This window comes from Thalassovita sp., assembly GCF_034670005.1.
Classification (GTDB): domain Bacteria; phylum Pseudomonadota; class Alphaproteobacteria; order Rhodobacterales; family Rhodobacteraceae; genus Thalassobius.
The window spans coordinates 115344-171058 of record NZ_JAXMOH010000003.1; the positions used below are offsets into that span (position 1 = coordinate 115344).

Annotated in this window: 58 protein-coding genes (2 of these 58 cut by a window edge); 29 read left to right on the top strand and 29 right to left on the bottom strand. The window is 59.3% G+C overall.

From position 1 onward, the window contains the following. Window positions 1-487: the 3' end of a DNA translocase FtsK 4TM domain-containing protein gene (locus tag VOI23_RS08035; RefSeq protein WP_323783929.1), read on the top strand. 2519 nt of this gene lie to the left of the window's left edge; 487 of the gene's 3006 nt are visible here — the last part of the coding sequence; its start codon lies off the left edge, out of view; the stop codon is at window positions 485-487. Between the two features lie 74 nt (window positions 488-561). After that, window positions 562-1170: an outer membrane lipoprotein carrier protein LolA gene (locus VOI23_RS08040; protein WP_323783930.1), complete on the top strand. Its 609-nt coding sequence runs from the start codon at window positions 562-564 to the stop codon at window positions 1168-1170. On the opposite strand, the gene VOI23_RS08045 is transcribed toward VOI23_RS08040, so the two are convergent. Beyond that, complete coding sequence (locus VOI23_RS08045; protein WP_323783932.1) at window positions 1171-1761, bottom strand: transglycosylase SLT domain-containing protein; 591 nt, start codon at window positions 1759-1761, stop codon at window positions 1171-1173. Window positions 1762-1895: 134 nt separating this feature from the next. Next, window positions 1896-2777, bottom strand: a complete 882-nt coding sequence (locus VOI23_RS08050; protein ID WP_323783934.1) for an AEC family transporter — start codon at window positions 2775-2777, stop codon at window positions 1896-1898. Between the two features lie 85 nt (window positions 2778-2862). On the opposite strand from VOI23_RS08050, the gene hspQ reads away from it, so the two are divergent. After that, the gene (gene hspQ / locus VOI23_RS08055; protein WP_058261538.1) at window positions 2863-3189 is read left to right on the top strand and encodes a heat shock protein HspQ; all 327 of its coding nucleotides are present in this window, start codon (window positions 2863-2865) and stop codon (window positions 3187-3189) included. A gap of 63 nt (window positions 3190-3252) precedes the next feature. Here the strand turns inward: hspQ and VOI23_RS08060 are convergent, their stop codons facing one another. From VOI23_RS08060 to VOI23_RS08070, 3 genes are all read right to left on the bottom strand, one after another. Next, window positions 3253-4830 carry a gamma-glutamyltransferase family protein gene (locus VOI23_RS08060; RefSeq protein WP_323783937.1) on the bottom strand — a complete coding sequence of 526 codons (1578 nt, stop codon included), beginning with the start codon at window positions 4828-4830 and terminating at the stop codon, window positions 3253-3255. Between the two features lie 210 nt (window positions 4831-5040). Then, window positions 5041-5502 carry an ATP-binding protein gene (locus tag VOI23_RS08065; RefSeq protein ID WP_323783939.1) on the bottom strand — a complete coding sequence of 154 codons (462 nt, stop codon included), beginning with the start codon at window positions 5500-5502 and terminating at the stop codon, window positions 5041-5043. Window positions 5503-5532: 30 nt separating this feature from the next. Continuing rightward, window positions 5533-5871: an STAS domain-containing protein gene (locus VOI23_RS08070; RefSeq protein ID WP_323783942.1), complete on the bottom strand. Its 339-nt coding sequence runs from the start codon at window positions 5869-5871 to the stop codon at window positions 5533-5535. A gap of 92 nt (window positions 5872-5963) precedes the next feature. Here VOI23_RS08070 and VOI23_RS08075 point away from each other — a divergent pair, with 92 nt between their 5' ends. Continuing rightward, window positions 5964-7136 carry an acetyl-CoA C-acyltransferase gene (locus VOI23_RS08075; protein ID WP_323783944.1) on the top strand — a complete coding sequence of 391 codons (1173 nt, stop codon included), beginning with the start codon at window positions 5964-5966 and terminating at the stop codon, window positions 7134-7136. Window positions 7137-7249: 113 nt separating this feature from the next. Next, the gene (locus tag VOI23_RS08080) at window positions 7250-8290 is read left to right on the top strand and encodes an alpha/beta hydrolase (RefSeq protein ID WP_323783946.1); all 1041 of its coding nucleotides are present in this window, start codon (window positions 7250-7252) and stop codon (window positions 8288-8290) included. Window positions 8291-8302: 12 nt separating this feature from the next. Here the strand turns inward: VOI23_RS08080 and VOI23_RS08085 are convergent, their stop codons facing one another. Beyond that, window positions 8303-8479 (bottom strand): hypothetical protein, encoded by a 177-nt coding sequence (locus tag VOI23_RS08085; protein WP_323783948.1) that lies wholly within the window; start codon window positions 8477-8479, stop codon window positions 8303-8305. A 419-nt stretch (window positions 8480-8898) separates the two neighbouring features. On the opposite strand from VOI23_RS08085, the gene rarD reads away from it, so the two are divergent. Next, entirely contained in the window at window positions 8899-9807 is a 909-nt protein-coding gene (rarD, locus tag VOI23_RS08090) for an EamA family transporter RarD (RefSeq protein ID WP_323783950.1), read from the top strand. On the opposite strand, the gene VOI23_RS08095 is transcribed toward rarD, so the two are convergent. After that, window positions 9808-10218 carry a nuclear transport factor 2 family protein gene (locus VOI23_RS08095; RefSeq protein ID WP_323783952.1) on the bottom strand — a complete coding sequence of 137 codons (411 nt, stop codon included), beginning with the start codon at window positions 10216-10218 and terminating at the stop codon, window positions 9808-9810. It lies immediately after the preceding gene. Between the two features lie 101 nt (window positions 10219-10319). Between VOI23_RS08095 and VOI23_RS08100 the strand changes: the two genes are divergently transcribed. After that, window positions 10320-10973, top strand: a complete 654-nt coding sequence (locus tag VOI23_RS08100) for an RluA family pseudouridine synthase (RefSeq protein ID WP_323783954.1) — start codon at window positions 10320-10322, stop codon at window positions 10971-10973. A 36-nt stretch (window positions 10974-11009) separates the two neighbouring features. Here VOI23_RS08100 and VOI23_RS08105 read toward each other — a convergent pair whose 3' ends face one another. Together VOI23_RS08105 and VOI23_RS08110 are read right to left on the bottom strand one after the other, a co-directional pair. Next, window positions 11010-12044, bottom strand: a complete 1035-nt coding sequence (locus VOI23_RS08105; protein WP_323783956.1) for a phosphotransferase — start codon at window positions 12042-12044, stop codon at window positions 11010-11012. Between the two features lie 72 nt (window positions 12045-12116). Further along, window positions 12117-13571 (bottom strand): aldehyde dehydrogenase family protein, encoded by a 1455-nt coding sequence (locus tag VOI23_RS08110; RefSeq protein WP_323783958.1) that lies wholly within the window; start codon window positions 13569-13571, stop codon window positions 12117-12119. A gap of 268 nt (window positions 13572-13839) precedes the next feature. Here VOI23_RS08110 and VOI23_RS08115 point away from each other — a divergent pair, with 268 nt between their 5' ends. Then, complete coding sequence (locus VOI23_RS08115; RefSeq protein ID WP_323783960.1) at window positions 13840-14493, top strand: peroxiredoxin; 654 nt, start codon at window positions 13840-13842, stop codon at window positions 14491-14493. Between the two features lie 115 nt (window positions 14494-14608). On the opposite strand, the gene VOI23_RS08120 is transcribed toward VOI23_RS08115, so the two are convergent. The 3 genes from VOI23_RS08120 to pnp form a co-directional block, all read right to left on the bottom strand. After that, window positions 14609-15340: an FkbM family methyltransferase gene (locus tag VOI23_RS08120; protein WP_323783962.1), complete on the bottom strand. Its 732-nt coding sequence runs from the start codon at window positions 15338-15340 to the stop codon at window positions 14609-14611. Beyond that, window positions 15337-16200, bottom strand: a complete 864-nt coding sequence (locus tag VOI23_RS08125) for a glycosyltransferase family 2 protein (protein ID WP_323783964.1) — start codon at window positions 16198-16200, stop codon at window positions 15337-15339. The genes VOI23_RS08120 and VOI23_RS08125 overlap by 4 nt, the downstream gene beginning before the upstream one ends. A 137-nt stretch (window positions 16201-16337) precedes the next feature. Continuing rightward, window positions 16338-18473 (bottom strand): polyribonucleotide nucleotidyltransferase, encoded by a 2136-nt coding sequence (gene pnp, locus VOI23_RS08130; protein WP_323783967.1) that lies wholly within the window; start codon window positions 18471-18473, stop codon window positions 16338-16340. A 288-nt stretch (window positions 18474-18761) separates the two neighbouring features. Here pnp and VOI23_RS08135 point away from each other — a divergent pair, with 288 nt between their 5' ends. Next, window positions 18762-19472, top strand: coding sequence for a hypothetical protein (locus VOI23_RS08135; RefSeq protein WP_323783969.1), 711 nt, complete (start codon window positions 18762-18764; stop codon window positions 19470-19472). Window positions 19473-19635: 163 nt separating this feature from the next. Here VOI23_RS08135 and VOI23_RS08140 read toward each other — a convergent pair whose 3' ends face one another. Next, complete coding sequence (locus VOI23_RS08140) at window positions 19636-20214, bottom strand: DUF2239 family protein (RefSeq protein WP_323783971.1); 579 nt, start codon at window positions 20212-20214, stop codon at window positions 19636-19638. Window positions 20215-20293: 79 nt separating this feature from the next. Between VOI23_RS08140 and VOI23_RS08145 the strand changes: the two genes are divergently transcribed. Continuing rightward, window positions 20294-20629 carry a GIY-YIG nuclease family protein gene (locus tag VOI23_RS08145; RefSeq protein WP_323783972.1) on the top strand — a complete coding sequence of 112 codons (336 nt, stop codon included), beginning with the start codon at window positions 20294-20296 and terminating at the stop codon, window positions 20627-20629. A 164-nt stretch (window positions 20630-20793) separates the two neighbouring features. Here VOI23_RS08145 and rpsO read toward each other — a convergent pair whose 3' ends face one another. The 4 genes from rpsO to VOI23_RS08165 form a co-directional block, all read right to left on the bottom strand. Beyond that, window positions 20794-21063: a 30S ribosomal protein S15 gene (gene rpsO, locus VOI23_RS08150; RefSeq protein ID WP_058261394.1), complete on the bottom strand. Its 270-nt coding sequence runs from the start codon at window positions 21061-21063 to the stop codon at window positions 20794-20796. Between the two features lie 141 nt (window positions 21064-21204). Beyond that, window positions 21205-22191: a calcium-binding protein gene (locus VOI23_RS08155; protein WP_323783974.1), complete on the bottom strand. Its 987-nt coding sequence runs from the start codon at window positions 22189-22191 to the stop codon at window positions 21205-21207. A 70-nt stretch (window positions 22192-22261) separates the two neighbouring features. After that, window positions 22262-22594, bottom strand: coding sequence for a DUF5665 domain-containing protein (locus tag VOI23_RS08160; protein ID WP_323783976.1), 333 nt, complete (start codon window positions 22592-22594; stop codon window positions 22262-22264). Then, window positions 22591-23106: a DUF1643 domain-containing protein gene (locus VOI23_RS08165; RefSeq protein ID WP_323783978.1), complete on the bottom strand. Its 516-nt coding sequence runs from the start codon at window positions 23104-23106 to the stop codon at window positions 22591-22593. Before VOI23_RS08165 ends, VOI23_RS08160 begins: the two co-directional genes overlap by 4 nt. Before the next feature lie 385 nt (window positions 23107-23491). Here VOI23_RS08165 and VOI23_RS08170 point away from each other — a divergent pair, with 385 nt between their 5' ends. Continuing rightward, on the top strand, window positions 23492-24418 hold the full coding sequence (locus tag VOI23_RS08170; protein WP_323783980.1) for a calcium-binding protein: 927 nt from the start codon (window positions 23492-23494) through the stop codon (window positions 24416-24418). Window positions 24419-24490: 72 nt separating this feature from the next. Here VOI23_RS08170 and VOI23_RS08175 read toward each other — a convergent pair whose 3' ends face one another. The 7 genes from VOI23_RS08175 to VOI23_RS08205 form a co-directional block, all read right to left on the bottom strand. Continuing rightward, complete coding sequence (locus VOI23_RS08175; protein ID WP_323783982.1) at window positions 24491-25804, bottom strand: pitrilysin family protein; 1314 nt, start codon at window positions 25802-25804, stop codon at window positions 24491-24493. Beyond that, entirely contained in the window at window positions 25801-27135 is a 1335-nt protein-coding gene (locus tag VOI23_RS08180) for a pitrilysin family protein (protein ID WP_323783984.1), read from the bottom strand. The genes VOI23_RS08175 and VOI23_RS08180 overlap by 4 nt, the downstream gene beginning before the upstream one ends. A 220-nt stretch (window positions 27136-27355) precedes the next feature. Beyond that, window positions 27356-27877 (bottom strand): DUF3035 domain-containing protein, encoded by a 522-nt coding sequence (locus VOI23_RS08185; protein WP_323783986.1) that lies wholly within the window; start codon window positions 27875-27877, stop codon window positions 27356-27358. A 52-nt stretch (window positions 27878-27929) separates the two neighbouring features. After that, window positions 27930-28400 (bottom strand): signal peptidase II, encoded by a 471-nt coding sequence (gene lspA, locus VOI23_RS08190; RefSeq protein WP_323783989.1) that lies wholly within the window; start codon window positions 28398-28400, stop codon window positions 27930-27932. A gap of 101 nt (window positions 28401-28501) precedes the next feature. Next, window positions 28502-30091: a bifunctional phosphoribosylaminoimidazolecarboxamide formyltransferase/IMP cyclohydrolase gene (gene purH / locus VOI23_RS08195; protein WP_323783990.1), complete on the bottom strand. Its 1590-nt coding sequence runs from the start codon at window positions 30089-30091 to the stop codon at window positions 28502-28504. Window positions 30092-30111: 20 nt separating this feature from the next. After that, window positions 30112-31845 (bottom strand): heparinase II/III family protein, encoded by a 1734-nt coding sequence (locus tag VOI23_RS08200; RefSeq protein ID WP_323783992.1) that lies wholly within the window; start codon window positions 31843-31845, stop codon window positions 30112-30114. 102 nt (window positions 31846-31947) lie between these two features. Beyond that, window positions 31948-33216, bottom strand: coding sequence for an RsmB/NOP family class I SAM-dependent RNA methyltransferase (locus tag VOI23_RS08205; protein WP_323783994.1), 1269 nt, complete (start codon window positions 33214-33216; stop codon window positions 31948-31950). Between the two features lie 65 nt (window positions 33217-33281). Between VOI23_RS08205 and VOI23_RS08210 the strand changes: the two genes are divergently transcribed. Next, on the top strand, window positions 33282-33464 hold the full coding sequence (locus tag VOI23_RS08210; RefSeq protein ID WP_323783996.1) for a DUF1674 domain-containing protein: 183 nt from the start codon (window positions 33282-33284) through the stop codon (window positions 33462-33464). 73 nt (window positions 33465-33537) lie between these two features. Here VOI23_RS08210 and VOI23_RS08215 read toward each other — a convergent pair whose 3' ends face one another. The 3 genes from VOI23_RS08215 to dapB form a co-directional block, all read right to left on the bottom strand. Next, entirely contained in the window at window positions 33538-34302 is a 765-nt protein-coding gene (locus VOI23_RS08215) for a hypothetical protein (protein ID WP_323783998.1), read from the bottom strand. A gap of 279 nt (window positions 34303-34581) precedes the next feature. After that, entirely contained in the window at window positions 34582-34935 is a 354-nt protein-coding gene (locus tag VOI23_RS08220) for a hypothetical protein (RefSeq protein WP_323784000.1), read from the bottom strand. Window positions 34936-35003: 68 nt separating this feature from the next. Next, entirely contained in the window at window positions 35004-35813 is an 810-nt protein-coding gene (dapB, locus tag VOI23_RS08225; RefSeq protein WP_323784002.1) for a 4-hydroxy-tetrahydrodipicolinate reductase, read from the bottom strand. Between the two features lie 86 nt (window positions 35814-35899). On the opposite strand from dapB, the gene rbfA reads away from it, so the two are divergent. The 9 genes from rbfA to VOI23_RS08270 all read left to right on the top strand — a co-directional run bounded on the left by rbfA (window position 35900) and on the right by VOI23_RS08270 (window position 45011). Further along, window positions 35900-36298: a 30S ribosome-binding factor RbfA gene (rbfA, locus tag VOI23_RS08230; protein ID WP_323784004.1), complete on the top strand. Its 399-nt coding sequence runs from the start codon at window positions 35900-35902 to the stop codon at window positions 36296-36298. Continuing rightward, a complete protein-coding gene (locus tag VOI23_RS08235; RefSeq protein WP_323784006.1) occupies window positions 36295-37050 on the top strand; it encodes a phosphodiester glycosidase family protein in 756 nt (251 codons plus the stop codon). Before rbfA ends, VOI23_RS08235 begins: the two co-directional genes overlap by 4 nt. Window positions 37051-37112: 62 nt before the next feature. Then, complete coding sequence (gene truB / locus VOI23_RS08240; RefSeq protein WP_323784008.1) at window positions 37113-38021, top strand: tRNA pseudouridine(55) synthase TruB; 909 nt, start codon at window positions 37113-37115, stop codon at window positions 38019-38021. A gap of 105 nt (window positions 38022-38126) precedes the next feature. Beyond that, window positions 38127-38603: an SsrA-binding protein SmpB gene (gene smpB / locus VOI23_RS08245; RefSeq protein ID WP_323784009.1), complete on the top strand. Its 477-nt coding sequence runs from the start codon at window positions 38127-38129 to the stop codon at window positions 38601-38603. Between the two features lie 159 nt (window positions 38604-38762). After that, the gene (gene sseA, locus VOI23_RS08250; RefSeq protein WP_323784011.1) at window positions 38763-39620 is read left to right on the top strand and encodes a 3-mercaptopyruvate sulfurtransferase; all 858 of its coding nucleotides are present in this window, start codon (window positions 38763-38765) and stop codon (window positions 39618-39620) included. A 3-nt stretch (window positions 39621-39623) separates the two neighbouring features. Further along, entirely contained in the window at window positions 39624-40808 is a 1185-nt protein-coding gene (locus tag VOI23_RS08255; protein WP_323784013.1) for an amino acid aminotransferase, read from the top strand. Window positions 40809-40956: 148 nt separating this feature from the next. After that, complete coding sequence (locus tag VOI23_RS08260; protein WP_323784015.1) at window positions 40957-41550, top strand: 2-dehydro-3-deoxygalactonokinase; 594 nt, start codon at window positions 40957-40959, stop codon at window positions 41548-41550. A gap of 61 nt (window positions 41551-41611) precedes the next feature. Continuing rightward, complete coding sequence (gene deoC, locus VOI23_RS08265) at window positions 41612-42631, top strand: deoxyribose-phosphate aldolase (RefSeq protein ID WP_323784017.1); 1020 nt, start codon at window positions 41612-41614, stop codon at window positions 42629-42631. Between the two features lie 37 nt (window positions 42632-42668). Further along, window positions 42669-45011 carry an aldehyde dehydrogenase family protein gene (locus VOI23_RS08270; protein ID WP_323784018.1) on the top strand — a complete coding sequence of 781 codons (2343 nt, stop codon included), beginning with the start codon at window positions 42669-42671 and terminating at the stop codon, window positions 45009-45011. A 56-nt stretch (window positions 45012-45067) separates the two neighbouring features. Here the strand turns inward: VOI23_RS08270 and uraH are convergent, their stop codons facing one another. Then, window positions 45068-45427, bottom strand: a complete 360-nt coding sequence (uraH, locus tag VOI23_RS08275; RefSeq protein WP_323784019.1) for a hydroxyisourate hydrolase — start codon at window positions 45425-45427, stop codon at window positions 45068-45070. 156 nt (window positions 45428-45583) lie between these two features. Here uraH and puuE point away from each other — a divergent pair, with 156 nt between their 5' ends. From puuE to VOI23_RS08310, 7 genes are all read left to right on the top strand, one after another. Further along, window positions 45584-46996 (top strand): allantoinase PuuE, encoded by a 1413-nt coding sequence (gene puuE / locus VOI23_RS08280; RefSeq protein WP_323784020.1) that lies wholly within the window; start codon window positions 45584-45586, stop codon window positions 46994-46996. Further along, window positions 46993-47805: a bifunctional allantoicase/(S)-ureidoglycine aminohydrolase gene (locus VOI23_RS08285; protein WP_323784021.1), complete on the top strand. Its 813-nt coding sequence runs from the start codon at window positions 46993-46995 to the stop codon at window positions 47803-47805. Before puuE ends, VOI23_RS08285 begins: the two co-directional genes overlap by 4 nt. A 72-nt stretch (window positions 47806-47877) precedes the next feature. Continuing rightward, the gene (locus tag VOI23_RS08290; RefSeq protein WP_323784023.1) at window positions 47878-48366 is read left to right on the top strand and encodes an ureidoglycolate lyase; all 489 of its coding nucleotides are present in this window, start codon (window positions 47878-47880) and stop codon (window positions 48364-48366) included. Between the two features lie 44 nt (window positions 48367-48410). Then, window positions 48411-49760 carry a nucleobase:cation symporter-2 family protein gene (locus tag VOI23_RS08295; protein ID WP_323784025.1) on the top strand — a complete coding sequence of 450 codons (1350 nt, stop codon included), beginning with the start codon at window positions 48411-48413 and terminating at the stop codon, window positions 49758-49760. Window positions 49761-50001: 241 nt separating this feature from the next. Next, a complete protein-coding gene (locus VOI23_RS08300; RefSeq protein ID WP_323784027.1) occupies window positions 50002-50214 on the top strand; it encodes a DUF2892 domain-containing protein in 213 nt (70 codons plus the stop codon). Between the two features lie 21 nt (window positions 50215-50235). Beyond that, window positions 50236-51909, top strand: coding sequence for a TIGR01244 family sulfur transferase (locus VOI23_RS08305; protein WP_323784029.1), 1674 nt, complete (start codon window positions 50236-50238; stop codon window positions 51907-51909). Window positions 51910-52130: 221 nt separating this feature from the next. Further along, entirely contained in the window at window positions 52131-53900 is a 1770-nt protein-coding gene (locus tag VOI23_RS08310) for a SulP family inorganic anion transporter (RefSeq protein ID WP_323784032.1), read from the top strand. Window positions 53901-53974: 74 nt separating this feature from the next. On the opposite strand, the gene dapA is transcribed toward VOI23_RS08310, so the two are convergent. Beyond that, window positions 53975-54847 carry a 4-hydroxy-tetrahydrodipicolinate synthase gene (gene dapA, locus VOI23_RS08315; protein WP_323784034.1) on the bottom strand — a complete coding sequence of 291 codons (873 nt, stop codon included), beginning with the start codon at window positions 54845-54847 and terminating at the stop codon, window positions 53975-53977. Between the two features lie 157 nt (window positions 54848-55004). On the opposite strand from dapA, the gene VOI23_RS08320 reads away from it, so the two are divergent. Next, a protein-coding gene (locus VOI23_RS08320) for a lytic transglycosylase domain-containing protein (RefSeq protein WP_323784036.1) crosses the window boundary here: on the top strand, window positions 55005-55715 show its 5' portion. Its footprint extends 1251 nt past the window's final position; 711 of the gene's 1962 nt are visible here — the first part of the coding sequence; the start codon lies at window positions 55005-55007; the stop codon falls past the right edge of the window.

Below are 55715 nucleotides of genomic sequence, written 5' to 3' on the forward strand. Positions count from 1 at the left end.
CCCGACCCGGATTTCGTTCCAGGTGACCTCGAAAATCGACAGCCGCACCATCCTCGGGGAAATGGGCGCCGAACAACTGCTGGGCATGGGCGACATGCTCTATATGGCTGGCGGGGCCAAGATCACCCGTTGCCACGGGCCCTTCGTGTCCGACGAAGAGGTCGAGGAAATCGTCAACCATCTCAAGGCCTACGGCCCCCCCGATTATATCGGCGGCGTGGTCGAAGGCCCGGACGAGGACAAGGAAAGCGATATCGACGCGGTGCTGGGCCTTGGCGGCAACACCACCGGCGAAGATGCGCTTTACGATCAGGCCGTGGCCATCGTGATCAAGGATCGCAAATGTTCGACCTCCTATATCCAGCGCAAACTGGCGATCGGCTATAACAAGGCCGCCCGATTGGTCGAACAGATGGAAGACGAACGCGTCGTCAGTGCCGCCAACCATGTCGGTAAACGCGAAATCCTTGTGCCCGAACAACAATAAACGGTCCGGCCCTCTCGCGGAAAAGTGAAACGGGGGCCGGCTGTAATCGGACGCGAAACCCCTAGATTGGTGACATGATCAAACCACGCAGCCTTTTCGCCCCCGCCGCCGCGATGCTGGCCCTGACCCTGCCGGTTTCGGCAGAACAAATTTCGCTGAACGATCTGTCCGCCTATCTGAACCGGATGAAAACCGCCAAGGCGAATTTCACCCAGATCAACGATGACGGCACGATTTCAACCGGCACGCTGATGCTGAAACGGCCCGGGCGGATGCGGTTCGAATATGCCAGCCCTGACAATACGCTGGTTCTGGCCAGTTCTGGCGCGGTGGCGATCTATGATCCGAAAACGCCGGATAACGGGCCGGAAACCTATCCGCTGAATCAGACGCCGCTGTCGATCATCCTCGACGAACGGGTGGATCTGGCGCGCGCTAATATGGTGGTGGGGCACGATTATGACGGCACCGCGACCACCATCACCGCGCAGGACCCCGATCACCCCGAATACGGCAATCTACAGCTGGTGTTCACCGACGATCCGGTGCAATTGCGGCAATGGGTGATCAATGACGATGCCGGCTCCAGCACCACCGTGGTGCTGGGTGCGATGGAAACCGGCGTTGCCTTGAACAACCGGTTGTTCACCATCACCCAGCCCGATCAGCGCGACAATCGCTGATCAGCGCAGCCTGCGTTTGCAGCTGTTCAGCTGGGCCTGATACATCCGCGATCTTTCGTCGACATTCCCGGCAATCCGCAGCAGCCAGCTTTTGCGCTTGTGGCTGCCGCGCGCATATCCGGCATGGCCCTCGTGATAGGCCAGATACTGATTGCGGGTATCGCTGAGAGACACGCCATTCTTTTCGCGTGTCTTGTTCATGTACCAGCCCATGAAATCGGTCGCGTCCCGGATATTGTCGCGTTTTGCGCGGAAAGATCGGGTTTCGCGGCGATATTCGTCCCATGTGGAATCGATCGCCTGGGCATAGCCATAGGCTGAACTTTGCCGCCCCATTGGGATCACGCCCAGCACGAACCGGTAGGGTGTGCGGGCATTGCCGATGAATTTGCTTTCCTGATGGATGGTCGCCATCTGCACATGCACCGGTACGCCCCAACGGCGTTCGGTTGCCTTGAAGGCGCGACCGTATTTCGGGCGCTGGCTGAGGATCGAACAGGCGTTATCCAGATTCCGCGGCGCGGTGAAATTTCCGCCGCCGCAGGATGCCAGCACCATCAACAGGACCAATGCGCGAAGAGTTCTGCTCATCTGCCTCTCGCTTTCTTTGTTTTTTGCTACACTCTAGCGGAAATCAAAGCGTCTGCAAATGGGGGATGCTGTCACATTCAGGTCAGTTCAGGGCCGCAAAGGCCGCTATATCCGGATCGCGGCCCCCGGCGCCGTTACAGCAGTACGCTCAGCATCAGCGGGATCGCGATCACCGACATCAGGGTTGAAACCACCACCAACCCGGCCACCGATTCCGCGTCGGCGCCGTATTTTTCCGCCAACAGGTAAGACGTCACCGCAACCGGCGTTGAAACCTGGATCACCAATACGGCAAAGGCGATATCATCAAGCTGGAACCACCGCCCCACGGCCCATGAAATCGCGAAACACATCGCTAGCTTGACCATCGAAATCCAGGTTGCCTGGCGGATATGGCCCGGATGCATCCGCGCCACCGCCACGCCCAGCGTGATCAGCATCATCGGGATCGCCATCTGTCCGACCAGATCCAGCGCGTTGGTCACAAAAACCGGCGTATGCCAGCCCTGCCACAGGAAAATCCCGCCCAAAATCGTGGCCCCGACCAGCGGTTCCTTGACCACCTTGATCAAAGACCCGCCCCCCGCGACCAACCAGACGCCAAAGGTAAACGACCAGATCGCCATGATGGCAAAGACGACAACGGCATATCCCAATCCGGCCTCGCCAAAGGCGAACAGCGCCAGCGGCAGACCGACATTTCCGGTATTGCTGAAAATGATCGGCGCCATATAGGTGCGCAGATCCAGCCGCCCGATCCGCACCAGCGCAAAAGCCGCAAGCGACACCACCGCATAGACCGCGACCGAGGCCAACGATAGCGTGGTTAACGCCTGCGGGTCGATTTCGGTCTTCATCAGCGCAGTAAAGATCAGGCAAGGCACCGAAAGCGTCATTGCCAACTGGGTGACGAATCGCACGGGGTAATCGAAGCCGGCTTTGACCCAGGCAAAACCGATGGCCGCCAGCATGAACACTGGCGCTGTGATTTCGATTACTGTAAAGGCAAGGTTCACAGACTGTTTCCCTTAAATTCCGGCTTCAAACATGGACATTTACCCTGAAAACCGTCTATCTCTGGGTCATGGGGGCTGCAAGACCATGTTAAGAACGCGTGCCAAATATCATCTGGGCCAGGTCGTCCGCCATAAGAAGCACCCGTTCCGCGGTGTGGTGTTCGATGTCGACCCGGAGTTCAGTAATACCGAAGAATGGTATCACTCGATTCCCGAGGAAAGTCGGCCGTCGAGAGAGCAGCCTTTTTACCATCTTTTGGCCGAAAACGATCAAAGCTACTACGTCGCTTACGTGTCGGAACAGAACCTTGTGGCGGATTATTCCGGCGAACCGGTGGATCATCCCGACATTCCCGACCTGTTTGGCCCGTTCGAAGACGGCCATTACCCGCTGCATTTCCAACTGAACTGATCGACCTGCCGTCGGCGTGCGAAGGGGCCTTTTCAGGCCCCTTGTTTGCTTGATCACCAAGGCTCAGTAACCCAGGGCACAGCCATCCTTGCGCGGGTCAGACCCGCCTTCCAGAACGCCATCGTCCCGGATCACGATAGCCTGGGCACCGCCGATCGGACCTTGGGGGATTTCCACCCGGTGCCCCAGATCGGCCAGTTCCTGCCGCACCTTGTCGGAATAGCCCCGTTCGACATTCATCACCCCGTCAAAGGTGAAACAGCGCGGCGCGTCGATACCGTCCTGTGGCGACATCCCGAAATCGCGGATATTCGACACCAGCCGGGCATGGCCGTTCGACTGGTATTGCCCACCCATCACGCCAAACGGCATCCGCACTTTGCCATTTTCGCGCAACATGCCGGGGATGATCGTGTGCATCGGCCTCTTGCCGCCCGCCATTTCGTTTGGATGGCCCTGTTCCAGCGTGAATCCCGCCCCGCGGTTTTGCAGCAGGATACCGTATTTTTCCGACGCGATACCCGACCCGAAGCCGTGGAAAATCGAATAGATCAGCGACACCGCCATGCGATCGCGATCGACCACGGTGATATAGATCGTGTCCTTGTGCACCGCCTCGGTCAGATGCGCGGCCGCCTGCATCGCCTTGCCGGGGTCGATCAGCGCCGCCAGCTTGGCCGCCGTTTCAGGCGCCAGCATGTAGTCCAGCTTCGCGCAGTTTTCCGGGTCGGTAATGAACCGGTTGCGCGCGTCATAGGCCAGCTTGGCCGCTTCCGCTTCGATATGGGCGCGCTGGCTGCCGAACGGTTCCATCGCGGCAATGTCGAAATGTTTCAGAATGTTAAGCAGCAGGATCGCGGTCGCGCCCTGACCGTTTGGCGGGTGCTCGACCAACTCGGCCCCGGCATAGGTGCCACTGACCGGCGTGGTGTAATCGCAGGCAGTGGCTGCAAAATCTTCCAGCGTGTGAACGCCGCCCGCCGCTTGCAGGGTCCGCACCATATCCTCGGCGATTTCACCTTCATAAAAGGCTTTGCGCCCGTCCTTGGCGATCCGGCGCAGCACTTCAGCCTGCATCGGGGACCGGAACAGGTCACCGGTTTTCGGGGTCGTGCCGCCGGGCATATAATGGGTCAGCCCGTGGCCTTGCAGCGCCTTGGCGCTTGTCGGCCAGTCAAAGGCGACGCGCGGCGCGACGGGCACCCCTTCCTCGGCGTAGCGGATCGTCGGGGCAAGGATTGCGTCCAGCCCGATCCGCCCGTGATCCTCGGATAACCGGCAAAACGCATCCACCGCACCGGGAATGGTCACCGCCTCGGGGCCCTGAACCGGCACCGCCGACAGGCCACGGTCGCGCAAATCTGCGGCATTCGCCGCCTTTGCCGACCGGCCCGATCCGTTCAGCGCCAGAATTTCGTCACTGCCCGCTGGGGACATCAGTACAAAACAATCGCCGCCGATCCCGGTCATCTGCGGTTCGCAAATGCCCAACAGAACCGCCCCGGCAATCGCCGCGTCCACCGCGTTGCCGCCGCGTTCCAGAATATCGATGGCAGCTTTTGCAGCCAACGGATGCGACGTAGCGCAAACGCCGTTGGCAGCGAATACCGGTGACCGCCCGGGCAGTTGAAAGTCTCTCATAAGGATCTCCGCAGGTTTTGCGGCAGATTAGAGCGCTTTTCAGGGATGGCAAGGGAAGGTTAGGCCTCGGCGCCATGCTCTGGGTGGGGGCTATATTCGCATGACGCCGAGGGAAGCTAAGAGCAGCTACACCCCTGTTATGCCCCGCCAATCGGGCGGCAATGAGTGGGCAATATGGCGAATCTTGGGCTTTTCCCCCGGCTTGCCGTCTCAGTCAGACCCGCTGCCGGGCCTGACGTCCACCGAAAACGGCAGATGCAGTTCCAGCCTGTTGCAGTCCCCTTCGCGGCTGTATTTCAGCTTGCCGGTCAACTTGTGGATCATCGACCAGCCCCAGCCGCCTTCGGGCAGGTCGTGCATCCGGGTCTGCGGATCGGGGGCGGCGCGCGGCAACAGCACCGCCTCCGGTACAGCGGCACCACAATCCATCACCACGATGTCGACACCCTCTGGCCGCAGGGTACAACACAGGTCGATCTTGCCATTCTTGCCACCGCGATAGCCATGTTCGACGATATTGTTCAGCGCCTCGGCCAGCACCAGTTCCACGTTGTCACGATCCACCTTGTTGAACGACCGCGCCTGCAGATCCCGCATCAGCCGGGTCAGGGCCTGCCTGACCCCGATGGCACTGCCGTCAAAGCTGAACGCGATCGTTTCATCCGGTGCCATCACAGCCTGCCTTTCAGGTCTTTGTCAGGGTCATGCGGTATTCGCGGCGAGCGCGGCATCGATCGATTCGTGGATTCGAAATACCGTATCCATGCGGGTCAGGCGGAACACCTTTTCCACGTTTGGCATCAACCCGGTCAGTTGCAGCGTCCGGTCCTGTCCCAGCTGTTTCATCGCTGCCACGATCGCGCCCAGACCGCTGGAATCGATGAATTCGACCCTACCAAGGTCAAGGATCACGTTCCTCGGGCCATTTTCGGTCAAGTCGCGTATCTTGTCCTTGAAGGCGATGGCAATCGCCGCATCGATCCGGTTCTCGTCAATCGTGACCACTTGGGTGTCGCCATGGCGTCTGCTGGACATCTCCATGCCATCTCCGTTCTTTTGAAACCAATTGCGGCAAAGGCTAGACGGCAAACCTTACCATTCGGTATGCAGGGACGAACACAGGAGGAATTACCATGAAACCGGTCGTTATCGCAGGCGCAGCACGGACCCCGATGGGCGGGTTCCAGGGGGTTTTTGACGGGGTCGAGGCTTCGGTCCTTGGCGGGGCTGCCATTCGGGCGGCGCTGGCCGATGCCGGCACTGGCACGGTGGACGAGGTGCTGATGGGCTGCGTGCTGCCTGCAGGTCAGGGTCAGGCACCGGCGCGACAGGCCGGGTTTGCCGGTGGTCTGGGCGAAGAAGTCCCCGCGACCACGCTGAACAAGATGTGTGGCTCGGGTATGAAGGCGGCGATGGTCGCCTTCGACCAGATCGCGCTTGGCCATGCCGACACCATGATCGCGGGCGGCATGGAAAGCATGTCCAACGCGCCTTACCTGCTGCCCAAGATGCGCGGCGGGGCCCGGATCGGCCATCAGCAGGTCATGGACCACATGTTCCTCGACGGGCTGGAGGATGCCTATGACAAGGGCCGCCTGATGGGCACCTTTGCCGAAGATTGCGCCGAAGCATTCCAGTTCACCCGCGAAGAACAGGATCAATATGCGCTGGCGTCCCTGTCCAATGCGCTCGATGCTGAACGCAGCGGTGCTTTCAAGGGTGAAATTACCCCGATCACCCTGCATCACAAAAATGGCGAACACCAGATTTCCACCGACGAACAACCTGCCAAGGCGCGCCCCGAAAAAATCCCGCTGCTGAAACCGGCCTTCCGCAAGGATGGGACCGTGACGGCGGCCAATTCGTCTTCGATCTCGGACGGTGCGGCAGCGCTGGTTCTGGCCTCCGAAGAGGCGGCGCAGGCGCAGGGGTTGAATATCCGGGCACGGATCATGGGGCATGCCAGCCACGCACAGGCGCCGTCCCAATTTCCTACCGCCCCGGTTCCCGCCGCGCGTAAACTGCTCGACCGGCTGGGCTGGAGCATCGAACATGTCGATCTGTGGGAAGTGAACGAAGCTTTTGCGGTGGTGCCGATGGCGTTCATGCGCGAACTGGGCCTGCATCGCGACATCGTCAATGTGAACGGCGGCGCCTGTGCGCTGGGCCATCCGATCGGCGCGTCGGGTGCGCGGATCATGGTGACGCTGCTTAACGCGCTGGAAACCCGTGGGCTGAAACGCGGGGTCGCGGCGATCTGCATCGGCGGCGGCGAAGGCACCGCGATTGCCATCGAACGGGTCTAGGGCCTGCCCCCGGGACTGTCATGGTTCCGGGAAATCCGTCTTAGGGTAGTATTCAGCTCCGTTGACTTTGCTGCCCCGAACCCGGAAGGTTCGGGGCAGCGGAGGGTGCGGGAATGCGGAAAATATCAATTTTGCTGGGGCTGTGGCTTGTCCTGCTCCCCGAATGGATCGTTCGCCTGTTCTATGCCGGACGACTACCTGTAGTGGACGGCCGCCGTATTGATCCGAAATCCCACGCGGTCAGCCAACTGGTGCAACGTATCCGTGGTGACAGTGGCATGCCCTCTGTCGAAGAAAGCCGCGCACAATTGGCGACACTGGCCGCCAGGTTCGACCGGCCCTGTCCTGCGGATATCGCCAAGACCGACATCACCCTGCCCGGTGCCGACGGCCCCCGCATCGCGCGCATCTATGTTGCGAAAGGGAGCGATGCCTTCGGGGCTCAGCCGACCTTGCTTTATCTGCATGGCGGCGGCTGGGTTCAGGGCGATATCCAAACCCATAACGGGCTTTGCGGCCAACTGGCCCGGGATGCGGGCATCAGGGTGATTTCCTATGATTACCGGCTCGCCCCGGAACATAAATTCCCTGCCGCAGTGAATGATGTTCTGGCCTGCTACCGGGCCTTGACGCTGGGCACCGGCCCGGCCGCCCTGAACGCATCGCAACTGGTTGTCGGCGGCGATAGCGCCGGGGCCAACCTGACCGCTGCGCTGATGCACGATCTGGCCACCTCGGGCGATCCGATGCCCGCGGCGCAACTGTTGATCTATCCGGCGGTGGATGCGGCGCTGGATACGGCGTCGATGCGGGATCTGCGCGATCAGCCGCTGTTGCCGCGCCAGCGGATAGATTGGTTCATGGATCATTACATTCCCAACGGGCAGGACCGGTTCGATCCGCGTATTTCGCCGCTGCGGTCGGACCGGTTGCCGGGGCAGCCGCCCGCGCTGATCATCGCGGGGGGGCATGACGCGCTGTGGTGCGACGGGCATGACTATGCCGATGCGCTGAAATCGGCGGGGGTGCCGGTGACGCTGTTGGAATATCCCGGCCAGATTCACGCCTTCCTGTCGCTGCGCAGGGTCATTCCTCAGGGTGTCGATGCCGAACGCAGGATTTCCGACTGGCTGCGCACGGCGCTCAAAGGTTGATCCACGATCCGATTACAGACCGCCAGTGCCGCTTTGCTGTGGCGCATCAGTACACCACTGTTCGCCGCTCAAAACCCACACCGCCTGCTTTTGTGTGGCGTGAATGGTGATCTGGCCGCTCTCGGCCTCGATGATTTCCGGGTTGAGCAGGTTCAGGAACAAAGCAAGCGCTTCGGGTGTCAGGCACATCAGAGTGTCTCCTTCGCTGTATCCGCGACCGGAATGGTGTCCTGCATTCCTGTCATCCGGACCTTCTTGCAGACCGGTTGCCCAGATGTGATTGCCTTGTTGGCTTGCCTTGGACGCTTGGGTCGCTTTTTGGGTATTTGACCATAAAACGGTCGATCTTGTTAAGATTTGACGATACCTGCGGCCGTCCCGATGAAAGGCATCATGCCTGCGGCAGCCGGGGGGCTGAGCAATATGTAGCGAACCGGGCTGCAAAATGCGCATATCCCTATGAAAGACTCTACACCTGCCTGCTGGTATGTCCGCGTTTTCCCGCCGCTTCGGGTCCGTTGTGGTGCAATGAACCTGACCGGGTTATTGCGGTCTTTTGCCGGGCTGACTTCTGCGGTAAAGCCGAGGGGCAATAAGGAATTCAACAAATGTCCAGCAAGCCAGTGAAACCTGCAAATGTCGATACACCGCAAGGGCTTGCCTTTGCCATGGCGGCTTATCTGATGTGGGGATTCATGCCTCTCTATATGAAGATGCTGGCGCATATTCCGCCCGCTGAGGTGGTAGCGCACCGGGTGATCTGGTCCGTCCCGATCGCGGCCGTGGTGCTGATCGTGCTGGGCCGCACCAACGACCTGATCGAAGCCCTCCGCACCCCCCGCACCCTGATCATGGCTTGCGTTACGGCGGTTCTCGTGTCGATCAACTGGGGCATTTATGTCTGGTCGATCGCGTCCGATCGAGCACTCGATGCCGCCCTTGGTTATTACATCAACCCGCTTTTCAGCGTCGCCTTGGGCGCAATGCTGCTGGGGGAACGACCGACCAAGGCGCAGGGTGTAGCTATCGCGCTCGCCGCGCTGGCAGTTGCCGTGCTGTGGATCGATGCCGGTACATTACCTTGGGCCGCGGTGGGGCTGACTGTGTCTTGGGGGTTTTATGCCTTTTTCAAGAAATCTCTGCCGGTGGGGCCCAATCAGGGCTTCATGCTGGAGGTGCTGATCCTGCTGCCGCTGGGGTTGGGCTATGTCATCTATCTTTCCACGACCGGGCAGGGGCATTTCACCGTCGCCGGGACTGACATGGCGTTGCTGATGGGGGCCGGGGTGGTGACTGCGGTGCCGCTGATGACCTATGCAAACGGGGCCAAGCTGCTGCGGCTGTCGACCATCGGCGTGCTGCAATATATCGCCCCGACTCTGATCTTCCTAGTGGCGGTGCTGGTCTTCGGAGAACCGTTCGACCATGCCCGCATGATCGCCTTTCCGATGATCTGGGTGGCGCTGGTGATCTATTCGGTATCGATGTGGCGCCAGTTGCGCCACTCGAAAATGTAATCAGCGTAACGCCTCTTTGAATTTGAGGAAGCGGGCATCTGTCATCACCCGTTTGTTCATTTCATCGCGCAGCGCTCCGACTGAACTGTGTGGGCGCATGACGACTTCGAATTCTTCGATCAGCCCTGCATCGTTAAGGGTGATCAGGTCGACGCCGACTGCATCATGATCCCCAATTTTGCATTGGAATTCCAGCGCCCAATCTTTGCCTTCGCCCATGATCCGGCGATAGCGAAAATTTGAAAACACCTGCCCGACATGGCCCAAAACTGCCGCGACGGGTTCACGTCCTACCCATGTTTTCCAATAAGTAGGTGGCATAAACCGTACCTCCTCGGCCAAAATCTCTATGATCTTGCTGTCGTCGCCAGAAGCAACAATTTCGGTCATGCGTTTGACTGTCGGATGCATTGCGGGTCCTCCTCGTTTGGCAGCAGGGTGCAGGGGGGTGTCTACACAAGCAAGCGTGACGTCGGGTTGCGCCTCTGCCCGCCCGCGCGTATCCAACCGCCATGGTTTGGAGCACCGAATATATCCCCCCGTCTGATCCTCTTGTGATCCTGCATGAGGATCACGAAATCGTGGTCGTCGACAAACCCTCGGGCTTGCTGTCCGTCCCCGGGCGGGGTGAACATCTGTCCGATTGCCTGCTGTCCCGGGTTCAGGCGGTTTTTCCACAGGCTTTGCTGGTGCATCGGTTGGATCGGGATACTTCGGGGGTGATGGTGTTCGCGCTGACCCCTCACGCGCAGCGTCACCTGTCGATGCAGTTTGAAAAACGGACAACCAAGAAAACCTATGTCGCCCGGGTTTGGGGGAGGTTGGAGCCCAAATCCGGGACCGTTGATCTGCCCCTGATCGTCGACTGGCCCAACCGACCGCGCCAGATGGTCGATCATGAAAACGGGAAATCGGCGATTACCGATTGGCGCGTGTTGAAATACGGTGTCAATGAAACCCGCGTCCGGCTGAGCCCGAAAACCGGCCGCAGCCATCAATTGCGGGTGCATATGCTGGCATTGGGACATCCGATCCTGGGCGATCCGCTTTATGCCGAAGGCGAGGCCGGGGAATTTCCGCGCCTGATGCTGCATTCCGAAGAGTTGCGGCTCAAACATCCCGATAGCGGCAAGGGTATGGGATTTCGGTCTAAGGCTCCGTTCTGATACGGAAAGCGCGACGAAATCTGGGCCAGGCTTCGCTCAGTGCAAGCGGCGATCGGTTAAATTCAGCCGTCCAGCAATGATCGGTTGCAGGGCAGAATACAAAGCGGTGTCCCCGTTAAGAATCTGATCCAGCTCTTCCAACCGATTGATTGCGATGAGTTCCAACAGGTCGGTCCTGACAGAACCGTCCTGATCGCGTGGCAATGCTGTAACAAGCTGGGTCAGGTTCGCCACCGGTCCGGATTGCGGCAGGGCATCGGGCGTCAGATCGCCCTCGACAAAGGCATATATGCCCACACCCCCGGCAGACATTGCGTAGGTTGCGAAAGCCACATCCTGTGCCCCTGCAGCCAGTAGCGCCTTGCGGATTGCTGGCCCGTCATGTTCGATCCGGTTCTCCGATCCTTCGCCATCGGACCAATGCATCAACCGACGAGTGATGAGGTTATAAAGCTTCTTTCCGGTTGCCATCCACATCCGAGATGGCAGGGATTTCTGCATCAACATTTTCTTTTCGGTCGCTGTCAACAGGTGCGGGGCAAAGGCGCGTTTCTGTTTCAGCATGTGCCGCAGGTCTTCGCGCGCGGCGATGCGGAACAGTTTGCCACGGCGTCTGTGTACGCTGGCGAGCTGGAAATCAATGACTGCGGCGCGTCCGTCCGGTGTCATCAACCAGTTTTGCGGCTTGGCAATGTCATTATGGCAGACGCCGCGCCGCTTCATGTCGCGTAACAGGCGCTTGGCATCCTGAAACCAGAGAGCATCTGAGGGTTTCGCCAGGTGCAGCGGCGTACCCTGTGACCAGACCCGCAGGATACCCGCCTTGTCGGCGGCCAGCAGCTCCGGAACCCCTTCGATTCCCTGAACTGCGCGCAATCCGCGCGCCTCCTTGCGGGCCAGAAATTGCGATAGGGGCCGGGCGTACCACGGCACGCCATCCAGTTTGCGTAGCGCAACCTTGACCGATGGATCCGACGCCAGATGACCTGAAATCGTTTCGGAAAAAATATCACGTTTCAGCACCGTTTCCGGTACAAAATCCGCCTGCGATTTCGGTTTGCTCTTGGCCATCGGGTCCCCACAAAGAAAACATCCGGGGCTGTCATAGCCCCGGATGCCGGTTTTCTGCAATGGCGGGCGGATTTATTCTGCCGCGTCCGCCTCGGTTGTCCAGCCTGCGACCGACTTGACCTCGAGGAAATCCTCGATGCCCCAGACACCACCTTCGCGGCCGTTGCCGGATTGCTTCATGCCGCCAAAGGGCGCGCCAGCGCCACGGCTTTGGCCGTTGATTTCCACCATGCCCGAACGCAACTGCCGGGCCACACGGTTGGCCTTGGATCCGTCCTGGGTCTGGATGTAGTTGGTCAGGCCGTACTGGGTGTCATTGGCAATTGCGATGGCGTCTTCTTCGTCGTCGAAGGGAATGATCGTCAGAACGGGCCCGAAGATTTCTTCGCGCGCGATGGTCATTTCGTTGTTCACATCTGCAAACACGGTCGGACGGACATAGAAGCCTTTGTTCAGCCCCTCAGGACGGCCCAGACCGCCGGCGACCAGACGCGCACCTTCGTCGATACCCTTCTGGATCAGGCCCTGGATCTTGTTCCACTGGGCTTCATTCACCACCGGGCCGATATGACGCCCGGATTCGTGCGCATTGCCCACGGTGACCTTGCTGGCCACTTCGGCGGCGGTTTCGACGGCCTGATCATAGGCCCCTTTCTGAACCAGCATCCGGCTCGGCGCGTTGCAGCTTTGGCCGGTGTTGTTCATCATGTGCAGAACGCCGCGCTTTACCGCCTTGTCGTCTGCATCGGCGAACACGATATTCGCGCCTTTACCGCCCAGTTCCAGATGTACACGCTTGACCGTGTCGGCTGCGTTTTTGGAAATCGCGATGCCGGCGCGGGTCGAACCCGTGAAGCTGACCATGTCGACATCCTTGTGGCCGGTCATGGCGGTGCCGACGTTGATCCCGTCGCCGTTCACCAAGTTGAATACGCCTTTGGGGAACCCGGCTTCGTCCATGAATTCAGCGAACAGCATTGCGTCCAGCGGGCTTTCCTCGGACGGTTTCAAGACCATGGTGCAGCCGGCGATGGCTGCGGCGACCACTTTCAGTGTGACCTGATTCATTGGCCAGTTCCACGGCGTGATCAGGGCGCAGACGCCGACGGGTTCATAGATGATCCGGTCGTTCGGCGCGTGATCGCCCAGCGGACGGATAAAGTCGAAATTTTTAGCCGCGGTCAGGAAATTCGAGATGTGCCAGGTACCTGCGCCGACCTGCTGGGTGGAAGACATGTCAATCGGCGCACCCATCTCCATCGACATCGCCTCGCCCATTTCAGCGCCCCGCCGCTTGTAGATTTCAAGCAACTTTTCGACCAGCGCGATGCGCTCCTCCTTAGAGGTGTTCATCCAAGCGGGGAACGCGGCCTTGGCGGCGGCAACGGCCTTGTCCACATCGGCCTGACCGCCCAGCGAAATGACTGCGCAAGGTTCTTCGGTCGAAGGATCGATTACCTGATGGTCATTCGCTTCGGCCGGGTCGACCCATTCCCCGTTGATATAAAATTGACGTTGTTCGATCATCACACTCTCCCGTGAGCAAATTCTAGTCCGGTGCTATTTCTGCCAGGCAGAAATATATCCGCAGATTCTCGCGTAATGTGACAGGGGTTCATGCGAGCTTCAAGACGGCTTCTTCCTGCTATGAGAATTTGATCAAATTTTTAGGAATGTCAAACCCTGCGACACTCTGTCCTGGTTTGGGTTTATTGATATGACAGGACTTGGTAAGTTCCACCTTAGAACGTATCTAAATCTTAGAATGTCATTTTTTCAAAAAAAGGAGCAGGCTATGGGTTTGCGTATCAACGACATCGTTCCGAATTTTACTGCTGAAACCGATCAGGGCACGATCTCTTTCCATGATTGGATCGGCGACAGCTGGGCGATTCTGTTTTCTCACCCGAAGGATTTTACACCGGTTTGCACCACCGAGTTTGGCGCGGTTGCACAGCTGGCCGATGAATGGGCCAAGCGCGATACAAAGGTGATCGGACTCAGTGTCGACGCCGTCGAAGAGCATGAGAAATGGAAAAGCGACATCGAAAGCTTCTCTGGTGCACCGGCCGGTTTCCCGATCATCGCTGATGAAGATCTGGAAGTGTCGAAACTGTTCGACATGCTGCCCGCCGAAGCCTACCTGCCCGATGGCCGTACCGCCGCCGACAGCGCCTCGGTCCGGTCGGTCTTCATCATCTCGCCGGACAAGAAGGTGCAGTTGATAATGACCTATCCTATGTCGGTGGGCCGCAACTTCGCCGAAGTGCTGCGCGCGCTGGATGGGTTGCAGGCAACCTACAACACCCCGATCGCCACCCCGGCTAACTGGACCGTGGGTCAGGACGTGATCGTGGCGCTGTCGCTGACTGACGAGCAGGCCAAGGAAAAGTTCGGCGACATCGACATCAAGTTGCCCTATCTGCGCTTGGCGAAGAAGCCAGCTTGAGAACCAATGGGAAGCTGGGCCTAGGCTCTTCCTAAAAATGAATGCCACCGCAGATATTGCGGTGGCATTTTTTGATTGAGGTCTCAGTTTTTAGCCGTTCATGAGTGATGGCTGTTTAAGACCGAACAAAGCAGATCACATTGTCTATGCGCTGCTGCTGTTTCAAACCAAAGGTGCCTATTTTTTCGATCAAACTGTCCACCGTTCTTTCGCCATCCGGGTAAACCTTGGGGTGCACTTCAAGGATAAAGGTATCGATGTCCTGCATCGTTTCTGACTCGGTGTCGATAAGAGCGATCTCTGCTCCCTCGATATCGCAAACCAAGGCAAACGGGCCTTCGGGCATTTGCTCTCTGATTTTGGCAAGCGTGGTTGCCGGCACCGTCACGCCGGTTTCGGTTTCAGATGCGATGTGACCAACATGCGGGTTTTTACCAAGCGCAAATGTCACGGTATCACCGCCAGAATAGTCGATCGCTGCCTGAATGAGTTGGGATTGAACCGACCCACCGCCTGCCTGTGCATTAATTTTGGCGATTTCGGCAAGCTCGGGGATTGCCTCGACAACGATATGCTTTGGTTCAGGGCCGATCTGATTACGGATGACCGCCGATATCACACCAAGACATCCGCCTAGCTCGATCACCGGGGTGCCCGGGGAGAGGTATTTTCGGATCAGTGTTGCCTCGGCCTCTTCATAGGGACGGCCCCGGTGAAATAAGTACCGAAGATTGAAATCCACAGACTTTGGCACAAAGACATCCACCCCATGGACATGGAATTTCTCTGACGATTGACCTCTCAAAGCAAGTAGCCAGAGATAAACTTTACGGTGGAGATTCTTCATGATGGGTCCTTATACCCTGCGCCGAAGTCGGAAAAGCTGCTTAAGACGCCTTTGAAAATTGCCAGTTGTTTCTTCCTCTTTCTGACAGAGAACCAGCAAACTGGAGAGACAAGCTGAAATGTCGCCAGAACCAAGCGCCGCAGTCTTGGGAAGCGCAAACCACGTTTATAAGCAAGATAGACGCCTGACCGCGCCATGTGCCAAGCTTTGAGTTCGGTGACTTGAAGCGAATTCGGACTCGAATTTCCGCCCTGATGGCTAACGGTTGCGGTATGTATGAACATCAATGGTCCACAGGTTTCGCGCAACCTGTAAGACAGTTCCTCGTCTTCGTGGTAAAGGAACAGCTTTTCGTCGAAGCCATGTACTTTTTCGAAGTCAGATCTTCGAACCATCATCGCGGCTCCGGATAAGACTGACACCTCGCAGTCCCAATCCGGGGCGCCACTTGCCGTATTTCGGTCTTTGGCGGAAATCGCGCTCCGTCGGCGAAAACGAGGCTTGCCGTTGCTGTCGAGAATCTTTGGATTGAAAGCGGAAGCCTGTTCGTATTTTCCAGCCGCTTGTATCAGCATGTCCAGTGTGTCGGGTTCAAGGGTGGCATCTGGATTGAGGAATAAGAGAAATTGGGTGTCTGCCAGTGCCGCACCCTGGTTGCAGCCGAAACCGAAACCTCTGTTTATGTCGTTCTGGATAACAGTCGCCCCAAACTGGCCCGCAAGGTTCTTCATTTCCTGAGCATCGTTTTGGGTGTTGTTGACGACGATCGTCGGCGTGCCTTCAGGAATTGAGCTCAACATCAAACCCAGCACGCTTGTACTGTCATAGCAGACTGAAATGATGGTGACTTCTGAGTGCATTGCTATCCAATAATGAATTCTTTTATGCGTAGCAAACATGCACAAAGCGAAGCGAAAAATATTTGCGCAATCAAGGTGCCAAAAAGGCCCCGGCGATCACGCCAGGGCCTTTCCATTCTGCATAGCAAGGGCCCGAATCAGTCCTCGGGCTTTTCTTCTTTCGCGAGCTCTTCGCCGGTTTCCTGATCGACCATCTTCATCGCCAGGCGCACCTTACCACGGTCGTCGAAGCCCAGAAGCTTCACATAGACTTCCTGGCCTTCCTTCAGAACGTCCGAAGGGTGGTTCAGGCGGCGGTTTTCGATTTGGCTGACATGGACCAGCCCGTCACGTTTGCCGAAGAAGTTCACGAAGGCGCCGAAATCGACGATCTTCACGACCTTACCTTTGTAGATATGACCTTCTTCCGGTTCCGCCACGATCGAATGGATCATGTCATAGGCTTTCTGGATCGCCTCACCGTTCGGGCTGGCGATCTTGATGATGCCGTCGTCGTTGATGTCGACCTTGGCGCCCGACACTTCGACGATTTCGCGGATCACCTTGCCGCCCGAACCGATCACTTCACGGATCTTGTCGGTCGGGATCTGCATGGTTTCGATACGCGGAGCGTGCGCCGAGAATTCACCGACACCCGAAAGCGCCTTGTTCATCTCGCCCAGAATATGCATCCGGCCATCCTTGGCCTGAGCCAGGGCTTTTTGCATGATTTCCGGGGTAATGCCCGCGACCTTGATGTCCATCTGCAGCGAGGTGATGCCGTTTTCGGTCCCTGCCACTTTGAAGTCCATGTCGCCGAGGTGATCTTCGTCACCCAGGATGTCGGTCAAAACGGCGTAGGAGCCGTCTTCTTCCAGCACCAGGCCCATGGCCACACCGGCCACGGCGGCCTTCAGCGGCACACCGGCATCCATCATCGACAGCGAACCGCCACAGACCGATGCCATCGAAGACGAACCGTTGGATTCGGTGATTTCCGACACCAGACGCAAAGTGTAGGGGAAATCGGTTGCCGCCGGCAGAACCGCCTGCAAGGCACGCCATGCCAGTTTACCGTGGCCGATCTCACGACGGCCCGGGCCACCCACGCGACCAACTTCACCAACCGAATAGGGAGGGAAGTTATAATGCAGCAGGAAGTTCGATTTGAAGTTGCCGTGCAGCGCGTCGATGAACTGTTCGTCGTCGCCGGTGCCCAGAGTGGTCACGACCAACCCTTGGGTTTCGCCACGGGTGAACAGGGCCGAGCCGTGAGTCCGTGGCAGCAGGCCGGTTTCGGCCACGATCGGGCGCACCTGATCCAGCGCGCGACCGTCGATCCGCTTGCCTTCTTTTACGACAGTGCCGCGCAGGACGCTCGATTCCAGCTTTTTCAGGGCGGCGCCAAGATTGGCGTCTTCCAACTGTTCTTCGCTCAGGCCTGCCTTGATGGCGTCTTTCGCCGCAGCGACAGCGGCAACGCGCTCTTGCTTGTCGGTGATGGCGTACGCAGCGTGCATTTTGTCTGCACCGGCGGCTTTGACGACTTCAAACAGCTCGGAATAATCCGGGGGGGTGAAGTCGAACGGTTCCTTCGCTGCGTCTTCGGCCAGCGAGATGATCAGGTCGATGACCGGCTGAATCTGTTCGTGCGCGAAGTTCACCGCACCCAGCATTTCATCCTCGGACAGCTCGTAAGCTTCCGATTCTACCATCATCACCGCGTCCTTGGTCCCGGCAACCACCAGGTCCAGACGCTGCTCAGGATTGTTGCGCAGGTCCTGCATGTCGTCGACGGACGGGTTCAGGACGTATTCTCCTTCAGAGAAACCAACGCGGGCACAGGCAATTGGGCCACGGAACGGCGCGCCGGAAATGGTCAGCGCAGCCGAAGCGGCGATCATTGCGACCACGTCGGGATCGTTGACCAGATCGTGGCTCAGCACGGTGCACATGACCAGAACTTCATGCTTGAAGCCGGGCACGAACAGCGGGCGGATCGGACGGTCGATCAGACGCGCGGTCAGCGTTTCTTTTTCGGTCGGGCGCGCTTCGCGCTTGAAGAAACCGCCGGGGATTTTGCCGGCAGCATAGTATTTTTCCTGGTAATGCACGGTCAGCGGAAAGAAATCCTGACCGGGCTTGGGTTCCTTGGCGAAGGTCACGTTGGCCATGACCGAAGTTTCGCCCAAGGTGGCGATGACAGAGCCATCGGCCTGACGGGCAACCTTGCCCGTTTCCAGAGTGAGGGTTTCATCGCCCCACTGAATTGATTTCGTCGTTACGTCAAACATTTGCGTATCCTAATTGGAAGCACTCCCAGGCGTATCCCGGGTCTTCCGTTGTCATGGCGGCCCCATTGCCGCCGACCCCACTATCATTTCTTCGAGCGCCGGGGTCAGGGCGCAACGTCTCAGATGGTGCGGCCATACAGGAGTTTATGCCAATTTGGAACAGGAAAGGTGGCAGGGCATACAGACACCGTAGATCGCAGATCGGTGGAGTCGCCAGTTGACGCAGATCAATTGCATAGCCTTGCGTCCGGCTTAGACAGGTGGAAATGCACAGTGCGGAGTAAAGTTATGAAACGATTTCTTCTCGGCGGTTTTTTTGCCGTGGCTGCTTTGAGCTCCGCGAATGCCGGACCGGTATCCGATTTCGAAAACGCCTATCGGCAAATGTACGGCGCTTATCGAACGGCACTGTTTAAAACCAATACGGGCGATGTCGGTGCTTCTACCGGGGCGATGGCGAACTTCACCAACCAATTTGACGCGCTGTTCGCCACCTATGCTGCTGCGCCTCCGCCGCAGTATGAGGATGATCCGCTCTGGGGCGATGCCATGACCGAGGTGACGCGGCTGGCAGCGGCGGCAAAGGCCCGGATCGATGCCGGTGATCTGGCGCAGGCGCATGAGACGCTGGAAGGTGTGCGGGAGGTATTCAGCGCGCTTCATCTCCGCAATGGGGTTCAGACGTTTTCGGACCGCATGAACGCTTACCACGCGGAGATGGAGCATCTTCTGGCGCTCGACATGGCGGTGCTGGATGACGCGATGATGTCCGAAATCCATGAACGCGCGGCGGTGCTGTCGTATCTTGCCGCTGAAGTGATCGCGGTACCGCCAGCGGAGGCCGAGGGAAGCGACGCATATGCGAAGCTGGCGACAGATTTCGAAATCTCAGTCAGGGCGCTGCTTGATGCCGTCCGAGCCGGCGATTCTGACGCGGTTAAAGCTGCGGTGGGTAAGGTTAAGAAACCCTATTCCTTGTTGTTTGTGAAGTTCGGCTGATCCGGCGCCGTCTGGAATGTAAATACCTGCCCGAAATAGGCGCCCGAATCATGTTCGGGGCGTTGTTATCGCTGGGAGTCAGTACAGTGTCGGTCTTTTGCACAAAGGGCTGCGCAGGTTCGACACAGAGGGCGACGAACGCCACGCCAAGTGCGAGGCAGGATCAAGAAAGATCATTTTCAGGTCTGTCCGTTCGCGTCATGAATTGCAGGGCATATGTCCTGACGTCGTCTGGCCAATTGGCGATATGCGCCTCGAAGGCAGGCAGATTACCGGAGAAAAGCGCGCGGCTGGCCTCTTCGAAACCGGGTAGATTGCCCGCCAGCGCTGACATGAAGCGATAGGCGGCTTCTTGCGCCTGCCTTGCGTCGGTGGTCCCGGCGTCGGCGCGGCGGGCTTCGTCCACCAGCCGCCGCAGCGCGCGTGACGCGCCGCCGGGTTGTTGGGACAGCCAATCCCAGTGCCGCGGCAACAAGGTTACTTCTCGTGCAACAACGCCCAGTTTCGGGCGACCGCGTTTACGGATCGGGGTCGGAGTGGCCTTGGGTTGGTAGCGGGTGACGATTTCAGCATCGGTTCCACGCAAATCCAGATCCACAACCCGGCCGCTATGGTCATCGAACACCAATGGCTGTGCTGCGGCGGGGTCGGAATGTTTGACTAACAACGCAATCTCCGACAGCGGCCCGGAGGCGATCCGGGCCATGTCGGCGAAAGCGGTGTGCGTGTAGCGGGTGTCCATCAGAACTCCATGCCTTTTCTTGTAATTACCCGGGTATAAATATAGAAGTCAATATAACCCGGATAAAAATGAGATGGAAATGAAACACGAAGACAGAAAAGCGGCGATCAACGCTTATAAGGACCGTGACCCGGCGTTGGGAATTTTTGCGATTCGCTGCCCCTCGGAGGGTTTGATATGGGTTGGAGCGTCCAGGGATCTGGATAAGATCAAAAACCGGATTTGGTTCACTCTGCGGATGGGCAATGCACACCCAAAGGATCTGCAATGCGTCTGGAACGAACAGGGTGAAGACGGATTCGGGTTTGAAGAATTGGAACGGTTCGACAAGGATCTTATCGATCTGGCGCGGCAACGGCTGCTGAAAGAGCGGCGGGATCATTGGCTTGAGAAACTTGCGGCGCGACCAGTCTGAATCGTTTCCGATTTCCACAAGGCGAACAGAGATCAGGGCTGGCTTTCTGCATATTTTCGCCTCTGAACCCGGTGATTGGTCGGGCTGGCTGATCGGTTATGCGCAAAGAAAAAGCCCGCTCCAGACCGGAGCGGGCTTTCTGAATTCGAAAATTCTGCGGGCGCTTAGCGGCGCAGGCCCAGACGTTTGATCAGGTCCTGATAGCGCGCTTCTTCCTTGCCTTTCAGATAGTCCAGCAGCTTGCGGCGCTGGGCAACCATCTTCAGCAGGCCACGGCGACCGTGGTTGTCTTTCTTGTGGGTCTTGAAGTGCTCGGTCAGGGTCGCAATACGCGAGCTGAGGATGGCAACCTGAACTTCGGGCGAACCGGTGTCGCCTTCCTTGGTTGCGAATTCCTTCATGACGCGGGCTTTTTCTTCAACAGTGATCGACATCGGGATCTCCTTTGAACGAAAGGTGAGGGCTCAAGCCGGGATGTCGTCCAGCAAGGTCCATAAATGCACTGTACCGGCGAATCCGGGACAGATGCGGGCGTATAGGAAAAAAGTCAGCGAAAGGGAAGCGAAAACGACGCCTCACGCAGCGCTGAGGCTTTCGAGGCTAGACTGCGGCATCAGCACGAAATTGGCGTCGTTGACGGTGGTGACGTTGTTCAATGTCGCAATCGCTTCGCCGTTCATGGTCAGAACCATGTCGCCGGGCGCGGTTTGTGACGGTTCCAGTTCCAAAACAGGATCCACCCCGTCTGAATCGTCGTAGATCAGCAGCATGGTGTCTTCGCCCATGTCGAAATCGGTCACAGTTACCGGGTCGTCGACCCATTCCCCGATCAGAACCGTATCCGATCCATCGCCCAAGCTGACGATATCGGCGCTGCCAGCGCTGATGGTGTCGTTGCCACCGCCGCCGTTGAGGAAATCGGCCTCTGAGTCATCGTCGCCGCTTACGTCGTCATCGCCCCAGCCACCGAACAGCGTGTCGGCCCCGGGCCCGCCGGTCAGGTTGTCGTCGTTCAGCCCGCCAAGCAGTGCATCATCCCCGGCACCGCCGGTCAGGTCGTCGTCGCCGCCGCCGCCGGTCAGGCTGTCATCCCCGGATTGTCCATCGAGAGTGTCATCGCCTTCGTAACCGTAAAGCTGATCGTCACCGGTGCCGCCGAACAGTTGGTCATCGCCAGCTTCGCCATGCAGAACGTCATTACCAGCATCGCCCATCACGACATCGTCGCCATCAGCACCGTGCAGGTCATCGGTCCCCGCGCCGCCAAAAACGCTGTCGGCGCCGCCATAGCCGCCGATCTGATCGTCGCCACCGCCACCGGAGAGGATTTCCTCCGCTTCGGTCCCGCCCAGAATATCATCGCCTTCGCTGCCGGTCAGGTCACCGGCCGAAGCCGTTCCAATGTCGAAAACGGCACCAATATCGACGAAGGATTCCTCTGAACCTTCATCAATGGGATCTTCGTCTGCTGTGTCGTCACTTGCTGAATCGAAGTCGGTAATCAGACCAACAATCGCGACACCTGCCAGCATTGCGCCAAGCAGCCCCGTAAGCATAAACATGTACAGTCCAACCTTTCGCCCCGCTCGTACTATGACGCCGCAGGAAAGGGTTGGTCAAAACCTATCGGATCTACTGGTTAACGTTCGAACCATTCCCTGTAGCGCGTTCGAATTCGCTGGCCAGCATCGCCATCCAGTCGCCGATAATCGGCAAGAATTCGAATTGCGATAGCCACCAGGTGAGGATGGATACCAGCAAAGAGGCCCCCAGAATCGATCCCAATCCGAAGGCCAAGCCACGGGCGAATTGCATCAGGATCAGCCGGTACATCGAATTTTGCACAGTTATGAATTTGTGACTGTTCAATTTTTTGACCTCAAGGGTCAGTTGCTGGATCGCAGCTGTCGCCTCTTTCTGATCGCTTTGGTTGTTTTGATCGGATGTGTCGGGCGTTTGGGTCACGACGGGATATCCCATAATTGCGGCTGTTGACGATAGGCGATGTAGAGAGGGTGCCTCGGATGGCCGGCCTTGGTCAGGCCAAGATGGTAAACCGGATGCCCCTGTTCGCGTAGCAAACTCGCTACATATGTGCCGCGGCCCCTATGGTCGCCATGGCTGCCCCAACCGGCAATGATCTGATCTGCCCAGTCACAGCTTTCGGTGAGGATGCGATCGTTTTCAGGCCCGATCGGGTATTTCGCGGCACGCAAATGTTTGGGATCGGTGTCGCGCCAGGCAAAGATATTGGTGACCGCGAAGGCCCCGAACCCAAGCGTCCGGGCGCGGCGTTCGCAGCGTTCCACGGTGGGATCGTTCTGAATTTCTGTTGCGGTTGACGGGTTCAGCATGATGAAAAGAGCCTTGCGTCCCGCCGGGTCCCAGATCCGGGTCAGCCGATAGCGATATCGTTCGCAATCGGAATAGAGGGCGGTCGACTGAGCGTCGCCTTTTTGAAAATCGCGCGAAATCATACACCCTGTTTGACCGGATTTGCCGGGTTTGCGCAACAACCATGGTCTGGACGGTCCTGGGTTTGACAGAAAAAGGGGGTGCGACCTGGTTTTCAACGGTGCCAGCGGGAATCAGCAGGACACAACATCGCGCGATGGGGGAGTAACGATAGGTGACGGCATAAGGTCGAGCCGTCGTGATGCTGGCTGAGTGGTCTGATTTTCCCTGAAACCCCAGAGATTATGCCCTGAATCCACGACCCTTGTACCGGTCGGGAGGCGGCAAGCCGGACTTTGGTCCTGTTGGATTTCCGGCTTTCGTCGTCAGTTAGATGACTCAGGTCGACTCGAAAGTAGTGGTACAACATGTCCTAAGTTGAAACGTATGTATGCTTGAGGTTCTACCATGTCTTTCCTTTTGATGCTCGGTACTCTGTTGGTTGGGTCTTTCGCTCTGGTCGATGGTGCGGGCGACAGCGGCGACGAAGACATGATGGCATCTAGCCACGAAGACGAGATGATCGAGGACGAGCAGGACATCATGCTCGACGTTTCGCTATTCGAAGAAGAAGCGCCCGAGGAAGAGCTGGTCGAGGATGTGCAGGTCGTCGCTGCGGAAGCGGTAGCAGAACAGGTTGCGGATGAGCCGATTGAAGAGGGCGAATGGCTGACTGGTGGCAATGGGTCTGATGACCTGACCGGCACCAATGGCGATGACAGCATCTTTGGCGGTGAAGGTGCCGACACGATCGAAGGGGGCGCTGGCGATGACGCGCTGTTCAGCGGCAATGACGAAAGCTTCGGCGACGACTGGAACCATTATCCCGGTGATCTGACCCGTGTGGATGACGCTGGCGACGTTTTGAATGGCGGCGCGGGCAATGATGAGTTGTGGATGGGTCAGGGCACCGTGGCCACCGGTGGCGAAGGGGACGATCTGTTCCATGCCTTTGGTGCGACCTACCCGCAGGGCGCAGACGCCTCCGAGATCACCGATTTTACCGCCGGAGAAGACCAGTTGGAAATCGATTTCCCGGTGCATGAAGGTTACTACACCGAAGACTTCACCACCGAAGACGCGGTCAACGGTTTGCTGAGCACCTATGACGAGGAGACCGACACCACCACGATCGAAATCGATGGCGAAGATGTTGTGACCCTGAACGGCGATCAGACCAGCCTGAGCATTGCCTTTCATGACACCGTGAGCGGTTCCGGCGCGCCGGTCTGGATGGATGTCGAGGGCAATTCGATGAGCGCAGAAGACGGCGAAGCCGCCGATATCATCCTCTGCGCCCGCGCTCTGCAGGACGTGATCGGTGAATTGTCCTAAGACAGCGGCGCAACGTCCCTGAATATTCTGGTCCGGTTACACGGGTTTTACGTGGCCCCTCAATCGACTGGTTCAGTCAGTCGCGGCCAAACCTTCGGGCTGTCCTACCACGACGAAGCTCAGATGTTCGGGATCGAGCAACCGCTTCGCCACCCGGTTCACATCGTCAAGCGTTACCGCATTCACCATGTCGTTCCGAGTGGCGATATAGTCGATCGGCATATCGCTCATCTGCATTGCAACCATGATATTGGCGATGGCGGAATTGCTGTCGAAACGCAGCGGATAGACCCCGGTCAGGTAGGTTTTTGAATCGTCGAGTTCCTGCTGGGTCACTCCGTTTTCGGCCAGCCGGACCCATTCATCGCGGATTACCTGCACAGCCTGTGCAATCCGGTCATTGGCCGACGCCACCGATCCCATCCACAGCTTGGCCTGATCCTTGTCGGCCAGGAAACTGTAAATACCATAGGTCAGCCCGCGTTTTTCCCGTACTTCCTGCATCAGGCGGCTTTCGAATGACCCACCACCCAGAATGTTGTCCAACACGAAAGCAGCAAAGAAATCCGGGTCTTCACGGTCGATGCCCTTCTGACCGAAAATCGCTACCGATTGTGGCGTGTCGAACGGCACCACCTTGACCCCGCCGGGGAAATTCAGCATCGCTGCTCCGACCAGAGGCGCCCCTTTTTCGGGAAGTTCGGCCAACAGGCCATCCATCAAAGTGGCAAGCTCGTCCGCGTCGATGTCCCCCACCGCCGAGATAAAGACCCGGTCCTTGGCCAGCGCCGACTGATGCGCCGCGATCAGATCGTCGCGGGTCAACGCAGCAACGCTTTCCAAGGTGCCACTTTGCGGCTGACCATAGGGATGGTCACCAAAGACCATCGTTTGGAATGCGCGGCTGGCAATATCACGGGGGCTTTTCAGATCCGACTTGATGTTGGACAAAACCTGTGTGCGCACGCGTTCGACCGCATCAGGATCGAAACGGGGATGGATTAATGCATCGCGCAGCAGTGTCATCGTCTGATCGCGGTTTTCGGTCAGGAACCGTGCCGACACAGATACCGCGTCATCGCTCAGGTTGAAACCGAAACTGGTGGCCAACGATTCGGTGGCACGCGCGAAGGCGCGGGCATCCATATCCCCGGCGCCTTCTTCCAGCAGGCCAACCATCAGATTGGTCGCACCTTTCTTGCCTGGCAGGTCCAGCGACGCCCCACCCTTGAAGCGGATTTCCAGCGACACAAAGGGAATGGAATGGTTTTCCACCAGCCAGGCGTTGAACCCCCCCTTGGAAGTCACGGCCTGAATGTCGACAGCGGCTGCGGCGGGCAAAGCAGTGAACACCGCGAAAATCAAAGCGATCAGACGTAGGGTCATTGGGTCACCTCTTCGGTCGTCATCCAGCCGGTGACGGATTGGCGCCGGTCCAAAACTTCCCTGGCGGCGGCCATGATGTCATCGGCACTGACTGCCTGCAAAATATCGGGCCAGTCCTGCACATCCCCGACCGTCAAGCCCTGCGTCAACGCGCGCCCATAGCGATTTGCCAGTCCCTGAACATCGTCGCGGGCATAGATTTCCGAAGCGCGAATCTGGGTCTTTATCCGTTCAAGCTGTTCCGGGTCGATGCCGGTCTTCAGAAACTCGGCCAGGGTCTTATCCATCGCATCTTCGGCTTGTTGCAATGTCACGCCGGGGGCTGGAACCACGACCAGATCAAAGGTTGTGTCATCCAGCGACGTGCCTTTGTAAAATGAGCCGACATAGACCGCTGTCTTGCTTTCGAATTGCAATTTTTCGGCCAATACGGACGTCTGGCCGCCACCCAGAACCTCGGCCAGCAGAGTCAGAGCCGCAGCTTTTTCCTGTGCGCCGTGATCGCGTTCGGGCGCCAGATAGGACCGGCTGACATACGGTTGTGCCACCCGCGCATCGCGATAAATCAGTCGCCGTTCGGCGGTCTGCGGCGGTTCCTGGCTTCGATAGCGCGTTTTCGGCAGATCGGGATTGGCGGGGATCGCACCGTAATATTTATCGGCCAGGGTTCTGACTTCGTCCGGGGCCACATCACCAGCTACAACCAGGATGGCATTATTGGGGGAATAGTAGGTGCCGTAGAAAGACAACGCATCTTCAAGGCTCAGGTCTTCCATTTCGTGGCGCCAGCCGATCACCGGCACGCCATAACGATGATTGAGATATTGCACTGCCGATTTCTGTTCCCGGAACAACGCTGAAGGATTGTTTTCGGTGCGCATGTTGCGTTCTTCCAGAATCACATCGCGTTCGGTGGCAATGTCCTTTTCGGTCAATCGCAGATTAACCATCCGGTCGCTTTCCATCTGCATCATAAGTTCCAGCCGGTCGGCGGCGACGCGTTGATGATAGGCAGTGTAGTCATAGCTGGTGAAAGCATTGTCACGGCCGCCATTCTTGGCGACGGTGGCGGAAAATTCACCCGGTGCCAGCTTGTCGGTGCCTTTGAACAGAAGGTGTTCCAGGAAATGCGCCACCCCGGATTGCCCGATTGGTTCATCCGCCGACCCGGCCCGGTACCAAACCATCTGAACGACGACAGGTGCGCGGTGGTCTTCGATGACCACTACCTCCATTCCGTTGTCCAGTTTGAAATTGCTGACTTGATCGTCAGCTAAGGCCGGTAAACTGGCCGCGATGAATGCGGCAAATCCTAAAACGAAACGGATCATGGCGGTTCTCCTGTCGATCAACGGCAAGATACGCGCTCATCGGGGGGCTGCAAGGGCGGTTACGAGGATGTGAAGTGGTTGGTTCCGATTTGTGAAGCGCGGCCATCGGCGGTCATCCCCGCGATGTGGGCTTTTTCACCCGATATTTCGGCTCGAAGCATTCCTGCGCACCGGGTTCCACAACGCGGCGCGATTGGTAATTTTTTTGTTTGGCCGGTGCTTAGCGGTCGTAGGGCGGTGCAGTGGGGGTGGCGACGCCACGACGGCGCCACGAGTCCTGCTCCGCATGGGCGTTTAGCTTTTGTCGCTCATAGGCTTGGGCATAGCGGTCGACCTTGACGATGCGAATCTTGGTGAAACGCGACTTGCGGCGGCGGAAATCTTCGTCTTCTGCAGCGAGCGTTTCGCGGATATCGGACGGTACGCCTTTGCGGCTTGAATGATTGACCAAGGCACTATCGGCGGCCGGAATACCCGCCCCCGGTTGCCGGGCAGATGCGCGTCCGCCAAGCGCCGCGATGCCATCTCCAAGCGGATCCTGATCGGTCAGGTTGCTACCGCCCGGTGTTGGTGCCGGTAGGGCCGTGTAATCTTTCGGGGCCTGCAATTCCTTGCCTGGAAGGATTGAGAACTCATCTGGTCCATCGGTGAAAGAGCGCAGATCGCGCAGGGAAATATCCCGTTCCTCCCCCGAACAGGCCGCCAGGACCAGACCTGCGATCAACAACCACGCGCGCGGCATTGCCACCCTCCAGAAACATCCGAACCCGTCTTAGCCGATTGTTTCGGCCCCGTCACGCGGCCTTTTTTGTTCCGCCCCAAAGAACCAGCCCAAAAGCGCCGATGAAGATAGCGATATCGGCCACATTAAAAGCGTAGGGGTTGGAAATGCCACAGCAGGACATGTTGATGAAATCGGCGACGGCACCGTATAGCAGGCGGTCTACCACATTGCCCAAGGCACCGCCGATCAGCAGGCCCGCAGAAACCAGCCCGATCCGACCGGGCCGGTCCCGACCTACCCACCAAAGCACGGCCATGCAGATAATCAGCGCCAATGCGATCAGGCCCCAACGGACCAGATTGGAACTTTGCGAAAACAGCCCGAAATTGACGCCGTAATTCCACGCCATACGCAGGTTCAGAAACGGGGGAAAAATGTCTAGTTCCCCGCGCAGACGCAGATTCAGCATATGCACGACTATATATTTACTGGCCTGATCGGCCAGAAAGGTCCAGAACCCTGCCCAGAACACGGTGATCATCTGCTCGTCCTCGATGCCGGGCGCTGTGGCGCCTCTTTTTTTGGCGGTTTCAGGCGAGTTTAGCACAGACACGCCAGAAACCATTGCTTTTTCTTTACGATTCAATGACGGAAATGCCGCATGCCGGTCAAGACCATTGCCAGGCCCGCTTCGTCGGCGGCCGCGATCACCTCGTCGTCGCGCATCGACCCGCCCGGCTGGATGACGCAGGACGCGCCGGCGGCAGCCGCTTCCAGCAGGCCGTCGGCGAAGGGGAAGAACGCGTCGGAGGCCACGGCCGACCCCTTGGTAAGCGGCTCGGCCAAGCCCAGGGCCTCGGCCATGCGTTCGGCCTTCTTGGCGGCGATCAGTGCCGAATCGACCCTGCTCATCTGGCCCGCGCCGACGCCGACTGTGGCACCATCCTTGACGTAGACGATGGCATTCGACTTGACGTGCTTGGCGACTTTCCAGGCGAACAGCAGGTCTTTCATCTGTTCATCGGTCGGCGCGATCTTGGTCACCACCTTCAGGTCGTCCATGCCGATGAAACCGTTGTCGCGGTCCTGCACCAACATACCGCCCGACACCTGGCGATAGGTCAGGCCGGGGGCCGAAGTATCGGCCAGTTCCGGTGTAATCAGCAGGCGCAGGTTCTTTTTCTTGGCAAAGATTTCCTGCGCCGCCTCATCCGCGCCCGGCGCAATGACGACTTCGGTGAAGATCTCGGTGATCTTGGTCGCGGTGGCCGCATCCAACGGTTGGTTCAGCGCCACGATGCCACCGAAAGCCGAGGTGCGGTCGCAGTCGAAGGCGTTGGAATAGGCGTCTTCCAGCGTTGCGCCACGGGCCACGCCGCAAGGGTTGGCGTGTTTGATGATGGCGCAGGCCGGGCCGTCCTGGGCCGCGAATTCCGACACCAGTTCGAACGCCGCGTCGGTGTCGTTGATGTTGTTGTAGCTCAGTTCCTTGCCCTGCAACTGCTTGGCCACGGCAACACCGGGGCGGTTCGACCCGTCGGTGTAGAAGGCCGCCTTCTGATGCGAGTTTTCGCCATAGCGCAGCGATTGCGCGAAAGTGCCGGCAAAAACGCGGCGGCGCGGGGTTTCTTCGCCGATCGCATTGGCCATCCAGGTGCTGACGGCAGCGTCGTAAGCGCCGGTGCGGGCATAGGCGATCTGCGCCAGCTTCTGCCGGAAGGCGCGGGAGGTCTGGCCGTCATTGGCGTCCAGCTCGGCCAGCAGCGCGTCGTAATCCTCGACATCCACAACGGTGGTGACGAAACCGTGGTTTTTGGCTGCGGCGCGGATCATCGCCGGACCGCCGATATCGATGTTTTCGATGCAGGTGTCGTAATCGGCACCCTTGGCCACGGTTTCCTCGAACGGGTAGAGGTTCACCACCAGCAGGTCGATGCCGCCAATGCCGTGTTCGTCCATCGCGGCGACGTGATCCGCGTTGTCGCGTAGCGCCAGCAGACCGCCATGCACCTTGGGGTGCAGCGTCTTGACCCGGCCGTCCATCATTTCGGGGAAACCGGTGACCTCGGCCACATCCTTGACCTCCAGCCCCGCCTCGCGCATTGCCTTGGCGCTGCCGCCGGTGGAGAGCAGTTCCACCCCGCGGTCGGACAAGGCTTTGGCCAGCGCGATCAGGCCGGTTTTGTCGGATACGGAAATCAGCGCGCGGCGCACGGGGTATAGGTCGGTCATAGGGCAGCTCTCTGCTTGGTTCAGGTCAGGTCCGGCTCGTCCCGGTTCAGGTCGCGGATGCTGATTGGCGTGTCTTGCGCTTTGGCAAGCGACCACCGGGTGCGCGTCGCATAATCCATTGCGCGACCGGATAAAACGATTTGTTTGGTCGCACGGGGTCGTAAACGGCCTTTTTCCAGATAAACCGACGGCTCCAGCGCCATATTCATCTTGGCGTCGTGCCGGAACACCCATAATTCGCCGCTTTTCAGCGCCAGCGAAATCGCCGCCCCGCCCATGTCGATGGTGGCATCGACCTCGGGGTGCAGATGAAACCGAACCTGAAACGGCACGCCTTGCAGCTGCGACCGCGTCATTGCCTTGTCGAACTTTTGCCGCGCTGCCGGTTCAATGGCGACCAGCAGGTCTTCGCCGACCACGCCGCGTCCGTCGAATGTCAATTCCAGCGTACGGGCATGGGTCAACCCGTGGGTTTTGACATAGCCGTCTTGTCCGCCCTCAAAACGCACCCCGTCCGAGGCCTGAGACAATTGCACCGGTACGTTTCTCGGTACGTCGACCAACATGTCGGTTTTCGCTGTGCTGGCCCCGAAGCGTGAACTGGAGTAGCCCTCGATGGATAGGGTGGAATGGCTGGGCGTAGCGCGTCCGGCCCGGCGCCATTCGGCCCCGAATACCGCACCTGATCCGCAATTGACCACCAGTGGACGACGGCCCGAAGTGAGCTCGAACGCCAGGGTCGAGGCATGGGCGTTGCCCGACGCCCTGGCTCCGGGCGGCGCGGCGGCGTCGATGATGATGCTGGTGCGCCCGGCGCTGAGCCTTGCATAACCCATCGCAAGGCCGTCGAAATGCCGGTCCTTTACCCCCGAGGCCGCCAGCGCCGCGTCAAGTCGTCCTTCGATGCCGCGCCCGCCGCCATGAAAACGCGCCAACCCACCATCTGCATGGCGCAGTGTGCGCAGGGTCGGCGCGATCCGTTCTATCGCGGCGGCGTGTTCCCGCCCGACCCGATGGTCGGTTTCCAGCAAGGCCGCCGCAGTCCATGTCAGCAGGGTGAAGACTTCCAGTAGCTCTTCTGGATTGCGGGTCGGGATGCCGCCCTGATCGTCCACTTGGGTCCGGCATTCCCTTTCCAGGGCTTTAACGGCCGGGGACACGTGTTTTTCCATGCCTTCCAGCGCCAGTCCGGCATAGATCAGCCCGGTCAGCGCCTCGAACCGGGGCAGGCCCGAGGTCGCCTTGTGCCAGCGCCGGTTAAGGAAAATCGTCTGATGCGCCAGTGACCGGTAAAACGCTTCGGAGGCGTCCTTATCCTGACCACGCAGCACGAACAGGGCGTGGTGAATCCAGCGGATGATGCGGCGACCGGTCAGGTCGGGCGTCCAACCCGGACCTTTGCCAGTGCCGTAACGGTCAATCCATGACCACAGCCAGTCGGAAGCCAGGTCGCGGGTTTGCGGATCGCCCACGGCGGCCAGATCGTCAAGCCAGACAAAGCCGTGGGTTTCTGCCTCGAACATCGTATCGGGGGCGTCGATATCCCAAAGCCGCACTCCCTTGGCTTCGATCAGATGGCCGGCGAACAAGTAATTTCCTGCCAGCAATTGCCGCCCCCGGGCGAAGGACCCGATGGTGCGTGGTTCCGGTTGGCTGACGAATCCAGTGGCAGGGCGCGCAAGGCTGCTCCACCGCGCATGCAGGTGGTGCATCCAGCGCGCAGTACGCGCCGATAAACCTTTGCGATGGGACATCAGCTCTGCCTCTTGCGCTCTGACGGCGGAATTGGCGCGAGGATAACCCGCAACATGGCATCTGTCACCGATGAAAACCGGGACGGCGGGAATTCAGCCCGGTTAGGTTGTCAGGCAGGCCATATAGAACCCGTCCATCCCGCCCTGTTCGGCCCAGTAATCGGGGCGCAGGCGTAACCCGCCTTCTTCTGTAATCCAGTCCGGATCGACGCCGGGCAAGTCCAGCCTGCTGCGGTCGATTTTCAGATCGGGATGGCGGGACAATGCGTCTTCGGCCTGGCATTCGCCTTCGTCCGGCAGCAGCGAACAGGTACAGAAAACCAACCGTCCGCCCGGTTTCAGCAAGGTCAGAGCATGATCGATCATCTGTTCCTGCAAATCGATCAGGGCACCGAATTCCGACCCGTCTTTGGCCAGCGGCAGATCAGGATGACGCCGGATCGTGCCGGTGGCCGAACAAGGCGCATCAAGCAAGATCGCGTCGTACCGGCCCTGGTGATCCAGCGCGTCGCCGGTGATCAGCCGGGCCTGTAACCCGGTGCGGGTCAGATTTTCCGCCACCCGGGCAATCCGTGATTCCGACAGGTCAATCGCGGTCACATCGGCCCCGGTCGCGGCCAGTTGCATGGTCTTGCCACCCGGTGCGGCGCACATGTCGAGAACGATTTCGCCGGGTTGCGCATTCAGCACCTTGGCAGGCAGGGCGGCGGCGGCATCCTGTACCCACCAGTCCCCGGCATCAAATCCCGGCAAGGCCGAAACCTGACCGGCCTGCTGCAACCGCACCGATCCGGTCGGCAACAGGGTGCCGCCGGTGGCTGCCGCCACTGCTTCGGCGTCACTCTTGGCGGTCAGATCCAGCGGTGCACCGTTGAAATGGGCCTGTTCGAACCCCGCTACCACATCGCCGCTATAGGCCATCACCAAAGGATCGCGCAGCCATTTTGGCAGCCTTGGCGCGCGCAAATGGGTCCAAGCTTCGGGCCCGGTCGCCGCGATCTTGCGCAGTACCGCATTGACCATGCCCTTCATCGGTTGGGTGCGCTTGTCCTGGGCGGTCAGGTTAACCGCCTCATTGACCACGCCGTGGGCATCGCCACCCTGACACAGTTCCACAGTGGCCAGCCGCAGGACGTTGCGCACACTTAGCGGCGGATTCTTTCGCAGGTGTTTCTGCAACAGCCGGTCGGCCCGTTCCAGCCCACGCATCGTTTCCAATGCCAGCCGCTGCGCCCGCGCCCGGTCGGCTGGGTCCAGCCCCTGTAAAACTCCCTGTCCCAGCAGTTCGGACATCAACCGGTTTTCGCCCAGCACCTCGTTCAACAGGGTCAGGGCGGCACTACGGGCGGTTTGTTTGGGCTGGGGCGACATGGGTCTCTTTGCTCTTTTAGGATGGGGGCGTATATCAAGGGGCGACGCCAAGAGGAAGAGACGCAATGAGCGAGACCCGCAAAGACCTGCCCGCCGCCGCCATCCGTGCGCTGGCCGAGGCCGAGGAACGCCGCAAGAAAGCCGAAGCCGAGGCGAAAAACATGCCCAAGGAATTGGGCGGGCGCGACGGCCCGGAACCGGTGCGCTATGGCGATTGGGAAAAGAAGGGCATCGCAATCGATTTTTGAGGTTGGGGTGGCTGAAACCAGAGGTCTGGAAGGTGAGCGAAGCTGGCTTCTGCACAGCCGCATGTCTGTTGGATCAGTCCAGCGCTCGCAATTTGCGGTGTCGCTGCGTCTCCATCGCCCAATAGGCAATCGCCATCAGTACGAGAACAGCGATGACGCTGATCACGTACCAGTTCGCCAGCCTGCCGCCATCGAAATCTTGCGGATTCATAAAGGCGGCCACAAGGAAAAGCGCATGCCAAAGGGCGATGCTTTCTACGCCGACGCGCCAAGCGCTCCAGCGCGATTCGAACGAGATATAGATGTTCGCAACGGCAAGCAAAGCTCCCCAACCGGACAATAGCCGGGCCGTGAGATCGGAAAGCGGCCATGGCCAGAACGCTATTAACGCGCCGGGACGGATGAAGCCCGCGACGACAATCGCCGCCATCGCCAAGCCAAACAACCGCACCGCGATACGGAACGCATGGGCAACCTCGACATCCCCGGGTTCGGGCAGGCGAGGGTCGGTCCCACGATTGTAGAGCCATAGCGCCGGAACAAGTACCGGCGTCACCAAGTATAGGCCAAGCCAAAGCTGAAATGGCAGGTCATCGATAGAATAGCGGTTCCAGTGCAGGAAAGTCACAAGCAACATGCTGATCGTGAAGGCAGTAACCGGGGGAAAGCCCAAAGCCACGCGATGCCAGCATTTCCCGAAGAGGACATGCGCAAAAAGATATGCCCCACCAAGATATCCCGCCCCGACATAGGCCGCCATCACGGATGGCGTGATTTTATAGGCGAACCTCTCGCCTGATTCCTCTGGGAAAAAGAATAAGATCAGGAAAGCCAGCAAAAGGAATGGAATTATTACAGCCGCGACTATTCGGGTCAGCACATAGATCCGGTCGTTCCGTGACGCGTTCATGGTCGCTGCCTCCCGGCATCTTTCAGCCTAGCCGCAGCATACACCTAGCACAAATCTGATTCATTCCCAAAAGGTGTTAGCGCCTTATGGCTTGGCGACGCTAAACGAACGTCTCTGACCCGCTGAATCGTCAGTTCCCCATTCTGATACCGCGTTCATCGCCCCTGCAAACAGGAGGAAAACAAAGCGTTACGGTCAACAGGCGCATCAGTCCAGAATATATTCCTCGATCTGACCTTCGCCCTTGTCGGGGATGAACAGGACTCTGTCCGCGCCGATCCGGACCTTGACGCAGGTTTCCCCTTTGTCGGTGGTGCCCCAGAATACCCGCTTGCACAGCTTTTTATCTTGCCAATACCAGTTGCCAAGAACCGGACGACCCCAGGCGCGGCCCTTGATCTGGCCCAGAGTGTCGAACCTGATCCAGACAAGGAATTGGCGCAGTTTCCGGCCTTCGATCATCTGCAGAAAGCTGTCGCGGTCGTTTAGTGCGCTGAAGCCTGATGCGAATGTTGGCAGGGTGCACAGAAGCGCGACAAGAAGGGCGGAAGTACGTATCATGGGCCTTACGTGAATTGAGCGACGTCACGGCGGGGCTTGCAAGCCCCGTGCCGACTGCGGCTCACCCCTTATAGGCCCAGCACATCCATCATGTTATATTCGCCCGGACCCTTGGTCTGTCCCCAAAGCGCCGCCTTCAGCGCACCACGCGCAAAGATGGCCCGGTCGGTGGCAATGTGGCGCAGCACAATGCGTTCACCGGCTGCTGCGAACAGCACGTCGTGTTCGCCGACAATATCGCCACCGCGAATCGCACTGAACCCGATATGGCCCTGTTCACGTGCGCCGGTGATGCCGTCGCGGCCGCGGTCGGCAACGTTTTCCAATGATACGCCACGGCCTTCTGCGGCGGCTTCGCCCAGCATCAGTGCGGTGCCCGACGGTGCGTCGACCTTCTTGTTATGATGCGCCTCGATCACCTCGATATCGAAATCTTCGTCCAGTGCGGCGGCGACGGTTTTGGTCAGTTGGACCAACAGGTTCACACCCAGTGACATGTTCCCTGCTCGGATCACTGTCGCGTGGCGGGCGGCCGCGTTGATTTTCTTCAGGTCTTCATCGCTTAATCCGGTGGTGCCGATTACATGTACCGCTCGGGCCTGTGCGGCGAGGGCTGCAAATTCCACTGTTGCCGCCGGCGAGGTGAAGTCGATCACTGCCTGAGCATGAGCGAAAAGCTCCAGCGGATCGTCGCTGACTGCTACGCCAACTGCGCCGCCGCCCATGCATTCGCCCACGTCATGGCCGATCCAGTCATGGCCGGGGCGTTCCACCACACCCACCAGCCGGGCCTTGGCGCTGTCCTGCACGGTCTTGATCAGCATCTGGCCCATCCGGCCCGATGCTCCTGTAATCACGATCCCCGGCAAATTGGTCATGGCTCCGCTCCGATAACTGCTTTGCGCCTGCATAGCGAAGCATTGCCCGCTTGGCAAAGGGAGGCGGAAGGCTTAAGTGCGGGGACATGGCAAAAGGTAACTATTCTCATGGGGGCGGCCCCAGCACACGACAACTCAGGGTCGGGGAACTGATCCGCCGGACGATGTCCGATGTGTTGATGCGCGGCGATATCCACGATCCCGACCTCAACCGCATGTCGATCACAGTGGGCGAGGTGCGCACGTCGCCCGACCTGCGGGTGGCGACATGTTTCGTGCTGCCGCTTGGCGGCAAGAACGGCGACGAGGCGATCAAGGCGCTGGCGCGCAACCAATGGGAACTGCGCCGGATCATTGGCCGCAAATGCGGGCTGAAACACGCGCCCGAACTGCGGTTTCTGCTGGATGACACTTTTGATCGGATGGATGAAACCCGCCGTCTGCTCGACCGCGAGGACGTGCGCCGCGATCTGGACAAGGAATGATCACGGCCCGGGTATTCCCGGCTCTGTCGGTTGCACTGTCCTTGTTCGGCTCTGTCGTTGGCGCAGTCGATTGCCAGAATGTGAATTTTGACGGCCATTCCTACACGATCTGCGAAGCTGATCCCGCGCGTGAAGAACTGCGGTTGTTCCTGCGCGACGACGAAGGCCAAATACTGGGGATGTTCAACCGGGTTGAGGCAGCCTTGGAGCAAAATGACGAAACGCTGCTCTTTGCGATGAATGCAGGGATGTATCATCCCGACCGGCAGCCCGTCGGCCATTATCTGGAAAACGGCGTTCAGCAGCAGGCGGTGATCGAAGGTGCCAGCCCGGGTAATTTTGGACTGCTTCCAAATGGCGTGTTTTGTATCGGTTCCAAAGTGGCGCGAGTTTACGAAACGTATCGCTATCTGACGGACCATCCCGATTGTCTTTTCGCTACCCAATCGGGTCCGATGCTGGTCATTGACGGCGCATTGCATGCTCGGTTCCTGATCGACAGTACATCGCGCTATATCCGCAACGGGGTTGGCACGACAGATTCCGGGGACCGCGCGGTGTTTGCGATTTCCAATGAACGGGTCACTTTCCACGAATTCGGACGGCTGTTTCGCGATGGGCTGAAATTGCCTCAGGCGCTTTATTTCGACGGGAAAGTGTCGCGAATCTATGCGCCAACGCTGCAGCGCAATGATCCGGGCCTGCCGCTGGGTCCTATTGTCGGAATCGTTGCGCCGCGTCAGGCAGAGTAAAATTGACAGGCTGGCGGCCATGAGTTAGGCCGCCCGCCCATTGCATCAGTTCAGGACACATCATGGCGCGCAGACGTAAGGGACGGGATATTTCGGGTTGGCTGGTTATTGACAAACCCGCCGGGGTGACCTCATCCGCCGTGGTAAACAAGGTGCGCTGGGCGCTGAACGCCAACAAGGCGGGTCATGCCGGTACTCTGGACCCCGAAGCCACCGGGGTGCTGGCCATAGCCTTGGGCGAAGCCACCAAGACCGTGCCTTACATCACCGACGCGCTGAAAGCCTATCGGTTTACCGTGCGCTTGGGGCAGGCCACCAATACCGACGATGCCGAGGGTGAAGTGATTGCGTCCAACGACATGCGCCCTACGGATGACGACATCAAAGAGGCGCTGAGCGGTTTTCTGGGCGACATCATGCAGGTGCCGCCGAAGTTCTCGGCGGTAAAAATCGACGGCCAGCGCGCTTATAAACTGGCGCGCGCGGACGAGGAGTTCGAAATTGCTGCCCGGCCCTTGTGGGTTGAAGAACTGACATTGACCGATCGCCCCGATGCCGATCATGTCGAATTGGAAATGGTCTGTGGCAAGGGCGGCTATGTTCGTGCCATCGCCCGCGATCTGGGCGAAAAACTTGGCTGTTATGGTCACGTTCAGCGGCTGCGCCGGATCTGGTCGGGTCCGTTTGATGCAGAGGACGGTCTTACCTGGGACCAGTTGGAAGCGATGGCCCGCACGCCCGAACTGGACGACTACCTGCGTCCGGTGGAACAGGGGCTGGCAGATCTGCCCGAGGTTAAGGCCACCGCTGAAGGCGCGACGCGGATGCGCAACGGCAATCCCGGCATGGTGATCGCTCATGACGTTGAATTTGGCGAAGAATGCTGGGCCTCTTTTGATGGCGAGGCCGTGGCAGTCGGCGTTTACAAGGCAGGCGAACTGCATCCAAGCAGGGTCTTTGTAAAAGCCTGAAGCGCGATTTCATCCAATGGTGCGGCGGGCTTGGTTTTCACGCCAATTGCACCTAAATACAGCCTTCAGATGGACAGGCAGGGCAAGGCCCGATAGACAACTCCAATGGCGCAAACAAAGTCAGACCCCAATTACAAAGTCATCGCCGAAAATCGGCGGGCACGGTATGATTATGCCATCGAAGAAGACATCGAATGCGGCATCATTCTGCAAGGCTCCGAGGTCAAATCCCTACGCGAAAACTCTGCCAATATCGCCGAAAGCTATGCCAATGTTGAAGATGGCGAGCTGTGGCTGATCAATTCCTATATCGCGCCATACGAACCGGCTCGAACCTGGGGGCACGAGGAACGCCGTCGGCGCAAGTTGCTGGTTTCAAAGAAACAGCTGGCCAAAATGTGGAGCGCGACGCAGCGCAAGGGTATGACGCTGGTTCCTCTGGTGCTGTATTTCAACCACAGAGGGTTGGTGAAGCTGAAGATCGGGATCGCCAAGGGTAAGAAATCGCACGACAAGCGCGATACCGAGGCCAAGCGCGATTGGGGTCGCCAGAAACAAAGGCTGTTGCGCCAAGGGGGATAGGCTACCGGTCGTCCCGTGCTTACCGACACTAGGAAAGCCGACGGTACAGCCCGTTTTTCGCAAAATGACGCGTCGGGGTGGATTTCCGGTCGGTGCCCGCTCTTGTCAGCTTGGCCGCCGCATTGTAGGCAAACAGGTGAGTTATCTAAGGGGGCCCTCATGGCAATTGACGATCCCAAGACACTGGTTTCAACCGACTGGCTGGCGGCGCATCTGAAAGATCCGGATCTGCGCATTCTGGACGCGAGCACGCCTTTCGTCGGCGAAACGCGCGACACCCGGGCGGAATATGAAATGGCCCATATTCCCAACGCGCGGTTTTTCCATATCGATGAAATCAGCGATCACCGCTCCGAGCTGCCGCATATGGTGCCGCCGGTGGAAAAGTTCATGAGCCGGTTGCGCGCCATGGGCGTCGGCGATGGTCATCAGGTGGTGGTCTACGATTCCGCAGGGATCTATTCCGCCGCCCGTGTCTGGTGGTTGTTCCGGCTAATGGGGCAGGACAATATCGCGGTGCTGGACGGCGGGCTGAAGAAATGGATCGCCGAAGGACGCGAGGTCGAAGATTTGCCGCCGATCGTACGCGACCGCCACATGACTGTGCGGCGCCAAGCCCATATGGTTAAGGATGTGACCCAGGTTTCCTCGGCCTCAAAGCTGGGCGATTATGAAATCGTGGATGCGCGTTCGGCTGAACGGTTTCGGGGCGATGTCGACGAACCCCGTGCCGGGCTGCGCCGTGGTCATATTCCGGGATCGAAGAACGTCCCGTTTACAGAACTTCTGCAATCCGACGGCACAATGAAGCCACGCGATGCGATCCGCGCCGTGTTCGACGCCGCCAATGTCGATCTGGGCAAGCCTGTCATCACCACCTGCGGCACCGGCGTGACTGCCGCCATCCTTTGCCTTGCGCTGGAACGGATGGGAAAAACCGATCACGCGCTTTATGACGGGTCCTGGACCGAATGGGGCGCTTTCCCCACCTTGCCTGTCGCCACTGGAGAATCTTAAGACATGTTCAGCAATCTGAAAGAACAACCCGGAGACAAAATCCTTGCGCTGATGCAGCTCTACAAGGACGATCCGCGGCCGCAAAAAATCGATCTGGGCGTCGGCGTTTACAAGAATGCCGAGGGTGTCACCCCGGTGATGCGTGCCGTGAAGGCCGCTGAAAAACAGCTTTGGGAAACCCAGGAAACCAAGTCTTATGTCGGTCTGGCCGGTGATCCGGCCTTTGCCGATGCGATGATCAGCCTTGTGCTGGGCGATACGGTGGCGCGCGAAAACGTTGCTGCTGCAGCGACACCGGGGGGCACCGGGGCGTGCCGTCAAGCTTTTGAGATGGTCCGCATGGCCAATCCGGACGCGCGTATCTTTGTGTCGAATCCGACATGGCCGAACCATATCAGCATCCTGAAGTTCATGAAGATGCCGATGGTCGAATACCGCTATTTCGACAGCGATACCGGCGGCATCGATTTCGAAGGCATGATGGAAGATCTGGCGCAGGCCAAGCCGGGCGATGTGGTGTTGCTGCATGGCTGCTGCCACAATCCGACCGGCGCCAACCTGAACCTGATTCAATGGCAGATGGTGGTTGACGCGCTGTTGAAAACCGGCGCAACCCCGATGATCGACATTGCCTATCAGGGCTTTGGCGACGGGCTGGAAGAAGACGCGGCCGCCACCCGGTTGGTGGCCTCCAGCGTGCCGGAATGCCTGATCGCGGCCAGTTGTTCGAAGAATTTCGGCGTCTACCGGGAACGCACCGGCATCCTGATGGCGGTGGCACAGGACAAGGGCCTGCGCGGTCTGACCCAGGGGACGCTGAATTACCTCAACCGTCAGAACTATTCCTTCCCGCCCGACCACGGCGCGCGGGTGGTCACGATGATCCTGCAGGACCCCGAGCTGCGCGCTGACTGGGCGGCAGAGCTGGAACAGGTCCGGCTGTCAATGCTGGGCCTGCGCGAACAGTTGGCCGGTGAATTGCAACGGCTGTCCGGATCGGATCGTTTTGCCTTCCTTGCGCAGCATCGCGGTATGTTTTCGCGCCTCGGAACCACGCCGGAAATGGTTGACAAGCTTCGCGAGGAACATGCGATTTACATGGTCGGGGATTCCCGCCTGAACATCGCCGGGCTGAATAAGGATTCCGTACCGGTTCTGGCCAAGGCGATCATCGACTGCGGCATCTAAGCCGGTGCAAGGAGATTGGGGGCGCTGCCCCCGTCGCCCGATGGGCAACTCCCCCGGAGTATTTTTGCCAAGATGAAACACTGACAGGGTGGATTTGGCGGGTGGGGTGATCGTCCCGCCCGGACGGAAACAAAAGGGCGGGATCGGCATGGCGCGGCGGAAAGGCATCGGCACGGAAACGGTTCCGGCCCGGTTATTGCCCGATTTTGGCGATCTGAAAGATCTGGAGCAGAGCGCGCCTATAGGGCTGTTGCCTGCTGCGGAGCGTTTGCTATTGATCGGACTGATCCGGCAGCATGAAAACTGGGACGGTGTGGCCTGTGTGATCGGGGCCGAGCGCAGCCATTGGGTGCAGATCAGTGCCAATGAAGCGGTGAGTTTTCAAAGTTTCCTGACGTTGCGGTTGGCGGCCATTCTGGCACCTGACGCTGCACGGGTGGATGCCGAGGCGGCAGATGACAGCCTGTCGCGGCCCGAACGGTTGGCGACACAGCTAAGTTCCGCCGATCTGTCGGGTGACGGCCCGGCGATCCTTGGGCATCTGATTGGGGCCGAACTGGCTGCGGCCCGTCCCTATTGGCTGGGCCAGCGCGTGGCGCTGATCGGGGCGGAGCGCTGGGTCGGGGCATATCGCACGGCGCTGGCGCGCCAGGGTGTACAGATCGACGGCTTCGATCCGGACGAATTGGCCGAGGCAGGACGGACCGCGCTGCGGCGCCGCGACGGAAAAGACGACGTCTGAGAGCACAGCCCGCTTGCCAAGTTGGGCGCGCCGTGTAACTTTTTGACCAATTGGCCGAAAAATGTCCCCTTTAGTCCTCAGGGAGGATCCGGTGCAGAGCGAAACTGAGACCGCGTTTGCGCAATTGCCGCAAGTGACAGAGCCACGCAATCCCGGCATGGCGCTGGATCTGGATTGGGTGATGCGGGCGCAGGCCAACACATCAGCCATCGAACGGCGCGCGGCGAGCTTGCCGGGACGGCGGTCGGTCAAGAAAGAGTATCAGGCGGCGTGGCTGCTGAAGGCGATCACCTGCATCGACCTGACCACGCTGGCGGGCGACGACACCGAAGGCCGGGTGGCCCGGCTCTGCGCCAAGGCGCGCCAGCCGGTGCGACCAGATATCCTTGATGCGCTTGGCGTGTCCGGCATCACCACCGGCGCGGTCTGTGTCTATCACGACATGATTGCGCCCGCCGTGGCCGCGCTGGCGGGCAGCCGCGTTCCGGTCGCCGCCGTGTCCACCGGGTTTCCCGCCGGATTATCACCGTTCAACCTGCGGGTGGCCGAAATAGGTGAAAGCGTGAAAGCGGGGGCCGAGGAAATCGACATCGTGATTTCGCGCCGCCACGTGCTGACCGGCAACTGGCAGGCGCTTTACGACGAGGTCAAAACCTTCCGCGCGGCCTGCGGCGAGGCGCATCTGAAGACGATCCTCGCCACCGGCGAACTGGGCAGCTTGCGCAACGTGGCGCGCGCTTCGCTGATCTGCATGATGGCGGGGGCGGATTTCATCAAGACCTCGACCGGCAAAGAAAGCGTCAACGCCACCCTGCCGGTATCGCTGGTGATGATCCGCGCGATCCGCGACTATTATGAACGCACTGGGTATCGCGTCGGCTACAAGCCCGCGGGCGGGATTTCCAAGGCCAAGGATGCGCTGACATACCTGGCGCTGATCAAGGAGGAACTGGGCGACCGCTGGCTGCAGCCGGACCTGTTCCGCTTTGGTGCCTCGTCGCTGCTGGGCGATATCGAGCGGCAGCTGGAACATCACGTCACCGGGGCCTATTCGGCCAGCTATCGCCACGCAATGGGGTAAGGTGCCCGGCATGGGCGCCGATTGAGGAGCTTTCCTTATGAACGTTAAAGAGATCTTCGAAACCATGGAGTACGGCCCCGCCCCCGAAAGCGCCGCCGAGGCGCTGGCTTGGCTGATCGATCAGGGCGACCGGTTCGGCCATTTCATCGACGGTGAATTCACCGAAGCCGGCGAAGGGTTCACTTCCAAGAACCCTGCCACCGGGGAGGTTCTGGCGACGCTGACACAGGCCACGCAGGCCGATGTCGACGCCGCCGTCGCCGCCGCCCGCAAGGCGCAGCCGAAGTGGGAAAGGCTGGGCGGGCATGGAAGGGCCAAGCACTTGTATGCGATCGCGCGGCTGTTGCAGAAACATGCGCGGCTGTTCGCGGTGCTGGAAACGCTGGACAATGGCAAGCCGATCCGGGAATCGCGCGATATCGACGTGCCGCTGGTGCAGCGTCATTTCTATTTCCACGCAGGCATGGCGCAGCTGATGGAATCCGAACTGCCCGACCGCGAGGCGTTGGGCGTCTGCGGCCAGATCATCCCGTGGAATTTCCCGCTGTTGATGCTGGCATGGAAAGTGGCGCCTGCATTGGCAATGGGCAACACGGTGGTTTTGAAACCGGCCGAATATACCTCGCTGACCGCGCTGCTGTTCGCCGATATCTGCCGCAAGGCGGGGCTGCCCAAGGGCGTGGTCAACATCGTCACCGGTGACGGCGCAGTGGGAGAAATGATCGTAGGTCATCCGGGCATCGACAAGATCGCCTTTACCGGATCGACGGAGGTAGGTCGGAAAATCCGTACCGCGACAGCAGGCAGCGGTAAGGCCCTGACGCTGGAGCTGGGCGGCAAGTCACCCTATATCGTGTTCGACGACGCCGATATGGATTCTGCCATCGAAGGTCTGGTCGATGCGATCTGGTTCAATCAGGGGCAGGTCTGCTGTGCCGGGTCGCGGCTGCTGGTGCAGGAAGGTATTGCAGGCCGGTTCCATGATAAGCTGAAGGCGCGGATGGACAAGCTGCGCATCGGTAACCCGCTCGATAAATGCATCGATATGGGGGCGCTGGCGGATCCGGTACAGGTGCAGACCGTGCGCGACATGGTCGAGAACTGCGAAGATGGCGAAATCCACCGGGTGAACGCGCAACTGCCCGCCGAGGGATGTTATTATCCGCCGACCCTGATCACTGGGTTGGAACCGTCGCACAGGTTGATGCAGGAAGAAATCTTTGGTCCGGTTCTGGTCTCGACGACTTTCCGGACACCGGCCGAGGCGGTGGCGCTGGCCAATAACAGCCGCTACGGGTTGGCCGCCACGGTCTGGACCGAGAATGTGAACTTGGCGCTGGATATCGCGCCGAAACTGGCGGCGGGCGTGGTTTGGGTCAACGCGACCAACCTGTTTGACGCGGCTGCCGGGTTCGGCGGGGTTCGCGAAAGCGGCTATGGCCGCGAAGGCGGATGGGAGGGGCTGCAGGCCTATACCAGGCCCAGGGGCAAAGCCAAGCCGATCAAGCAAGTTCTGCCGCATTCCGGCGACCGGATTGATGCGGAAAAGGTTGACCGTACCGCCAAGCTTTATATTGGCGGCAAACAGGCGCGTCCCGATGGTGGCTATAGCCGTGACATCTGGTCAAAGGCAGGCAAACATATGGGCGAGGCGCCGATCGCCGGTCGCAAGGACGTGCGCAATGCCGTCGAAGCTGCGCGCGGGGCTGCCGGATGGGCCAAGACGAGCGGTCATCTGCGCGCACAAATCCTGTATTATATCGCCGAGAACCTATCGGCCCGTGCCGAGGAGTTCGCCCATCGTATCGACGCCGCCCCGGGAGGCCACGGCGCGAAAGAGGTCGAGACCTGCATTCAGCGCCTGTTCACCTATGCCGCCTGGGCCGATAAATTCGACGGGCAGGTGAAGGGCGTGCCGATCCGCGGTGTCGCCCTGTCGATGCGCGAACCCGTCGGCGTGATCGGCGCGATCTGCCCGGATGAAGCACCGCTGCTGGGGCTGATTTCGCTGATGGCCCCGGCGATCGCGATGGGTAATCGCGTGGTGTTGGCCGCAAGCGAAGCGATGCCTTTGGCAGCAACCGATTTCTATCAGGTGCTCGAAACTTCCGACGTGCCCGGCGGCGTGGTCAATATCCTTACCGGAAGCCATGAAGAGCTCGCCAAGACGATGGCGCAGCATATGGATGTCGATGCTGTCTGGAGTTTTTCATCGTCCGATATCTCGGGCCCGATCGAGCGCGAAAGCGCGGGCAACCTGAAGCGGACCTGGGTTAATAACGGGATGGCGCGGGACTGGATGTCGTCGCAGGGCGAAGGCCGGGTGTTTCTGGATGCCGCGACCGAGGTCAAAACGATCTGGGTTCCTTATGGCGAATAATCTGCCGGTAGGTGTCGCGTCGCGGTTCGCTTCGCTCGGGCATTGAGGCCGGGCGCTTAGCTGCCGCGATAGGTGCTCATGCCGAACGGCGAAATCAGTAGCGGCACATGATAATGCGCCGTGCTGTCGGAAATCCCGAAGCGAATCGGAACCACATCCAGAAAACGGGGGCTTTCCAATGGCACACCAGAGGCATCCAGATAGTCCCCGGCCTGAAACACCAACTCGTAAACCCCGGTTGCGAATTCTTCCTTGGGCAGGATCGGACTGTCGGTGCGGCCGTCCTCGTTCGTAACCATCTGCGCCAGAAGCGACCGGGTTTCGCCTTCGATCCGATAGAGCGAAATCGCCAGATTCGACGCCGGGCACCCTTTGGCGGTGTCCAACACATGGGTGGTCAGATAGCCTTGGGACATTGAAATGCTCCTTTTTAAGGCATGCAGCGGGTAAGGTGCCGGAAGCATAGGCGCAACCGGTCCGGGAACGCACGTCTGAAAGTGTTTCAAAATATTTTTGAAAGAAGCAAGCAGCCCAGATGGCGTAGAACAAGAAAAGTCATGGAAAGTTTACAAATGCAGCGCTACCCACGCAATATGACCGGATACGGGGCGGATCGTCCCGATGCATCCTGGCCCGGCAGCGCCCGGGTCGCAGTGCAATTTGTGCTGAACTATGAAGAGGGCGGTGAGAACTGCCTGTTGCATGGGGATGCTGCTTCCGAAGCCTTCTTGTCCGACATCGCAGGAGCGGCGCCCTGGCCAGGGCAGCGCCATTGGAACATGGAATCGATCTACGATTACGGCGCCCGGGCCGGGTTCTGGAGGGTGCATCGGCTGTTTACCGGCGCTGACATCCCGGTGACGGTCTACGGCGTGGCCACCGCCTTGGCCCGCAGCCCCGAACAGGTCGAGGCGATGAAGGTGGCGGATTGGGAAATCGCGTCGCACGGGCTGAAATGGGTCGAACACAAGGACATGCCCGAAGCGGAGGAACGCGCCGCCATCGCTGAGGCGGTGCGCCTGCATACCGAGGTCGTAGGGGAACGCCCGCGCGGCTGGTATACCGGACGCTCATCGGTCAACACCGTGCGGCTGGTCGCCGAGGAAGGTGGCTTCGACTATATCAGCGACACCTATGACGATGACTTGCCGCACTGGATGGAATTCGGGGACCGCAATCAGCTGATCATTCCTTACACTCTGGAAGCCAACGACATGCGGTTTGCCACGGCGCCCGGTTATATCACCGGCGAACAGTTTTTCACCTATTTGAAGGACGCTTTCGACACGCTTTATGCCGAAGGTGAAACAGGCAAACCGGCGATGATGAGCATCGGTCTGCATTGCCGCCTGATCGGACGGCCGGGCAAGCTGGCCGGGCTGAAACGCTTCCTCGATTATATCCAGGGCTTCGATCACGTCTGGACCCCGCGCCGGATCGACATCGCTGAACACTGGGCGGCGACCCATCCGCATCAACGCATCGAGCGGCCCAGCCAAATGGGCAGGGGCCGCTTCGTCGCCCTTTACGGCGGCGTTTTTGAGCATTCGCCGTGGATCGCTGAACGCGCCCACGGGTTGGAACTGGGCCCGGCCCATGACAGCGCCGCCGGGTTGCACAACGCGCTTTGCCGCATGTTCCGCTCGGCTTCTGACGACGAACGGCTGGGCGTGCTGACCGCGCATCCGGATCTGGCGGGCAAGCTCGCCGCCGCCAAACGCCTCACCGCCGAAAGTACCTCGGAACAGGCCAGCGCCGGGCTGGATGAGTTGACCGATGCGGAACGCGCCCGGTTCACCGAATTGAACGACGCTTATGTGGCCAAGCACGGTTTCCCTTTCATCATCGCGGTGCGCGATCACGACAAGGCGGGCATCCTTGCCGCGTTCGAACGGCGGCTGGGCAATCCGACCGAGGTCGAACTCGGGGAGGCCTGCAAACAGGTCGAGCGCATCGCGCGCCTGCGTCTGGAGGACATGCTATGACCTACGCTTTTCCCCCTGGCGGATTGCCGGACCAAAGCGGCAATCCCGAAGGCCGGGCGATCTTCACCGACGCCTATGCTTTCATCCCCGCAATCACCATGCGCGATATCGTGACCAGCCTGCTGCCCGGCTGGGAAAATACCCGGGCCTGGATCATCGCGCGGCCATTGTCAGGTTTCGCCGAAACCTTCGCGCAATACGCCGTCGAACTGGCTCCGGGTGGCGGCAGCGATGCGCCCGACCCCGATCCGCAGGCGCAGGCCGGGATCTTCGTCGCAGGCGGGCACCTGCGCCTCACGCTGGACGGCGTCGATCACGAGTTGAGCGCGGGCAGCTACGCCTATATCCCCGCCGGCGCCAAATGGGCGCTGTGGAACGCGGGTGGGGAGGTGGCGCAATTCCACTGGATTCGCAAACGCTACGAGGATGTGCCAGGTCTGGATCGTCCTGATCCGATCCTGACTTCGGACAACGACGTCGCGCCGAGCGTGATGCCCAATACCGACAAATGGGCCACCACCCGGTTTGCCGACCCTGCCGATCTGCGCCACGACATGCATGTCAACATCGTCACCTTCCAGCCTGGTGGTCGCATTCCCTTTGCCGAAACCCATGTGATGGAACACGGGCTTTATGTGCTGCAGGGCACCGCGCGCTACCTGCTCAACGCCGACTGGGTCGAAGTCGGGCCGGGCGATTTCATGTGGCTGCGCGCCTTCTGCCCGCAGGCCTGCATCGCCACCGGCAATGAGCCCTTCCGCTACCTGCTCTACAAGGACGTCAACCGGCATCCGAAGCTCGCCCTCTGAGCTTCTTCTTTTCACAAATATCCCCGGGGGTGCGGGGGCAGGCAGCCCCCGCCGGTCCGACAGGAACCACAGATGACCAACGTGATCAAAACCGAACCGCTCACCGCAGCCGCCTTCGCCCCGTTCGGCGACGTGCTGCAGGCCGAGGGCGCGCCGGACAAGATCATCAACCAGGGTTACTGCGGCCGTTTCCACGACCGGGCAAAGATGGATTTCGGCCCCGGCGGCCGGGCCGGGATTTCGATCTTCAAGGCCGAACCGCGCGCGCTGCCCTATTGCCTTGATCTGGTTGAACGTCACCCCGATGGCAGTCAGGCTTTTATCCCGATGTCGATGGATGACTGGCTGGTGATCGTGGCCGGGGACGACAATGGCACGCCTGCCGATTTTCGCGCCTTTCTGGCGGCACCGGGGCAGGCGATCAATTTCCACAGGGGCATCTGGCACGGGGTTCTGACACCATTGCATGCCCCCGGACTGTTCGCCGTGATTGACCGGATCGGCGCAACACCGAACTTGGAGGAGGCCCGGCTCGACCCACCTTACGTGGTCCAAATCTAACACAGCCCCCAACAAGAGGGGCTTTCCCAACAGGAGAACGAGGGATGACTGACACGACACTTGGAACCCCGGCCCAGTTAATGGATCCGGATTACACCCCGCCTTTGGCCAAGGCGGTGCCGCTGGGCATTCAGCACGTTCTGGCGATGTTCGCCAGCAACGTGACCCCGGCGATCATCGTTGCCGGGGCTGCGGGGTTCGGCTTCGGCTCGAACAGCCCGGATTTCCCCAACCTGATCTACATGATCCAGATGTCGATGCTGTTTGCCGGTATTGCGACATTGTTTCAATCCATTGGCATGGGTCCGGTCGGAGCGCGGCTGCCGATCGTGCAGGGCACCAGCTTTGCCTTTCTGCCGGTGATGATCCCGGCCGTAGCCGGGCAGGGCACCGCCGGAATGGCGGGGCTGATGACCGGGATCGTGATCGGCGGGATGTTCCATTTTCTGCTTGGGACGGTGATCGGCAAGATCCGTTTCGCCCTGCCGCCGTTGGTGACCGGGTTGATCGTTCTGATGATCGGGCTGTCGCTGGTCAAGGTTGGCATCCAATATGCCGCAGGCGGTGTGCCGCTGATCGGCAAGCCGGAATTCGGGTCGCTGGCGATGTGGGCGCCGGCGCTTGTGGTGGTGCTGGTTACGCTGGGTTTCAAATTCTTTACAAAGGGGCTCAGTTCGGTCGCCGCCGTTCTGATCGGTTTGGTCGCGGGCTATATCGTTGCCTATCTGATGGGGCAGGTGAACTTCGGCAATATCGGCCGCGCCGCATCCTTCGCCCTGCCGATGCCGTTCAAATGGGGTCTTGAATTCAACAGCGCGATCATCATTGGCATGTGTTTTATGGCGGTGGTTTCGGCGATTGAAACCGTTGGTGATGTCAGCGGTATCTGCAAGGGTGGGGCGGGTCGCGAAGCCACCGATCGTGAAATCGCAGGGGCGACTTTTGCCGATGGTCTGGGCACCGCCGTCGCCGGGGTTTTCGGCGGATTGCCGAACACTTCGTTCAGTCAGAATGTCGGGTTGATTTCGATCACCGGCGTGATGAGCCGCCATGTGGTGACCATTGGCGCATTGTTCCTGATCCTCTGCGGCTTGGTTCCGAAATTCGGCGCGGTCGTTTCGACGGTTCCGATCAACGTGCTGGGCGGCGGCGTGATCGTGATGTTCGGCATGGTCGCAGCGGCAGGTGTAAGCATGTTGTCTGAAGTCACCTGGAACCGCCGCAACATGGTAATCTTCGCCGTGTCGCTGTCTATGGGGCTGGGTCTGCAACTGGAACCCGGTGCATTGCAGCACCTGCCCAGGACACTGCAGATCCTGTTGACCAGCGGCTTGCTGCCTGCAGCCGGGTTGTCGATCCTTCTCAACCTGCTGCTGCCAGAAGACCTGGATTGAAGCCAACCCAATCCTGAACAGAACCCTCGCCGAAAGGCGGGGGTTTTCGATTGCGGATACCGGAAAGCTATGGTGCGCGGACTATGATCCATTCCGCATCTGATGCCCGAATGATCATTTTCAAGGTCCCTGACATTTCACCACATTCTACAACTTTCCCAGCTGTTTAACCTGGGGTGAAGCTTTCCGGTTGAAATTCATATTCACATTCGTATATGTGTTAAGCATCCGAGGAGGAATCATGACCTGTAATGTCGGCAACATGGATCGGCTAATTCGTCTGGTTTTGGGCGTGGGACTGTTTCTTTCGCCCTACCTGACCGAATTCTCCGTTTGGGACATGGCTTCGGTTCGACTGTTGGTTATGGCACTGGGCACTGCCGCTTTGCTGAGTTCTGTCTTCAGGTTCTGCCCGCTCTACCGATTGCTTGGCATTTCGACCTGCCGCCTATGATCCCGTGAAAGGACTTTAATCATGGACCCCAAGAAAATTTCCGACGAGCTTTCCGTCTCTGCCCAGATCCAACCCGACGATTTGGCCAAACTGGCCGAACTTGGGTTCCGGTCGGTTATCTGCAACCGGCCCGATGGCGAAGCCGCCGACCAGCCTACCTATGAAGAAATCGAGGCAGCTGCCAAGGCTCAAGGGGTGCAGATACGATATCTGCCGATCGTCGCCGGTAAGGTGCGCGATGAAGATGCCGATGACTTCGGCAAAGCGCTGATCGAATTGCCGGGGCCGACTTTGGCCTATTGCCGGACGGGCACCCGTTCGACGACGTTGTGGTCGTTGTCGGTGGCAAAGGAAAAACCGACTGCGGATATTCTCGCCGCGACAAAGGCGGCGGGCTATGACATGGCCGGTGTGGTTCGTCGGATCGTGAATGGCGGCAAGACGCCGACCGATACCGGAGACGCAAAATTCGATGTTGTGATCGTCGGTGGCGGGGCCGCCGGGATCGCCGTCGCGTCGAGCATCCATGCCCGCAAACCCGATCTGGAAATCGCCATCCTCGATCCGGCTGATATCCATTATTACCAACCCGGCTGGACCATGGTTGGCGCAGGTATTTTCGACGCACAGACCACTGCCAAAACCATGGGCAGCCTGATCCCTAAGGGTGTGCATTGGATCAAATCCGCCGTGGCGGCGTTCGAACCTAAGGATAACGCCGTCATCCTCGATGGTTGCCGGGTGGTAAAATATGACCGTCTGGTGATTTGCCCGGGATTGAAGCTTGACTGGCACAAGGTCGAGGGTCTGGTGGACACGCTGGGTAAAAACGGTGTGACCTCGAATTATCGCTATGACCTGGCACCCTATACTTGGGAACTGGTCAAAGGGCTGAAATCTGGCAGGGCTCTGTTTACCCAGCCACCGATGCCGATCAAATGCGCCGGTGCTCCGCAAAAAGCGATGTACCTGTCGGGCGACCATTGGCTGCGTGAAGGGGTGTTGAAGGATATCGACATCAACTTCATGAATGCCGGTGGCGTGTTGTTTGGGGTGAAGGATTATGTTCCGGCACTTGAAAAATATGTCGAGCGTTATGACGCCACGCTGAATTTCTTCCATAATCTGGTGGCAGTCGACGGCGCAGCCAAAAAAGCCTGGTTCGATGTCGCCAAGCCGGACACCCCGGTGGAACGGGTCGAGGTCGAGTTCGACATGATGCATGTTTGTCCGCCGCAGACCGCGCCGGATTTCATCCGGGTATCGCCGCTGGCCGATGCGGCCGGTTGGATCGACGTGGATCAGGCCACCCTGCGGCACAAAGAATATGACAACATCTGGTCGCTTGGAGACGTGATGAACGCCCCCAACGCCAAGACCGCCGCTGCGGCGCGGATGCAGGCGCCGGTGGTGGCCGAGAACCTCGTTGATGACGTCAACGGCAAATCTCCGACCGCGATCTATAACGGCTACGGATCATGTCCGTTAACCGTGGAGCGCGGCAAGATTGTTCTGGCCGAATTTGGTTATGGCGGTACGCTGCTGCCGTCCTTCCCGAAATTCATTCTGGATGGGACAAAACCGACCCGTGCAGCCTGGATTCTGAAGGAACAGATCCTGCCGCCAGTCTATTGGCGCGCAATGCTGCGTGGTAAGGAATGGATGATCAAACCGGAACGCGTCTCGGCTGGTTGATTTTGCGTCCCAAGCGCAGAAAGTGACGCAACAATCTTCGTTCATGCAAGCCCGAGAAATCGGGCTTGCATGCGGTTTTTCGGTATCAGATGCTGTCGTTTTGACATACTGGGTGAGACAAGGATCAGGCCAAGAAAACGATCTCTTCCATTTTCACCCTTCACTTATTCTGTTTTCTGAATATATAAGGGCGAACAGATTCTGTGCGACAGGAAAATACCATGTTATTGAAACGCGCGATGTTGGAGCGGCATTTGCCGATCCTGGAATGGTCCAAGACCTATGACAAAGACACCTTAACCAGCGATTTGGTTGCGGCGGTGATCGTGACGATTATGTTGATCCCACAATCGCTTGCTTATGCGCTGCTGGCGGGGTTGCCAGCCGAAATGGGGCTTTACGCGTCGATCCTGCCGCTGGTCGCGTATGGCATTTTCGGGACCTCGCGTGCATTGGCGGTCGGGCCGGTGGCCGTGGTGTCGTTGATGACGGCAGCGGCCGTTGGCAACCTGGCACTACAGGGCACCGCTGAATATGCCGCCGCCGCAATCACACTGGCGTTCATTTCCGGTGTTATCTTGATGGCGCTGGGTCTGTTTCGGCTGGGTTTTTTAGCCAATTTTCTGTCCCACCCGGTGATCGCTGGCTTTATCACTGCTTCGGGCATCCTGATCGCCACATCGCAGTTGAAGCATATCTTTGGCATTGATGCGCATGGTCATACGCTGATCGACTTGGTGATTTCGCTGTTCGAAAATCAGCATCTGACGAACCCGATCACCCTGTTCATCGGCCTGACGACGACAGGATTTCTGTTCTGGGTGCGCAAGGGGCTGAAGCCGCTGCTGCTGGGGTTCGGGCTGAAGCCGCGCATGGCCGATATCCTGGCGAAAGCCGGGCCGGTTGCCGCAGTGTTTGTAACCACGCTTGTGACCTGGGTTTTCGGATTGGACGATAAGGGCGTGAAGGTTGTAGGCGAGGTGCCAATGGGCCTGCCGCCGCTGACCCTGCCGTCGTTCAGCGCTGACATCTGGTCATCGCTCTTCGTGTCGGCGCTGCTGATTTCGGTCATCGGTTTCGTGGAATCGGTTTCGGTGGCCCAGACCCTCGCGGCCAAGCGGCGCCAGCGTATCAATCCGGACCAGGAACTGGTGGGGCTTGGCGCTTCGAATATTGCTGCTGCGGTTTCCGGGGGCTATCCGGTAACGGGAGGCTTTTCCCGCTCGGTGGTGAATTTCGACGCTGGTGCGGAAACTCCTGCTGCAGGAGCCTTTACCGCCGTGGGCATCCTGTTCGCCGCACTGCTGCTGACGCCGCTTTTGTATTTCCTGCCCAAGGCCACGCTGGCCGCCACCATCATCGTGGCGGTGCTTAGCCTGGTGGACCTGTCGATCCTGACCCGGTCGTGGAAGTATTCCAAGGTTGATTTCGCCGCTGTGGCTGCGACCATCTTTCTGACTCTCGGCCTCGGTGTCGAAATCGGCGTTTCGGTTGGCGTTGGCCTGTCGGTGCTGCTGTTCCTCTACAAAACATCGCGGCCACATGTGGCCGAGGTCGGGTTGGTCCCTGGAACCCAGCATTTCCGCAACATCCTGCGTCATGATGTGCAGACCAATCCCAACGTGCTGACGCTGCGGGTCGATGAAAGCCTCTATTTCGCCAATGCGCGGTTCCTTGAGGATTACGTCTATGACCGGATCGCCTGTGATGAGCCGATCAAGCATGTCGTGCTGCAATGTTCGGCGGTGAACGAGATTGACATGTCGGCGCTGGAAAGTCTGGAGGCGATCAATCACCGCCTGCACGACGCCGGCATCAAGCTGCACCTGTCCGAGGTCAAGGGCCCGGTGATGGACCGCCTGAAGCGCAGCCATTTCCTCGACGAAATGACCGGCGAGGTGTTCCTGTCCCAATATGACGCGCTGGTGGCGCTGACCCGTCCCGGTCTGGTGGATGACGTCGCGCACGAAGACAAGAATGCGGCCGAATAAACAAGATACCACTCGCGAAACGAAAAACGCCCGGTCCTGGACCGGGCGTTTTTTATTCGTGCCGTTCAGACTGCTCAGATCAGCCCGGCATGGGCCATCGCGGCGTCGATCTTGGCCTTGGTGCTGTCCAGCAGACCGGTCAGGGGCAGCCGGACCTCTTCGCTGCACAGGCCCAGTTTCGCCATCGCGTATTTCGCGCCGACCAGTCCGGGTTCGATGAAGATCGCTTCGTGCAGCGGCATCAGGCGGTCTTGGTAGTCCAGCGCCTTGGCGTAATCGCCCGCCAGCGTTGCCGCCTGGAATTCGGCGCAGAGTTTCGGCGCGACGTTCGCGGTGACCGAAATGCAGCCTGTCCCGCCATGCGCGTTGAAACCAAGCGCGGTGGCGTCTTCGCCCGACAGCTGGCAGAAATCCGCACCGCAGGCGGCGCGCTGCTGCGATACCCGCGCCAGATCTCCGGTGGCGTCCTTAACGCCGATGATCCGGGGCAGCTTGGCTAGTTCGCCCATGGTTTCCGGCGTCATGTCGACGACTGACCGGCCCGGAATATTATAGATGATAATCGGCAGGTCGCAGCAATCGTGCAGTGCGGTGAAATGCGCGATCAACCCGCGCTGGGTTGGCTTGTTGTAATAGGGTGTCACCACCAGGGCTGCATCTGCACCGACCTTTTCGGCATGTTTAATCAGCCGGATGCCTTCCAGCGTGTTGTTGCTGCCCGCGCCCGCAATCACCGGCACCCGGCCTGCGGCGGCTTTGACGGTTTCCTCGACCACGGTTTCATGTTCGCGGTGGGTCAGCGTCGGGCTTTCGCCGGTGGTCCCGACCGGAACGAACCCGTTAGTGCCCTCGCCGATATGCCACTCGACCAGTTTCTTGAGCGTCTCCAGATCCAGCTCGCCGTTTTTGAACGGCGTGACCAAAGCAGGAAAAGATCCTTTGAACATGACACGCTCCTTCTGTCGTATTGGCGGGCACAGGCCCGGAGAGGTTGATCGTCTGTAAGCGGGGCCGAGGCATTATTTCGCCTTCGTGATTTGCCCTGAAACGCACACAGAATTAAGCTTGAGCTGTCTATCCTTTGTTCCTTTGAAAAAGCAAGCCATGTTGCGCCTGATTTACATCATCCTCTTTCTATCTGTGTCGATTTTTCCGGCCCGTGCCGAGCAGGTCACAGGCCCCCAGCCGTTGGCAAATGCCATTGATGCGGCTGCGGGGCGCGATTGGGACAGGGCGGCGAAATTGGCGGAGCGGGCGGGCGGGCAGACCGCCGAGGACATTATTGAATGGATGCGGTTACGCGCGGGCCAGGGAACCCCGGACGAAATTGCGGCGTTCCTTGATCGTCGCGCCGACTGGCCCGGGCTGAAACTGCTGCGTAAGCGCAGCGAAGACGCAATGGCCAACGCGTCCCCAACACAGGTGATTGCGTTTTTCCACGACCAGCCGCCGCAGACCGGTACCGGTCTGTTGGCCCATGCCAATGCGCTGTCAGCAACAGGACGTTCGGGCGAGGCAGAGGCCGGATTGGTGCTGGGTTGGCGCACGCTGCCGTTGGACAAGGCGGAACATGCTGCTTTGCTGGCAGCTTATCCCAAGGTTCTGGCTCCGCATCACACGGCCCGGCTCGACATGGTGTTGTGGCAGGACTGGAGCAGCAACGTCACCGATATGCTGCCCCTGGTGCCGGACGGTTGGCGCAAACTGGCGACCGCACGGCTGGGATTGCGGGCACAGCGCAACAACGTGGACGCGTTGATCGCCGCTGTCCCCAAGGATCTGGCCGATGATCCGGGTCTGGCCTTTGAACGGTTC

What these genes read in the sequence shown, in the direction of transcription:
- VOI23_RS08040 (WP_323783930.1), top strand. Translation starts at nt 562, where the DNA reads ATGATCAAACCACGCAGCCTTTTCGCCCCCGCCGCCGCGATGCTGGCC.
- VOI23_RS08045 (WP_323783932.1), bottom strand. Translation starts at nt 1,761, where the DNA reads ATGAGCAGAACTCTTCGCGCATTGGTCCTGTTGATGGTGCTGGCATCC.
- hspQ (WP_058261538.1), top strand. Translation starts at nt 2,863, where the DNA reads ATGTTAAGAACGCGTGCCAAATATCATCTGGGCCAGGTCGTCCGCCAT.
- VOI23_RS08060 (WP_323783937.1), bottom strand. Translation starts at nt 4,830, where the DNA reads ATGAGAGACTTTCAACTGCCCGGGCGGTCACCGGTATTCGCTGCCAAC.
- VOI23_RS08065 (WP_323783939.1), bottom strand. Translation starts at nt 5,502, where the DNA reads ATGGCACCGGATGAAACGATCGCGTTCAGCTTTGACGGCAGTGCCATC.
- VOI23_RS08070 (WP_323783942.1), bottom strand. Translation starts at nt 5,871, where the DNA reads ATGGAGATGTCCAGCAGACGCCATGGCGACACCCAAGTGGTCACGATT.
- VOI23_RS08075 (WP_323783944.1), top strand. Translation starts at nt 5,964, where the DNA reads ATGAAACCGGTCGTTATCGCAGGCGCAGCACGGACCCCGATGGGCGGG.
- VOI23_RS08080 (WP_323783946.1), top strand. Translation starts at nt 7,250, where the DNA reads ATGCGGAAAATATCAATTTTGCTGGGGCTGTGGCTTGTCCTGCTCCCC.
- VOI23_RS08085 (WP_323783948.1), bottom strand. Translation starts at nt 8,479, where the DNA reads ATGTGCCTGACACCCGAAGCGCTTGCTTTGTTCCTGAACCTGCTCAAC.
- rarD (WP_323783950.1), top strand. Translation starts at nt 8,899, where the DNA reads ATGTCCAGCAAGCCAGTGAAACCTGCAAATGTCGATACACCGCAAGGG.
- VOI23_RS08095 (WP_323783952.1), bottom strand. Translation starts at nt 10,218, where the DNA reads ATGCATCCGACAGTCAAACGCATGACCGAAATTGTTGCTTCTGGCGAC.
- VOI23_RS08100 (WP_323783954.1), top strand. Translation starts at nt 10,320, where the DNA reads ATGGTTTGGAGCACCGAATATATCCCCCCGTCTGATCCTCTTGTGATC.
- VOI23_RS08105 (WP_323783956.1), bottom strand. Translation starts at nt 12,044, where the DNA reads ATGGCCAAGAGCAAACCGAAATCGCAGGCGGATTTTGTACCGGAAACG.
- VOI23_RS08110 (WP_323783958.1), bottom strand. Translation starts at nt 13,571, where the DNA reads ATGATCGAACAACGTCAATTTTATATCAACGGGGAATGGGTCGACCCG.
- VOI23_RS08115 (WP_323783960.1), top strand. Translation starts at nt 13,840, where the DNA reads ATGGGTTTGCGTATCAACGACATCGTTCCGAATTTTACTGCTGAAACC.
- VOI23_RS08120 (WP_323783962.1), bottom strand. Translation starts at nt 15,340, where the DNA reads ATGAAGAATCTCCACCGTAAAGTTTATCTCTGGCTACTTGCTTTGAGA.
- VOI23_RS08125 (WP_323783964.1), bottom strand. Translation starts at nt 16,200, where the DNA reads ATGCACTCAGAAGTCACCATCATTTCAGTCTGCTATGACAGTACAAGC.
- pnp (WP_323783967.1), bottom strand. Translation starts at nt 18,473, where the DNA reads ATGTTTGACGTAACGACGAAATCAATTCAGTGGGGCGATGAAACCCTC.
- VOI23_RS08135 (WP_323783969.1), top strand. Translation starts at nt 18,762, where the DNA reads ATGAAACGATTTCTTCTCGGCGGTTTTTTTGCCGTGGCTGCTTTGAGC.
- VOI23_RS08140 (WP_323783971.1), bottom strand. Translation starts at nt 20,214, where the DNA reads ATGGACACCCGCTACACGCACACCGCTTTCGCCGACATGGCCCGGATC.
- VOI23_RS08145 (WP_323783972.1), top strand. Translation starts at nt 20,294, where the DNA reads ATGAAACACGAAGACAGAAAAGCGGCGATCAACGCTTATAAGGACCGT.
- rpsO (WP_058261394.1), bottom strand. Translation starts at nt 21,063, where the DNA reads ATGTCGATCACTGTTGAAGAAAAAGCCCGCGTCATGAAGGAATTCGCA.
- VOI23_RS08155 (WP_323783974.1), bottom strand. Translation starts at nt 22,191, where the DNA reads ATGTTTATGCTTACGGGGCTGCTTGGCGCAATGCTGGCAGGTGTCGCG.
- VOI23_RS08165 (WP_323783978.1), bottom strand. Translation starts at nt 23,106, where the DNA reads ATGATTTCGCGCGATTTTCAAAAAGGCGACGCTCAGTCGACCGCCCTC.
- VOI23_RS08170 (WP_323783980.1), top strand. Translation starts at nt 23,492, where the DNA reads ATGTCTTTCCTTTTGATGCTCGGTACTCTGTTGGTTGGGTCTTTCGCT.
- VOI23_RS08175 (WP_323783982.1), bottom strand. Translation starts at nt 25,804, where the DNA reads ATGACCCTACGTCTGATCGCTTTGATTTTCGCGGTGTTCACTGCTTTG.
- VOI23_RS08180 (WP_323783984.1), bottom strand. Translation starts at nt 27,135, where the DNA reads ATGATCCGTTTCGTTTTAGGATTTGCCGCATTCATCGCGGCCAGTTTA.
- VOI23_RS08185 (WP_323783986.1), bottom strand. Translation starts at nt 27,877, where the DNA reads ATGCCGCGCGCGTGGTTGTTGATCGCAGGTCTGGTCCTGGCGGCCTGT.
- lspA (WP_323783989.1), bottom strand. Translation starts at nt 28,400, where the DNA reads ATGATCACCGTGTTCTGGGCAGGGTTCTGGACCTTTCTGGCCGATCAG.
- purH (WP_323783990.1), bottom strand. Translation starts at nt 30,091, where the DNA reads ATGACCGACCTATACCCCGTGCGCCGCGCGCTGATTTCCGTATCCGAC.
- VOI23_RS08200 (WP_323783992.1), bottom strand. Translation starts at nt 31,845, where the DNA reads ATGTCCCATCGCAAAGGTTTATCGGCGCGTACTGCGCGCTGGATGCAC.
- VOI23_RS08205 (WP_323783994.1), bottom strand. Translation starts at nt 33,216, where the DNA reads ATGTCGCCCCAGCCCAAACAAACCGCCCGTAGTGCCGCCCTGACCCTG.
- VOI23_RS08210 (WP_323783996.1), top strand. Translation starts at nt 33,282, where the DNA reads ATGAGCGAGACCCGCAAAGACCTGCCCGCCGCCGCCATCCGTGCGCTG.
- VOI23_RS08220 (WP_323784000.1), bottom strand. Translation starts at nt 34,935, where the DNA reads ATGATACGTACTTCCGCCCTTCTTGTCGCGCTTCTGTGCACCCTGCCA.
- dapB (WP_323784002.1), bottom strand. Translation starts at nt 35,813, where the DNA reads ATGACCAATTTGCCGGGGATCGTGATTACAGGAGCATCGGGCCGGATG.
- rbfA (WP_323784004.1), top strand. Translation starts at nt 35,900, where the DNA reads ATGGCAAAAGGTAACTATTCTCATGGGGGCGGCCCCAGCACACGACAA.
- VOI23_RS08235 (WP_323784006.1), top strand. Translation starts at nt 36,295, where the DNA reads ATGATCACGGCCCGGGTATTCCCGGCTCTGTCGGTTGCACTGTCCTTG.
- truB (WP_323784008.1), top strand. Translation starts at nt 37,113, where the DNA reads ATGGCGCGCAGACGTAAGGGACGGGATATTTCGGGTTGGCTGGTTATT.
- smpB (WP_323784009.1), top strand. Translation starts at nt 38,127, where the DNA reads ATGGCGCAAACAAAGTCAGACCCCAATTACAAAGTCATCGCCGAAAAT.
- sseA (WP_323784011.1), top strand. Translation starts at nt 38,763, where the DNA reads ATGGCAATTGACGATCCCAAGACACTGGTTTCAACCGACTGGCTGGCG.
- VOI23_RS08255 (WP_323784013.1), top strand. Translation starts at nt 39,624, where the DNA reads ATGTTCAGCAATCTGAAAGAACAACCCGGAGACAAAATCCTTGCGCTG.
- VOI23_RS08260 (WP_323784015.1), top strand. Translation starts at nt 40,957, where the DNA reads ATGGCGCGGCGGAAAGGCATCGGCACGGAAACGGTTCCGGCCCGGTTA.
- deoC (WP_323784017.1), top strand. Translation starts at nt 41,612, where the DNA reads ATGTCCCCTTTAGTCCTCAGGGAGGATCCGGTGCAGAGCGAAACTGAG.
- VOI23_RS08270 (WP_323784018.1), top strand. Translation starts at nt 42,669, where the DNA reads ATGAACGTTAAAGAGATCTTCGAAACCATGGAGTACGGCCCCGCCCCC.
- uraH (WP_323784019.1), bottom strand. Translation starts at nt 45,427, where the DNA reads ATGTCCCAAGGCTATCTGACCACCCATGTGTTGGACACCGCCAAAGGG.
- puuE (WP_323784020.1), top strand. Translation starts at nt 45,584, where the DNA reads ATGCAGCGCTACCCACGCAATATGACCGGATACGGGGCGGATCGTCCC.
- VOI23_RS08285 (WP_323784021.1), top strand. Translation starts at nt 46,993, where the DNA reads ATGACCTACGCTTTTCCCCCTGGCGGATTGCCGGACCAAAGCGGCAAT.
- VOI23_RS08290 (WP_323784023.1), top strand. Translation starts at nt 47,878, where the DNA reads ATGACCAACGTGATCAAAACCGAACCGCTCACCGCAGCCGCCTTCGCC.
- VOI23_RS08295 (WP_323784025.1), top strand. Translation starts at nt 48,411, where the DNA reads ATGACTGACACGACACTTGGAACCCCGGCCCAGTTAATGGATCCGGAT.
- VOI23_RS08300 (WP_323784027.1), top strand. Translation starts at nt 50,002, where the DNA reads ATGACCTGTAATGTCGGCAACATGGATCGGCTAATTCGTCTGGTTTTG.
- VOI23_RS08305 (WP_323784029.1), top strand. Translation starts at nt 50,236, where the DNA reads ATGGACCCCAAGAAAATTTCCGACGAGCTTTCCGTCTCTGCCCAGATC.
- VOI23_RS08310 (WP_323784032.1), top strand. Translation starts at nt 52,131, where the DNA reads ATGTTATTGAAACGCGCGATGTTGGAGCGGCATTTGCCGATCCTGGAA.
- dapA (WP_323784034.1), bottom strand. Translation starts at nt 54,847, where the DNA reads ATGTTCAAAGGATCTTTTCCTGCTTTGGTCACGCCGTTCAAAAACGGC.